The organism is Pseudomonas sp. PS02288 (assembly GCF_029959715.1).
Classification (GTDB): Bacteria; Pseudomonadota; Gammaproteobacteria; order Pseudomonadales; family Pseudomonadaceae; genus Pseudomonas_O; species Pseudomonas_O kuykendallii.
This window is the reverse complement of the sequence record NZ_JASCPA010000024.1, coordinates 1-54673: the sequence shown is the minus strand read 5'-3', so window position 1 is coordinate 54673 and position 54673 is coordinate 1. Positions and strand designations below refer to the sequence as shown.

Sequence of the window (54673 nt, the reverse complement as noted above, 5' to 3'; positions counted from 1 at the left end):
CGCCCGATGCAGCAGCACGCTGGCGACGCCGGCCAGAAGCAGCGTCAGCGGACCGATCTGCTTGCAGCAGATGCCCCAGGTCAGCAGCAAAAGGGAGCAGTACAGCGGATGCCGGATGAAGCGGTAGATCCCGCCGGTCACCAGTTGCGAGGTTCGCTCGAAGTCGAACAGTTCGGCGTCGGTGCGCCGGCCGCGGTTCGGCCGACCGTAACGCAGCAGTTGGTAGAGGCCGAGGAACAGCACCGCCAGCGAGCCGAACAGCAGAACCCAGGACACCTTCTGATGCAGCGCGAAGCGGTCCTCGAACCACACCGGCGCGTTCACCACGAACAGCGCGAGCATCGCCTCCCAGGCGAAGAAACGGTAGAACCCATGCGAGTTCGGCCGGCGCAGGGCCTGCCACGAGACGCCTGTCAGAACCAGGCTTCCCAGCAGGAATCCCAACCATTGCTGCCACATCATCCCTATTCCTTCTCCCGCCCTGATCGTCCGGGCCCGACACCACGCGGCCGCCGCCCCCTCTGTTACACTGCCAGCCCCTTCGCTGCGACCGCAAGCAATGGACCGCGATCAACTGCACACGCTGCTGCCGCATCAGGGTGAAGCCCTCTGGCTGGATCGCCTGATCGAGCACGACCCCGCGCGCATCATCGGCCTCACCGCCTGGCATCACCTCGCTGCGTTCGGCGAAGAGGCCTCGCCCTGCCTGCTGTTCGAAGCCGCCGCGCAGCTGTGTGCGGCGCATGGTGCCCTATATGGCGCCGACGATTCCATCGAGATGGCGCTGGTCGGCAAGCTCTCGCACCTCCTCCTGCATCACGAACCGCAACGCCGCGACGGCGCCCTGCAGGTCAGCGCGACGCAGGAGGCCCTGAGCCCGGCCGGTGCGCTGTACGCCTTCGCCGTGCATGCCGAGGGGCGCCTGCTGCTGGACGGCAAACTGCTGCTGGTGCTGGTCCATGCTTGAACTGGAAGGGCTCGGTTTTCGCTATCCGGGCGCCGAGTCGGCGGCGCTGGAGAACATCCACCTGCAGCTGGAACCGGGCCAATGCCTGGGGCTGCTCGGCAGCAACGGCGCCGGCAAGACCACCCTGCTCTCGCTGATCAGCGGCGTGCTGCAGCCGCAACAGGGCGAGATCCGCTGGCGCGGCCCGCGTCGCCTGGCCCTGGTGCCGCAGCAACTGGCGTTCTACGCCGGCCTGAAGGTGCGCGAGAACCTCGAGCTGTTCGCTGACCTCTACCGCCTGCGCGGCGCCGAACGCCGCGACCTGATGGAACGCTGCATCGCCAACACGGCGCTGGAAGACAAGCTGTCGCGCCGCGCCGAGCGACTCTCCGGCGGCGAGCAGCGCCGCCTGAACTTCGCCATCGGATTGCTGCAACCGGCCGCGCTGTACCTCTTCGACGAAGCCACCGTGGGCGTCGACGCGCGCAGCCGCCAGTTGCTCCTGGGCGCCGTGGAGGCGCTCACCGCCAGCGGCAAGGCGGTGATCTACACCAGTCACTACCTCGAGGAAGTCGAGCGCGTGGCGCAACGCATCTTCCTGCTGCACGAAGGCCGCGTGCGCCTCGATGTGGACAAGCGGGAGTTGCTCGGCGATGAACATGGCCTGTTGCTGGAGTGGCCCCGACAGGCTCCGCCCGGCCTGGATGAACTGCTCGCCGGGTTGCAGCTGACGGCGGAGACGATCCCCAACGGAATCCGCATCGCCGCGCTGGACGGCCATCAGCTCCAGGCCATCAGCGACTTCATCGCCAGGCAGGACGAGTTGCCCAGCCTGCTGCGCTTCGGTCGCCCGTCGCTCGAGCAACTGTACCTGCGCCTCAACGGAGGAAGGCTGTGAGACTGCGCGCGCTGGTCCGCAAGGAAGGGCTGCTGCTGGCCCGCGATCCGCATGCGCTGGCGGTGCTGTTCATCATGCCGGCGCTGTTCCTGCTGCTGATGGCCTTCGCCATGTCCAGCTACCTGCAGGACCGCCCGCCGCCGCTCAGCCTGGTGCTGGAAGCGCAGCAGGTCAGCGACTCGAGCCGCTTCTTCGCCGACGCCCTGCAGGCGCAGCTGCCCGACAGCCGCCTGCTCGCCGACAGCCCCGAGGCGCTGAGCCGGGTGATCCTCCCGGCGGACTTCGACAGCACATTGCTCGATACGCCGCACCAGGGGCCGACGCTGAGCTTCCCGGCGCGGGTCGACAGCCTGTCGCGCCAGCGCGTGCGCGGCGCGGTGACCATCGCCCTGGCGCAGACCCGCCTGCTCGCCTACCTGCAGGACAGCGGCGCGCTGGACGGCGACCTCACGCCGACGCAGCGCCTGCAACTGGTTCAGGAGCGCACGCAGAGCACGATCGAGGAACAGGACCAGTTGCTCAGCGGCGAGCTCAGCGGCCGCGCCAATGCCACCCAGCTGAGCGTGCCGGCCTGGCTGATCTTCGGCATGTTCTTCGTGGTGCTGCCGATGGCGGGCGGATTCCAGCGCGAACAGGCGAGTGGCACCCTGCTGCGCTTTCGCGGCCTCGGCCTGAGCCTCGCCACGCTGGCCCTGAGCAAACTGCTGCCCTACCTGGCGATCAACCTGTTGCAGTTCGCCTTGCTTCTCGCCCTCGGCCACTATGGGCTGCCGCTGCTCGGCCTGCCCGCGCTGAGCCTGCCCGGCAGCCCGCTGGCCTATGCAGCGCTGGCGCTGAGCATCGGCCTCGCCACCGGCAGCCTCGGCCTGCTGCTCGCAGCCCTGGCGCGCAGCGCGGAACAGGCGCTGTTGCTTGGCGGCGGGCTGAATATAATCCTCGCCGCGCTCGGCGGGATCATGGTCCCGAAGAGCGTGATGCCCGCCGCGATGGCCCGCCTGGCCGAGCTTTCGCCGATGAGCTGGGCGCTGGACGCCTTCCTGACCCTGCTGGTGGGCCACGGCTCGCTGGCCGACGTCGCCCCCTACTGCGCGCGCCTGCTGCTCTTCGCCCTGGTGCTGGGCGCTGGCGGGTTGTTCCTGTTCCGTAAACGAGTGCAGCAAACGCAATGGACAACACACAACTAGAAGAACAGCTCAAACGTCTGCTGATCGTCGAATGCGACAAGGAAGACGACATCGACTGGCAGAGCATCACCGATGACGAGCCGCTGTTCGGCCAGAAAAGCCGGGTGCAGATGGACAGCCTCGACGCCCTGCAGGTCTCGCTGGCCCTCCAGCAGCACTACAACGTGCGCATCGAAGGCGCCAAGGACGGCCGGCGCATCCTCAACAGCATCGCCAGCATCGCCGCCTTCATCAGGCAGCAGCAGTGACGCCGGTCTACCTGCTGCGCGGCGCCCTGCACTGTGCGCTGGGAGACGACCTGGCCACCGCCAGCCGGGCACTGCGTGAAGGTCAGCGGGCGACTGGCCGTGAGTTCGTGCTGCATGACGTACAGGAGCCGCGTACCTACCTGAATGTGCCGGCGAGCGAGGAAAGCCTCGACCAACGCCTGGATCGTCTGCTGGGCGAAACCCTCGGCGCCGATCGCGGCAGGCTGGACGACTGCCTGCTGATTGTCGCCAGCACCGCGCTGGATATCGTCGAGCTGGAAACCCTGGCGGCGGAGCGCGGCGGGTTCGTGCCAAACGATTCCACCTCGCTGGATCGGCTTGCCGGGCAGTTGCGCGAGCGCTGGGGGTTCGCCGAGGCCTACACCCTGAACACCGCCTGCACCAGCGCCGCCAATGGCCTGCTGTACGGTGCCCGGCAGCTGGCCGCCGGGCCTCTTGCCCGGGTACTGGTGCTGGCCTTCGAAACGCCGAGTGCCGTGGCCATGCAGGGCTTTGGCGCCCTCAACCTGCTGAGCCCCAGCGGCCGCTACCGTCCATTTCACCCCGAGCGCGACGGCCTGGTGCTCGGCGAAACCTACTGCGCCGCCCTGCTCGGGCTGGAACCCGGCAGCGCGCCGCTGGCCCGCCTGCTCGGCGGCTTCAGCGCCTGCGACACCACCAGCCTGACCACCACCCGCGAAGACGGCAGCCATATCGACTGGGTGATGCGAAAGGCCCTGGCCAGTGCCGGGCGCGATGCCGGCGATATCGCCCTGATCAAGCTGCACGGCACCGCCACCCAGGCCAACGACCACGCCGAAACCAACGGCATGCTCAGCCTTTACGGCGAGCGCATGCCGGCGCTGTGCGTGCTCAAGCCCTGGCTCGGCCACACCCTTGGCGCCTGCGGCCTGAGCGAAACGCTGCTGCTGATGCACGCCCTGCAACAGGGGCCTTTGCCGGGGTTGGACTACGCCACCGAGGCCAGCCTGCCGCTTGGCAGCCAGCCCCTTCAGCTGGCCGATGACGCCCTGGTGCTGGCCAACTTCTTCGGTTTTGGCGGCAACAACGCCAGCCTGGTGCTGCAAGGCTGCGGGGGTGAGCAATGACGGTCATCGCCGCCAGTGAAATCCATGGCCTGGCCACGACCGGCGACAAGGACCTGAAAGCCGCGCTGAGCCAGCACCTGAGCAACCCGCCGCGGCGCATCGACCGGCTGATCTTTCAGGCGCTGCTGGGCGGTGCGTTGATCAAGGCAGACATCCGCAGCGACTGCGGCCTGTACCTCGCCTCCCACCACCCCGCTCGACCGACCATGATCGCCCTGCTGGAAGCGGTGTGCGTGCAGCACAAGCAGCCCAAGCCTTTCGAGTTCGTCAACAGCGTCAGCAATGCCGCCGGTTTTCATGTGGCGCAGCAGTTGGGGCTGGAAGGACCGAACCTGTTCATCGGCGCAGGGGCGAAGGTGTGGTCGCAGCTGTCGAATCTGGCGCGGCTGGATCTGCAGGATGGGGTGGTCAGCCAGGCGCTGCTCCTGGTCGTGGACGAGCGGGGGGATTTTTGTGTGCAGGGGGTGTTGCTGGAGGGGCGCGATGTTCCGGCCGCCGATAGCTTCGAAGCGCTGGCTGCGGGTGTCGAGGTGCGACGCCTCGCGCTCGTCGCCACGTTCTGAACCGCTGCCCTCTCCCCCGCCCTCTCCCGCAAGCGGGAGAGGGGGCCAGACCGCGCTGGCCGGGAGATTGGCGATCAGTTCCCCTCGCCCGCTTGCGGGAGAGGGGTTAGGGGAGAGGGCCAGCCAACGCACGATTCGCTAGACCATACGCCGGAATCAGCCCTTGCGCTTCGCCCACGCCCCCAGTTCTTTCATCAACGCCCGCTCCTGCAAGGCAATCCCCCGCAACGAATCGGCAATTGGCGCAAAGTTCGGCGCTTCGGTTTTGCTGCGGCTGGCCCGTACGCAGGCCGAGGCAAACTGGCGCCACTCATCACCAATGGCGGTCAGCCGCGCCGAGGCTTCACCCAGGGTCGCGTCGCCCAGCTTTTCGCCGGCTTCCTGGAGGAAGCTGGCGTACATGAAGCGAAAACCCGCACCGCCGGTGCCGATCTCTTCCTGCATGCGCACGATGTGGGTCAGGTACAGCCGGTTGTACTTGGCCTGCGCCGGATCGAGCCGGGCGACGCGATCGGCCAGGTGCTGGATGCCGCGAATGCCGATCCACGGCAGCGGCATGCCGTCGAGGATGCGCGTGGTGGCCAGCACGCCCTTGCGGATCAGGCGATCCCAGTCCTGCTCCAGCGGCACGTCGTCGAGCCAGTACATCAGGCCCTTGGCGGCCAGCGCGCCCTTGGCGAAGCGCGCCTTCTGCAGGTCCTCGGCGGCGCAGCGCATCGGCTGCTCGAACACCGGGTCGCTGATCAGGTAGTCGTTGCCCTCGCGGCCGTAGGCCAGCAGGTTGTGCGCATTGAAGTGAAAGCGCATTTCCGGCGGAAAGTACGGCAGCCAGAACACCGAACTCTGCAGGCCGGCGAGGCGGCCGGCGTCGAGCGCCGCGTCCAGTTCGCGGCGGCCCTGCTCCGGATTACCGAAGGTGCGGCTGTGCAACCGCGCGCCGAGACGCTTGCTCAGCGTTTTGATCAGGTGACGCGGCGGCATGCGGTAGGCGATCAGCGGCATGCCGCTGAGCTTGACGATCGGCAGGTAGGCGAACGCCAGCCCGGAGGCCAGGCCGAACGCCATCGGCTCGCTCATCGGCAGCCCGGCGTGGGTCAGCAGGCTGGCCATCACGCCGCTTTCGCAATGGGCGCTCTGGCGGTGTTGGAAAACGCTCATGCCAAATCCTTCTGGTAGCCCAGCAGTTCCTCGAGCGGCAGACCGAAAGCCTCCGCGTAACGCGTTAGGATCGACGCCGGCAGACGGCGGTACACCTCGGCACGGAAATGCCGGCGGATGCGCCACTGCCAGAGCCCGGTGATCTGTCCCAGCGCTGGTTCGTCCAGGCGATAGCGGTACATCAGGCACTTGAGCGGCGACGCCTCGCCACGCTGCCACGCGCCCAGCGCTTCGGCCTCGTGGGCCTCCATCTCGGCGACCGCCAGTTGCGTGGCATAGGCCTCGGGCTCCCAGCCGTCGCTCTGCGCGTGCTGGTAGTGGCCGCTGGCATCTACCGCGTAGACCAGCTTGCTGTGCCCGCCGTAGGTGGAGCTGTGATCCTGCGGAACCTCGTCAAGCTTCATCGCCGACCACCGTGAGGTGCATGAAGGCGCTGGAGAAGCGCCCGCTTTCCGGGACGTAGCAGAGCAGCCGCTCGCCGCTGCGCAAGCCGCCGCCGTTGAACAGCTCCTCGAGCATGATGAAGATCGAGGCCGCACCGGTGTTGCCCTTGCGGGTCAGGTTGGTGAACCAGCGTTCCTGGGGGATCGGCAGATCCGCGTTGGCCAGGCCGACGGCGAGGCGGTCGCGGAAGAACTGCGAGGAGTAGTGCGGCAGGAAATGCTCGATGTCGCCGACGCGCAGTTCGCGGCGCGCCATGATCCGCTCCAAGGCCTGCTCGACGGTGTACTTGACGATGTTCTCGTTGAGCAGCTTGACGTTCTGCTTGATCGCCATCACCGAGCGGCGGTTGCGTTCCTCGGCATCGAAGCGGCTCCAGCCGGTCAGCTGGTCATCCTGCATGTCGGCGCCGGCGTACATGCACGGCGGCATCTGGTCGGCGAAGGAGTAGATGTCGATCCAGTCGACGCGCAGGCTCAGCCCGCGCGCATTCGGCCGGCCCTGCAAAAGCACCGCGCCGGCGCCGTCGGAGAGCATCCAGCGCAGGAAGTCCTTCTCGAAGGCGATCTCCGGGTGGCTTTCCAGGTCGTCGACGCGGCTTTCGTATTCGGCGTTGAAGTTGCGCGCCTGCATCAGCGTCGAGGCCACCTCCGAACCGCAGGCCACGGCGTTGCGGCTCTCGCCGCTGGCGACGCTCATCCAGGCGTATTTCAGCGCGCTCATGCCGCACAGGCAGATACCGGCGGTGGACACCACCTCGCACGGCGGATTGCCCAGTTCGCCGTGAACCATCACCGCATGGTTGGGCATCACCTGGTCGGGCGAGGAACTGCTGGCGACCAGGCAATCGAGCGCATCCAGCGCGAAACCCTCCCCGGCCAGGCCGCGAATCGCCTCGGCGCTGAGCTGCGCGTTGCTCATGCTCGGCTCGCCCGTGGCGGGGTCGATCACGTAATGGCGCCCGGTGATGCCGTTGCTGCGCAGGACCAGCTTGCGCGCCCGCGACGGCTTGCCGCCGACCAGGCCCAGGCGCGCCTCCATCTGCTCGTTGTCAACGGCATCGTGGGGCAGGAAGGCACTGATGCGATTGATGAATACAGGTTGAACCACGGGATTCCTCGGTCAAGTCACTCGCCGGACGGGCCGGCGAAGTAGTCCTTTTGACGCTGCGTCCGCGCCTTGAACAGCGGCGCCAGCACCTTCTTCAGCAGTGCGCCGGCGGGCACCACGGTGATGATCAGGCTGATCAGAAAGACGATATAGAGCACCAGCCCGGCGCCGCGCCGACGGCTCTGCTGCGGGCCCAGCGCGCTGAGCAGGCGGCTCCACAACTGAAAGCTGCGGTTGCCCACGGTCTCGCTGCCGATCAGTTTCTCGTCCACCTTGACCGCGCCGAGCCCACGCAACATGGGTTGCTCGAGTGGCAGCGCGTCGGCCGACAGGCGTCGTGCGATGGCCTCGCCAAAACGGCTGGCCGCGCTGATCTCCGCGTCCGCGATACCGGCTTCAGGCACCCAGTGATAGGGCTTGCGGCGGCCGGTGAACATCCACAGCGGCGTGGCGAGGAAGCTGGCGGCGGTGCCGCACGCGTCGGTGAGGGCAACGTTGTCGAGCAGGCGTGCGCCCAGCTGTGCCAGCCTGGCCTTGACCTTCTCCTGCGCCATCAGCCACATGTTGCGACAGCCGATCAGCGTCACCACGGGCCGCCCGCGCAGCAGGCGCGCCGCCTCCGGTGACGCGAGGAAGCTGGTCAGCGGCAGCGACGGCGAAAGGAACCAGACCTGGTAGGCAAGGATGATCAGGTCGTAGTCTTTCCCGGCATCCACCGCTAGAGGCCGCAGCGGCTGCGGCTTCATCAGCACGGTTTCGGGAAAGATGCGGAAAAAACCGAGAAACGGCCAGGGGAACGGGTAAGGTTGGGCGGGCTCGAGCGGCAGGAAATCCACCTGGATGCCGGCATCCGCCTGCAACGGCGCGCAAACCGATTGAACCAGCCGATTCAGCTGGCCGGTTTGCGAGTAATGGACCACCAGCACCTGACGCATACCCTGCCAATTCCCTGCAAAATGTTGCGAATTATGCCACAGACCTTTTTTCGAACCGTAACCCAGACGACATATTGCGCGCTGCTATGGATGGCCTTGGGCGGGACGGTGTTCGCCGGCGATATCCGCCTGATTCTCGAGGGACGGCAGAAGGCCGGCGACGTGCACGTCGCGCTGCTGCCTGACGACAGCAAGGAATGGGCGGAGCAACCCCTGCGCACGCTGCAGGGAAACGAGGCGGTTCTGGTGCTGCGCGAAGTGCCCGCCGGCCGCTACGCCGTGCAGGTCTACCAGGATCTCGACGGCAACGGCCAACTGAACCTCAGCCCACGCGGCCTGCCGCTGGAGCCGGTGGGTTTCTCCGGCAACCCCTCGCTGCTACGCGGCAAGCCCCGACCCGAGCAGTGCCTGTTCACCCACGGCGAGCGGGACACCGTGCTGAGCATCCGCCTGCAAAGTCGCCGCCAGTAGACTACGGCTGTCGCCAGATCAGCTGGCTGACGGCGTATCCCTGCTCGCGGGCCACGCCGAGCAGACGCTCGCGGGCGGCGGCGTCGACCTCGGGCGTGCGCGAGAGCAACCACAGGTACTTGCGGTTCGGGTGGCCGACGAGCGCGGTGCGGTAGTCGTCGTCCAGGTAGAGAACCCAGTACTCGCCGCGGGTCAGGCCGGGGAAGAGCCTGCTGAACCAATTGTCGAACCGTACCCAGAGCTTGTCCGTGCGCCCCTCGACCTGCGGCACGGCCTCGCCGACCGCCTCCTGCCATTCGCCACTGTCGGTCTTGCAGCGGTTGCGCACGCTAACGGCGCCGTCGGCCCGCAGGCTGTAGCGGGCCTCGGACTGCACGCAATTGCGCTGGAAGAACATCGGCAGGCGCGCCAGTTCGTACCAGGTGCCCTGGTAGCGCTGCAGGTCGACCGCAGCGACGGTACGCGGCGGCGGTGGCGCATCGCCGGACGCACAGGCGCTGAGCAACAGGGCGGCGAAAACAGCGAACAGCAGGCGCATGGCGAACTCCTTTACTTGAGGCCCTGGCCGGAGAACATCACTACCTTGCCGGCGGCGTACTGCACGCTGATGAAAGTTTTCTGGTCGCCCCAGGTGCAGCTGGACACACCCATGGCGCCTGAACATTCGGTCGGCTCGCCGAGCAGCGCCTCGACTTCGGCCTTGCTCATGCCGGGGCCGATCTTGGCGTAGTTTTCCTGGTTGATCTTGCTGCAGCCGGCTATCAGCAGGCAGGCCAGTACGGCGGAGAAGCGCAAGGACATGGTGTGATGCTCCTGATTGGAAAGGCCGCGGCTCAGAAGCGCGAACCGGGCCGACGCAGAAAGTCTTTTTCCTCATCGGTGGACAGCCGACCGAGGATCTCGTTGCGATGGGGAAAGCGGCCGAAACGGGCGATCACGTCGCGGTGCTTGCGGGCGAAGGCAAGGAAATCGTCGAAGATCGCGCGCTCCTCGTCGTGGTGCAGGTCCGCGAGTGCGGCGAACGCCACCACGCCGCGTTCCTGGCGGTCGAGGTCCTCGGCGTGCTCCAGCACCAGATAGCAGAACACCTGCCGGATCGGCGCCAACGCGCTGGCCAAGCCGTGCGCCAGGCCAAGATCGAGCAGCGCCCGGGCAGCGGCATCACCGGCGAAGGCTTCGGGCTTACCGCGATGGATCATCCGGGGAAGCTGATCGAGCAGGATCATCAGCGCCAGCCAGCCGTCGGGCGTCTGCGCCCAGTCGTCCAGCTCGCCCTGCAACGCCTGGGCGGTGAGCCCGCCAAAACGCTCTCGGGCTTCGGCATCCTGAGCCTGGCGGTAGCCGAACCACAGGCGGTTCCGCTGCGCGGCGATCTGGCTCGCCGTGCCGTCCTCGCCGAACCACCACTGCAGCAGCGGTTGCCAGGGTGCTGGCGTTCCGGAGTCAGGCCTGATGGTGATACCCGGTCACGCGCTCGACCTCTTCCTTGGAGCCGAGGTAGACGGCGACACGCTGGTGCAGCGAGGTCGGCTGAATATCGAGGATGCGCTGGTGGCCGTCGGTGGACGCGCCGCCGGCCTGTTCGATCAGCATCGACATCGGGTTGGCCTCGTACATCAGGCGCAGCTTGCCGGGCTTGGACGGATCGCGCGAATCGCGCGGGTACATGAACAGGCCTCCACGGGTCAGGATGCGATGCACGTCGGCCACCATCGAGGCGATCCAGCGCATGTTGTAGTCCTTGCCCAGCGGGCCGGCCTTGCCTTCGAGCAACTCGTTCACGTAGCGCTGCACCGGGGCTTCCCAATGACGCTGGTTGGACATGTTGATGGCGAACTCGGCGGTGCTTTCCGGCACGCGGATGTCGTCGTGGGTGAGCACCCAGCTGCCCATCTCGCGGTCCAGGGTGAAGCCCTTCACGCCGTCGCCCAGGGTCAGGATCAGCATGGTCTGCGGACCGTAGATGGCGTAACCGGCGGCGACCTGCTTGGTGCCGGGCTGGAGGAAGGCTTCCTCGCCCAGCGGCTCGTTCTGGCTGAAGCATTCGCCCGGGCAGCGCAGCACCGAGAAGATGGTGCCGACCGAGACGTTGACGTCGATGTTCGAGGAGCCGTCCAGCGGGTCGAACGTGAGCAGGTAGGCGCCTTTCGGGTACTGGCCGGGAATCTGGTAGGCGTTGTCCATTTCTTCGGACGCCATGCCGGCCAGGGTGCCGCCCCACTCGTTGGCTTCCAGGAGGATCTCGTTGGAGAGCACGTCGAGCTTCTTCTGGACTTCGCCCTGCACGTTCTCGGTGCCCATGCTGCCCAGCACGCCGCCCAGCGCGCCTTTGGAGACCGCATGGCTGATTTCCTTGCAGGCACGCGCCACCACCTCGATGAGGAAGCGCAGGTCAGCCGGCGTGTTGTGACTGCGGGTTTGCTCGATCAGGTAGCGGCTGAGGGAAACGCGGGACATGGACGACTCCAGGTATGAAGGGGAAAAACCCGCGCAGTTTAGCGCGACTCGGCAGGCGATGCTGCGTCAGACCGGGCTGTCTGCGCGGAGTTCAGCGAAGCGGCGCAGGGCGTCTCGCCCGCGGGGCCGACCCTGAGCCGGCCGACGCCCGCAGCGCGCGCCACCAGCACATTTTGCGCGCCCATGAAAAAGCCCCGCCGAGGCGGGGCTTCTGCTCGACCGGACACAGGACCGCTCAGGCTCTCGCGGGCTGGGGCCGGCCCGGCATTTCCAACACCGGACCGTGGACGGGTGCTTACAGGCCGGCGGCGGCGCGCAGCGCTTCCGCCCGGTCGGTCTTTTCCCAGGTGAAGGTGGTGAAGGTGTCGTCGCCCACCGTGAGCTGTTCCGGCGTGCGGCCGAAGTGGCCGTAGGCGGCGGTGGATCGGTACATCGGGTGCAGCAGGTCGAGCATCTTGGTGATCGCGTAGGGACGCAGGTCGAAGTGCTCGCGGACCAGGGCGATGATCTTGTCGTCGCCGATCTTGCCGGTGCCGAAGGTGTTGATCGAGATCGAGGTCGGCTGGGCCACGCCGATGGCATAGGACACCTGGATTTCGCAGCGCTCGGCGAGGCCGGCGGCCACGATGTTCTTCGCCACGTAGCGGCCGGCGTAGGCGGCCGAGCGGTCGACCTTGGACGGGTCCTTGCCGGAGAACGCGCCGCCGCCGTGACGGGCCATGCCGCCGTAGGAGTCGACGATGATCTTGCGTCCGGTCAGGCCGCAGTCGCCCACAGGGCCGCCGATGACGAAGTTGCCGGTCGGGTTGATGTGGAACTGGGTGCCCTTGTGCAGCAGCTCGGCCGGCAGCACGTGCTTGATGATCAGCTCCATCACGCCGTCGCGTAGGTCGGCCAGCGAGACGTCCGGATTGTGCTGAGTGGACAGCACCACGGCGTCGATGCCAACGACCTTGCCGTTCTCGTACTGGCAGGTGACCTGGGATTTCGCATCCGGGCGCAGCCACGACAGCAGGCCCGACTTGCGCGCCTCGGCCTGGCGCTGGACCAGCGCGTGGGAGAAGCGGATCGGCGCCGGCATCAGCACGTCGGTTTCGTCGCTGGCGTAGCCGAACATCAGGCCCTGGTCGCCGGCACCCTGGTCTTCCGGTTTGGCGCGGTCGACACCCTGGTTGATGTCCGGGGACTGCTTGCCGATGATGTTCATGACGCCGCAGGTGGCGCCGTCGAAACCGACGTCGGAGCTGGTGTAGCCGATGTCGCAGATGACGTCGCGGACGATCTGCTCCAGGTCGACCCAGGCGCTGGTGGTGACTTCGCCGGCGACGATGGCCACGCCGGTCTTGACCAGGGTTTCGACGGCCACGCGGGCGTGCTTGTCCTGGGTGATGATGGCGTCGAGGACGGCATCGGAAATCTGGTCGGCGATCTTGTCCGGATGTCCTTCGGACACCGACTCGGAGGTAAACAGGGAATATTCGCTCATCGATCGGTTCCTATTCTTTACCGGTTGATGTGGGGTGATCGGGCTTGGCGAAGTGCCGAACCTGGATCTGGAAGCCGTTTCTCAGGCCAATGTAGAGACTCTCGCCGCTGGCGAGCCCCGCGGCATCGGCCCAGCGGGCCAGGTCGTCCTGCTCGAAACCCAGCCAGAGATCGCCGCAGGCCGTCCTGGCCCAGCTCTGGTCGTGACTGCACAGCTCGGTGATCAGCAGACTGCCGCCCGCCTTCACCAGCCCCGCCAGGTGTTTCAGCGCATCCGCCGGCGCCGCCAGGTGATGCAGTACGAGGTTCAGCACGACGCAATCGGCCGCCGGCTGGGGCTCGGCCAGCGCGTCGGCGAGGAGCAGTTCGACGTTGTCGAGGCCCTCGCGCGCGCAGCGCCCGCGGGCCAGCTCGAGCATCGCCGGGCTGTTGTCCAGCGCGGTGACGCGGCTGAAGCGGCGCGCCAGCTCCGGCAGGAAGCCGCCGTCACCCGGGCCGACCTCGATGGCCGTGGCCTGCGCCGGAAAGCTCAGCGCGTCGAGCAGCGCCAGCACGCTTTCGCGGTACTGCGGCAGCCCGGCGATCAGGTCCTGCTGGGCCTGGAAGGTGTCCGCTATGCGGGCGAAGAAATCGCGACTGGCCGCCGCGCGCTGCGCGTGCACCGCGGCGATCCGCGCCAGGCAGTCTTCCGGCAGCTGCAACTGATCGGCCTCTTCGAGCAGCGCCGCGTGCAGGCGCCCGCCGAAACTGTCGGCCTGCGGCAGCGCGCGCCGGTAGAAGATCGCATTGCCCTCGCGCCGGGTCGCCACCAGGCGCGCCTGGGCCAGCACCTTGAGGTGGTGGCTGATACCGGACTGGCCGATGGCGAAGATCTGCGCCAGTTCGAGCACGCCGAAGGAGTCGTTGGCCAGGGCGCGCAGCACGTTCAGCCGCAGCGGATCGCCGCCGGCCTTGCACAGGGCAGCCAGCTCGTCGCTCGGTTCGAACCGCAGGTGCGGCATGCGCAGGTTGTTCATAGGGACCGAAGTCTAGTCGGGGGATTTACATCGGGCAACGGCAATATCAAAAAGTTTTGATATTGCCTGCCACACATCAACCCGCGTCGACCAGTTGGAGGAACGCCGCCGGTGCCGGGCTCAGGCTGTCGGCCTTGCGCCAGAGCACGTGGAGGTCGCGGACGATGTGCAGATCGCGCACATCCAGGCGCACCAGCTGACCGCTGGCCAGTTCGCTGTCCACCACCCGTTCGGACAGCCAGGCGATGCCCACGCCGCCGGAAATCAGGTGCTTGAGCGCCTCGGTGCTGCCGATGGACATCTGCGCGCGCAACTCCAGGCCATGCTCGGCGTATGCCTGCTCGATGCTTGCCCGGGCACCGGAACCGGGCTCACGCATGTACAGCGCGTGGCCGTCGAGTTCGGCCGCCAGCAGCCCGCTGCGCCGCGCCAGCGGATGGCTCGGCCCGACCACCGGCAGCAGCGCGTCGCGGGCGAGCAGGCGGTGCGCGTAGTCCGCCTGGGCGAACGGGCCCTCGACGAAGCCCAGGCTGATGCCGGCGTCGTCGAGCTGATCCGTGACCACCTGGGTATTGCTCACCAGCAGCTCGACGAAGACCTCCGGGTAGCTGGCGCGGAACCGGTTGATCAGCGTCGGCAGCAGGTAGGTGCCCAGGGTAGCACTCGCGCCCAGGCGCAATTCGCCGGTCGCCAGGCTGGCGAAATCGCGCAGGTCGCGCTCGGCCGCCTGTTCCAGGGAGAAGATGCGCTGGGCGTACTGACGCAGGCGCTCGCCGCCTTCGGTCAGGCTCACGCCGCGCGGTTGCCGGTCGAACAGGCTCAAGCCGATGCTGGCTTCCAGCTCGCGGATTTCGCGGGTCACCGCCGGCTGGCTGATGAACAGCCTGGCCGCCCCGGCGCTGATGCTGCCGGCTTCGGCCACGGCGAGGAACACACGGAGATGATGAAGATTCATACCTATTAAGCATGCCATGAATGCTGAATATGTATTTTTAATATGGCACACCAATTCATAGGCTGGCGATCTCTGCTGACACACTCCACCTGGAGCCGCTGCAATGCCTCGCCCCTTCACCCGCCTGCCCGAACCCTGGGCCTTCGTCCGCCACTTCACGCCCAACTGGTTCGCCATGACCATGGGCACCGGCGTGCTGGCATTGGTCATCGCCAACCTGCCATGGGCCTTCGCCGGCCGCGACGACCTGGCTTTTGCCATCTGGCTGATCAATGCGCTGCTGTTCGTGACCTTCAGCCTGCTGTTCGTCGCCCGCTGCCTGCTGTTCCGCGACACCTTCATGCCGATGCTCACGCACCCGGTGCAGTCGATGTACCTCGGCGCGATCCCGATGGGCCTGGCGACGCTGATCAGCGGGATGACGCTGTTCGGCGCGCGGCACCTGGGCAACGGCGTCTATCCGCTGGCGCAGGCGCTGTGGTGGGTCGATGCGCTGCTGGCGATGGGCACCGCGATGCTTGTGCCGTACCTGATGTTCACCCGCCAGGACCACGCGCTGGAGAAGCTGACCGGTGTCTGGCTGCTGCCGATCGTCGCACCCGAGGTGGCCGCCAGCGCAGCCGGCGTGCTGGTGCCGCACCTGTCGCCGGAAGCCGCCCGACAGATGTTAGCGGTCGGCTACCTGATGTGGGGCATGTCGCTGAGCCTGGCGTTCTCGCTGATCACCCTGGTGCTGCTGCGCCTGGCGCTGCACAAGCTGCCGGACACCGATTTCGCCGCCACCAGCTGGCTACCCCTCGGGCCGTTGTCCACCGGTTGCCTGGGCCTGCTGAGCATGGGCCGCGATGCCCCGCTGGCGTTCGCCGGCACGCCCCTGCAGGGCGCCGCCGAGCTGGCCCGCGACATCGGCCTTATCGGCGGCCTGACGCTGTGGGGCGCGGCGCTCTGGTGGCTGGTCGCGGCGACGCTGTTCACCCGCCATTACCTGCGCGACCGCATGGCCTTCAACCTCGGCTGGTGGGGGTTCACCTTCCCGCTCGGAGTATTCAGCCTCGCCACGTTCGAGCTTTACCGGCTGACCGCGCTGTCACTGTTCGGGGTGATCGGCGCCGCCACGGCGCTGCAACTGATCGCCGTCTGGACGCTGGTGATGCAGCGCACGCTTCGCGGCATCTGGCACGGCGAGCTGTTCAGCGCACCCTGCCTGCGCAGAGCCGCCTGAAGCGCCGCGCACGCCCGGCCATCCGGTCTGGCTCGGCGGCTCGCAGGCGGCTCCTGGACGAGCGCGAACGGCAGATGAGGAAGCGCGGAGAATCGGCGGTCGACCGTCCGCGCTTCCGTCATTGCCCGATCACCTCCCGCTAAGTGAAAATAGCCGCCCTTTTTCGTTAGCCGTCTTTACAAGACCCGCAGGAGATCAGCGATGCCCAGCCGTCGTGAGCGTGCCAATGCCATTCGTGCCCTGAGCATGGATGCCGTGCAGAAAGCCAACAGCGGCCACCCCGGTGCCCCCATGGGCATGGCGGACATCGCCGAAGTGCTCTGGCGCGACTATCTCAAGCACAACCCGAGCAACCCGCACTGGGCCGACCGCGACCGCTTCGTGCTGTCCAACGGCCACGGTTCGATGCTGATCTACTCGCTGCTGCACCTGACCGGCTACGACCTGTCCATCGACGACCTGAAGAACTTCCGCCAGCTGCACAGCAAGACGCCGGGCCACCCGGAGTTCGGCTACGCGCCGGGCGTCGAGACCACCACCGGCCCGCTCGGCCAGGGCATCGCCAACGCCGTCGGCTTCGCCCTGGCGGAGAAGATCATGGCCGCCCAGTTCAACCGTGACGGCCACAGCATCGTCGACCACAACACCTACGTGTTCCTCGGCGACGGCTGCATGATGGAAGGCATCAGCCACGAAGTCTGCTCGCTGGCCGGCACCCTCGGCCTGGGCAAGCTGATCGCCTTCTACGACGACAACGGCATCTCCATCGACGGCGAAGTCCATGGCTGGTTCACCGACGACACCCCGGCGCGCTTCGAGGCCTACGGCTGGCAAGTAATCCGCAACGTCGACGGGCATGACGCCGAAGAAATCAAGATGGCCATCGACACCGCGCGCAAGAGCGCGCAGCCGACGCTGATCTGCTGCAAGACCATCATCGGCTTCGGCTCGCCGAACAAGCAGGGCAAGGAAGAAAGCCACGGCGCCGCCCTCGGCGTCGACGAAATCGCCCTGACCCGCGCCGCGCTGGGCTGGAACCACGCCCCCTTCGAAATTCCCGCCGACATCTACGCCGAGTGGGATGCCAAGGAAGCCGGCGTCGCCGCCGAAGCGGACTGGAACCAACGCTTCGCCGCCTACTCCGCCGCCTACCCGGAACTCGCCAACGAGTTCGTCCGGCGCATGGCCGGCGAGCTGCCGGCGGACTTCTCGGAAAAAGCCTCCGAGTTCATCCGCGCGGTCGCCGAAAAGGGCGAGACCATCGCCAGCCGCAAGGCCAGCCAGAACTGCCTGAACGCGTTCGGCCCGCTGCTGCCGGAGCTGCTCGGCGGCTCCGCCGACCTCGCCGGCTCCAACCTGACCCTGTGGAAAGGCTGCAAGCCGGTGGTTCAGGAAGACGCCTCGGGCAACTACATGTACTACGGCGTCCGCGAATTCGGCATGAGCGCGATCATGAACGGCATTGCCCTCCACGGTGGCCTGATCCCCTACGGCGCGACCTTTTTGATGTTCATGGAGTACGCGCGCAACGCCGTGCGCATGGCCGCGCTGATGAAACAGCGCGTGCTCTTCGTGTTCACCCACGACTCCATCGGCCTGGGCGAAGACGGCCCGACCCACCAGCCGGTCGAGCAACTGACCAGCCTGCGCACCACGCCGAACCTGGACACCTGGCGTCCGGCCGATGCGGTGGAAGCCGCGGTAGCCTGGAAGCACGCCATCGAGCGCAAGGACGGCCCGAGCGCGCTGATCTTCTCGCGCCAGAATCTGCCGCATAACCTGCGCGACCACGAAACCGAGGCGGCCATCAGCCGTGGCGGCTATGTGCTCAAGGGCTGCGTCGGCGAGCCGGAACTGATCCTCATCGCCACCGGCTCGGAAGTCGGCCTGGCCATGGCCGCCTACGACAGACTCACCGAGCAGGGTCGCCGGGTGCGCGTGGTGTCGATGCCGTCGACCAACGTCTTCGACCAACAGGACGCCAGCTACAAGCAGGCGGTGCTGCCGCTGGAAGTCGGTGCGCGGATCGCCATCGAAGCCGCCCATGCCGATTACTGGTACAAGTACGTCGGCCTCGAGGGCCGCGTGATCGGCATGACCGGCTACGGCGAATCGGCCCCGGCCGGCGCGCTGTTCGAGCACTTCGGTTTCACCGTCGAGAACGTCCTGGCGACGGCCGAAGAGCTGCTGGAAGACTAAAGCCGGAACGACGCCGCAGGGCGGATTGAGCGTAGCCGACGCTCTTTTCATCCGCCGCTGCACCGCTCGGTGGATCGATGAAACGCGATCCACCCTACGGGTCCTGCCTGTGTAGGATGGGTCGAGCGCAGCGACACCCATCGCCTGTGCCGATGGGATACGCCGCGTCACGGCTGGCCCGTCCCACGGACGTTTCCCCACCGAGATCGCCATGTCCAAGCCTTCCTACAAAGTCGCCCTCAACGGCTACGGCCGTATAGGCCGCTGCGTGCTGCGGGCGCTGCACGAGCGCCACGACGAGACGAATTTCGACATCGTCGCGCTGAACGACCTCGCCGATCAGGCGAGCATCGAGTACCTGACCCGCTTCGACTCCACCCACGGCCGCTTCCCCGGCGCGGTGAGCGTCGACGGTGACTGCCTGCACATCAATGGCGACTGCGTGAAGGTGCTGCGCGAGCGCACGCCGGAAGCCATCGACTGGCGCGCGCTGGAGGTGGACCTGGTGCTGGAATGCTCGGGCGCCTACAACACGCGCCGCGAGGCGCAGCGCTTCATCGATGCCGGCGCGCCACGCGTGCTGCTGTCGCAACCGATGGCCAGCGAGGCCGACATCGACGCCACCGTGGTCTTCGGCATCAACCAGGCGTGCCTGAGTGGCGGCGAGAAACTGGTCTCCAACGCCTCCTGCACCACCAACTGCAGCGTGCCGTTGCTGAAACTTTTGAACGATGCCGTGGGTCTTGAATACGTTTCCATCACCACGATCCACTCCGCGATGAATGACCAGCCGGTAATCGACGCCTATCACCACGAGGACCTGCGCCGCACGCGCTCGGCCTTCCAGTCGGTGATTCCGGTGTCCACCGGCCTCGCCCGCGGTATCGAACGGCTGCTGCCGGAGCTGTCCGGGCGCATCCAGGCCAAGGCGATCCGCGTGCCGACGGTCAACGTGTCGTGCCTCGACATCACCCTGCAGACCGCTCGCGACACCTCCACGGAGGAGATCAACCGGATTCTCCGGGGCGCCTCGGAAAGCGGCCCTCTACAAGGCCTGCTGGCCTACACCGAACTGCCGCACGCCAGCTGCGACTTCAACCACGACCCTCACTCGGCCATCGTCGATGGCAGCCTGACCCGCGTTTCCGGCCCCCGGCTGGTGAACTTGCTGGCCTGGTTCGATAACGAATGGGGCTTCGCCAATCGCATGCTCGATGTGGCAGAACATTTCCTGCGTACTGCCCACCCTCACTGAACCGCTCATTCAAGGACCGACTCCATGACCACGCCCTTCATGAACATAGCGAAGATGACCGACCTCGACCTGCACGGTAAGCGCGTACTGATTCGCGAAGACCTCAACGTGCCGGTGAAAGAAGGTGTGGTGAAGAGCGATGCGCGCATCGTCGCGGCGCTGCCAACCCTCAAACTGGCCCTGGAAAAGGGCGCCGCGGTGCTGGTCTGCTCGCACCTGGGCCGTCCCGAGGAAGGCATCTACAGCGAAGAAGACAGCCTGGCGCCCGTCGCCGCCTACCTGGCCAAGGCGCTGGGCCGCGAGGTTCCGCTGATCAAGGACTATCTCGACGGCGTCGACGTCCAGCCCGGCCAGTTGGTGCTGCTGGAGAACGTGCGCTTCAACAAGGGCGAGAAGAAGAACACCGACGAGCTGGCGCAGAAGTACGCCGCGCTCTGCGACGTGTTCGTGATGGACGCCTTCGGCACCGCGCACCGCGCCCAGGGCTCGACCCACGGCGTGGCGAAGTTCGCCAAGGTCGCCGCAGCCGGCCCGCTGCTGGCCGCCGAACTCGAAGCCCTGGGCAAGGCGCTGAAGAGCCCCGAGCGTCCGCTGGCGGCCATCGTCGCCGGCTCCAAGGTCTCGACCAAACTCGACGTGCTGAACTCGCTGAGCCAGCTCTGCGACCAGTTGATCGTCGGCGGCGGCATCGCCAACACCTTCCTCGCCGCGGCCGGCTACAAGGTCGGCAAGTCGCTCTACGAAGCCGACCTGGTGGATACCGCCAAGGCCATCGCCGCCAAGGTCAGCGTGCCGCTGCCGGTGGACGTGGTGGTCGCCAAGGCCTTCGCCGAAGATGCCGAAGCCACCGTCAAGCCGATCGCCGACGTCGCCGATGACGACATGATCCTCGACATCGGCCCGCAGACCGCGGCGCAGTTCGCCGAGCTGTTGAAATCGTCGAAGACCATCCTCTGGAACGGTCCGGTCGGCGTCTTCGAGTTCGACCAGTTCGGCGAAGGCACCAAGGCGCTGGCCCTGGCGATCGCCGAAAGCCCAGCCTTCTCCATCGCCGGCGGTGGCGACACCCTGGCGGCGATCGACAAGTACGGCGTGGCCGAGAAGATCTCCTACATCTCCACTGGCGGCGGCGCCTTCCTCGAATTCGTCGAGGGCAAGGTGCTGCCGGCCGTGGAAATTCTGGAGCAGCGCGGCAACCGGTGAGGCCAAACGAAGCGGCCCCGGCAACCAACCGGGCCCGCCCGCTGTCTCTTGGTCTGGAACGGACCGATGGACGACGACCATGCGCTATTCATTGTTGCTGCTGTGCTGCCTAGGAGTCGCCGGTTGCGCCGGCGGCGGTTCGCCAAGTGCCTGCGAGGTGTTCAGCCCGCCGCCGTCGGAAAGCCCGACGAGCCGGGACGACCAGCGCGTCGAGGTGGCCAGCAGCGGCGACCCGACCCTGAGCAGCGATGCCTCGGAGCAGGATTGCCCCTGAGAGGAAACGGATTGAGAACGCTCATCGCGGTATCGCTGGCCAGCCTGCTGGCTGGCTGTTCGCATTGGCCGTCCACGGCGCAAACGCCCTGGACCCGGTGGAGCTGTGACAACGGCACCCGCCTGGACTGGCGCTACGCCGACGGCTCGCAGGACAGCGTCGAGATACGCCTAGGCGCCGACGCTGCACCGCAACGCCTGAAAAAGGAGCCGTCGACGTTCGGCAGCACCTACAGCGATGGCGTACTGACCTTCAACGACAAGGGCTCCGAAGGCCTGGTCTACCGCGTAGCCGACGACGAATTGCTCGCCCACGGCTGCCGGGCACCTTGAACGCTGTAACCTGCTTAAACTTGAACCCGGCCCGCCCCTGAGGCAGGCTTTGCGCTTAACCCCCCAGACCGGGAGAGAAAACCCCCATGGCACTCATCAGCATGCGCCAGATGCTGGACCACGCCGCCGAGTTCGGCTACGGCATTCCAGCTTTCAACGTCAACAACCTCGAGCAGATGCGCGCCATCATGGAAGCCGCGGACCAGACCGACTCCCCGGTAATCGTCCAGGCTTCGGCCGGTGCGCGCAAATACGCCGGTGCGCCGTTCCTGCGCCACCTGATCCTCGCGGCGGTGGAAGAATTCCCGCACATCCCGGTGGTCATGCACCAGGACCACGGCACCAGCCCGGACATCTGCCAGCGCTCGATTCAGCTGGGCTTCAGCTCGGTGATGATGGACGGCTCGCTGAAGGAAGACGGCAAGACCCCGTCCGACTACGAATACAACGTCCGCGTGACCCAGCAGACCGTCGCCTTCGCCCACGCCTGCGGCGTCTCGGTGGAAGGTGAACTGGGTTGCCTGGGCAGCCTGGAAACCGGCATGGCCGGCGAGGAAGACGGCGTCGGCGCGGAAGGCACCCTGGATCACAGCCAGTTGCTGACCGACCCGGAAGAAGCCGCCGACTTCGTCGCCAAGACCAAGGTCGATGCCCTGGCCATCGCCATCGGCACCAGCCACGGCGCCTACAAGTTCACCAAGCCGCCGACCGGGGACACCCTGTCGATCCAGCGTATCAAGGAAATCCACGCCCGCATCCCCGACACCCACCTGGTGATGCACGGCTCGTCGTCCGTTCCGCAGGAATGGCTGAAAATCATCAACGAGTACGGTGGCGACATCAAGGAAACCTACGGCGTGCCGGTCGAGGAAATCGTCGAAGGCATCAAGTACGGCGTGCGCAAGATCAACATCGATACCGACCTGCGCCTGGCTTCCACCGGCGCGATCCGCGAGTTCATGGCGAAAAACCCGAGCGAGTTCGACCCGCGCAAGTACCTGGCGAAAACCGTCTCCGCCATGCGTGACGTCTGCATCGCCCGCTACGAAGCGTTCGGCACCGCCGGCAATGCCTCGAAGATCAAGCCGATCTCGCTGGAAGACATGTACCTGCGTTACGCCAAGGGCGAGTTGAACCCGAAGGTCAACTGAGCCTGATGATGCGGCAGGGCCTACGACCCTCACCCGCCGGCTGAAAACGAAAATGCCCGTATCGCGAGATACGGGCATTTTCCGTTGGGGCGCTCTTCCCATGCACCCGCCACCGTAGGGTGGGCTTCAGCCCACCGCCTGCGAATCACTCCGCTTCGCGTAGACCCGCCCGGAGAGGCCCGCGCCCGCCAACACCCGACCCGATTCGCTGTAAAAGTTCATAGCGATCCGCGCAACAGTCTGTCGCCGAATCCACGGATTTACATAGGTGACTAAGCAGTTCTATAAAGGATCTGCGACAACCTGTCGCACCCATCGACAGTCAGGAGACGCCGCTATGACCGTAACCGTGACCGAGCGTGACGACCAGCACAAATCCCGCGAAAGCCTGGCCCTGGGCAAACGCACCTGGGACGTGCATCAACAGGGCGAGCTGGTCGGTATCTTCCATACCGAAAGCGAAGCATTGAACTACCGCAACGAGCTGGAGCAAGGCGAACAACGCCGCCACGCCGCGGGCTGAACCGTCTTGTAGAAACGAGCGCGGGGCCGGGAATCGCTTCCTCGGCCCCGCGGCGCTTCCGGGCGATGCTCCCGGCTATTCCTCCGGCGCCATCACTTTCCAGATTTCCGTCGCGTACTGACGGATCGTCCGGTCCGACGAGAACCAGCCGGTGCGCGCGGTATTCAGGGCCGCGGCCCGCCACCAGGCCTTCTGGTCGTGCCACAGCTCTTCGACCCGGCGCTGGGCGTTCCAGTAGGCGTCGAAGTCGGCGCAGACGTGGAAGGTGTCGTGCGCCATCAGACCATCGATCAGGCCGGTGTAGCGCGCCGGATCGTCCGGCGAGAACACCCCGCTGCGGATCGCGTGCAGCACCTCGCCCAGACGCGGCGACGCCGCCACCGAAGGCTCCGCCGAGAACTGCCCGCTTTGCTTGCGGGCCTGCACTTCGTCGGCGGTCATGCCGAAGATGAACATGTTGGCCGCGCCGATCTGCTCGGACATCTCCACGTTGGCGCCATCCAGGGTGCCGATGGTCAGCGCGCCGTTGAGCGCGAACTTCATGTTGCTGGTGCCCGACGCTTCCAGCCCGGCGGTGGAAATCTGCTCGGAAAGATCCGCCGCCGGGATGATCCGCTCGGCCAGGCTGACGTTGTAGTTGGGCAAAAACACGACCTTGAGCAGGCCGCGCACGGTGGGGTCGTCGTTCACCGTGCGGGCGATGTCGTTGGCCAGCTTGATGATCAGCTTGGCCTGGTGATAGCTGGCCGCCGCTTTGCCGGCGAAGATCTTCACGCGTGGCACCCATTGGGTGTGCGGCTCGGCGCGGATCGCCTGATACAGCGCCACGGTGTGCAGCAGGTTGAGCAGTTGCCGCTTGTACTCGTGGATGCGCTTGATCTGCACGTCGAACAGCGCGTGCGGGTCGATGTAGAGCCCCAGGCGCTCCTGCACCATCCCCGCGAGCAGCTGCTTGTTGTGCAGCCGCTGTTCGGCGAAGCGCTTGCGGAAGGCGGCCTTGTCGGCGAAGGGTTCGATCAGGCGCAACGAGGTTTCCGGCGTATCCAGCAGCTTCTCGCCGACCGATTCCACCAGCAGCGCGGTGAGCTGCGGGTTGCTCTGGTACAGCCAGCGGCGGAAGGTGATGCCGTTGGTCTTGTTGCTGATCCGCTCCGGATAGAGCTTGTGCAGGTCGGCGAACACCGTGCTGCGCATCAGATCGGTGTGCAGCGCGGAGACGCCGTTCACGCAATGCGAGCCGAGGAACGCCAGGTTGCCCATGCGCACGCGGCGCCCGTTGCCCTCCTCGATCAGCGAGATCGAGCGCAGCAGGTCGAAGTCGTGGATGTCCTTCGCCCGCAACGCGTCGATGTGATAGGCGTTGATCAGGTAGATGATCTGCATGTGGCGCGGCAGCAGGCGATCCATCAGGCCGACCGACCAGGTCTCCAGCGCCTCGGGCAACAACGTGTGGTTGGTGTACGAGAGCGTGCCGACGGTCAGCTCCCAGGCCTTGTCCCAGGCGATGCCGTGGATATCCACCAGCACCCGCATCAACTCCGGCACGGCGATCGCCGGGTGGGTGTCGTTGAGCTGGATCGAGGCGAACTCGGGCAGGTTGAGCAAGGTGCCGCGCTGCTTCAGGTGACGGCGAATCAGGTCCTGCAGCGACGCGGAAACGAAGAAATACTCCTGGCGCAGGCGCAGTTCCTGACCCGCTTCGGTGCTGTCGGCCGGATAAAGCACCCGCGAGATGCTTTCCGCACGGGTTTCCTCGACCACCGCGCCGATGTGATCGCCGGCATTGAAGCGATCCAGGTGCAGCTCGCTTTCGGCGCGCGCGCGCCACAAACGCAGGGTGTTCACGCTGACACCGCGCCAGCCGACGATCGGCGTGTCGTAGGCGATCGCCCGTACCGCCTCGCCCGGACTCCACTTCTGCCGCTGCTCGCCACTGTCGTCGACGATATTGGCGATGCTGCCGCCGAAGCCGATCAGATAGCTGACTTCTGGGCGCTCGAATTCCCAGGGGTTGCCGAAATCCAGCCAGGTTTCGGTCTGTTCCTGCTGCCAGCCGTCGACGATGGCCTGGCGGAACAACCCGTGTTCATAGCGAATGCCGTAGCCGTGCGCGGCCACGCCGAGGGTCGACATGCTTTCCATGAAGCACGCCGCTAACCGGCCGAGGCCGCCGTTGCCGAGCGCGGCGTCCGGCTCCAGGCTGCGAATGCGGTCGAGGTCGACGCCCAGGTCATGCAGCGCCGTGCGCGCCACTTCGAGCAGCCCGAGGTTGCTCAGGCTGTCGATCAGCAGCCGTCCGATGAGGAACTCCAGCGAGAGGTAATAGACCCGTTTCTGGCCCTGTCGGTAGATGTTGCGGGTGTGATCCATCCAGTGGTCGACCAGGCGATCGCGCGCGGCCAGGGCAATCGCCTCGAACCAGTCATGGTCGAAGGCATGTTCGGGGTCTTTGCCCACCGAATAGGTCAGCTTGGACAGGACGGAGGCGCGGAAGGCGGCCACCTCGTCGGCTGAAACCTGTTTCTCCTGAGTCATCGGCTAAGGACCTCACTGTGAACGTTGTGGAATGCATTCCCTGCGGCGACGGAGCCTCAGGCTTCCGTGGATTCCTTTCCCGGCACGTCCGAGCACTCTAGCTCGGACCTCGGCGCGGCGCGAACGCCATGCAGGGGGACTGGCAAAAAAGCTGGGTATCGCTATGATCGCGCGCCCACCGGTACAACCCATGAGCAAGGCCATGAAACGCATCCCCATCGCCAATGCCGACGTCGATCGTCTCGAGACCTGGGTCAAGTACCAGAAGGGTCTGTGCGACGACTGTCACGCGACCTGCTGCACGCTCCCGGTGGAAGCGCGCATCGGTGATCTGGTGCGCATGCAACTGGTGGACCAGTTCGAGGTCGACGAGCCGCCGCGGCAGATCGCCCGGCGCCTGATGAAGGAAGGCAGCGTCGAGCACTTCAACCAGAAGAGCGGCCTGTTCACCCTCACCCGCCTGGCGAGCGGCGACTGCCTGTATCTGGACCGGATCAGCCGGCGCTGCACGATCTACGAGCGACGCCCTGACACCTGCCGCAATCATCCGCAGGTCGGCCCGCGGCCGGGACACTGCGCCTGGCAGGCCCGCCGCTGACGGCCGTATCAGGACCCTGTGGCGCGTGAGCCGTCCTGATCGACGCTGGGGATCGGCCCGTTGTCGTCGCTGCCGGACTTGCCCGGCAGGCTCGGGGAGGTGCGGTCGCCGTCCTGCGGGTCGACGCCCGGCGCGCTCGGGCTGCCGCTCTGCGTATCGACCCCGGGCTCCGGGTAGACGCCCTGCTGGCGATCCTTGCTGTCCAGCGGGCTGCGGGCGCCGCTGTCCGGATGGGTCGGACCGGTGTTGTCGGCGAAGGCGGCGGTGGCGAACAGCCCGGCCAGGGTGAGGACCGCGATTCTGTGCATGCGCATGATGTCTCTCCGAAGGTGGCTACCTTCGTTCGAGCCGAGCCGGCGCGGGTGGTTCAGCGCGAAGGACCGATGGATGCAGCCGCGCGCCGGGTGCGCGGGGTCAGCCACCGCGCAGAGCTTTGAGGCTCAGGCCAACCGGCTGTGCAGCGCGCGGCCGTTTTCGGGCATCGCCACCGCCTGCTGCAACGGCAGCTCGACGCTAAACAGCGAGCCCTCGCCGACGCAACTGCGCACCGTGATGTTGCCGCCATGGGCCCTGACGATCTGTTTCGCGATGAACAGGCCCAGGCCCAGCCCGGCGACCTTGTCGGGGCTGCCGACCCGCTCGAACTGGCTGAAGATGCGCGCCTGGTCGGACTCCGAGATGCCGATGCCCTGATCCTCGACCTGCAGCAGCACCGATGCGTCGCTCGCCTTCACGCGGATCGTCACCGGCTTCTGCCGGCCATAGCGCATGGCGTTGGTCAGCAGGTTGGCCACCACCTGCTCGATGCGGAACTCGTCCCAGTAACCCATCACCGGCCCGCTGATGTCTCGGTGAACCTCGTAGCCCGCCTGCGCCATCTGCGCTTCGAAATTGTCCACCACCTTGTTCGCCAGCGCGGCCAGGTCGATCAGATCGGGGCGGATCGACAGCTTGCCGGTGCGGATGCGGCTGACATCGAGCATGTCGTCGATCAGGCGGATCAGCGCGCGGACCTGCCGCTCGTCCTTCTCCACCATGCCGCGCAGCCGGTCGGGCTCGAAGGCGCCGAGGTTGCCCCGATCGAGGTACAGCCGGCGCAGTTGCACCTCGAGGATCAGGGTGTTCAACGGCGTCTTCAGCTCGTGGGAAACCATCGACATGAAATCGTCGCGCATGCGCACCGCGTGCTGCAGCTCGACCTGCGTCTGCCGCAACTCGCCGAGCAGGACCTCCTGCTCGTGTCGGCTGCGCTCCAGCGCGCTGAGCTGAAGGCGCAGCGTCTTGCGCTGGCGGTACAACTCGACGAAGACGTTGACCTTGCTGCGCACGGCCATCGGGTCCAGCGGTTTGTAGAGGAAATCCACCGCGCCGCTTTCGTAACCCTTGAACGCGTAGTTCAGCTCGCGCCCGGCGGCGCTGACGAAAACGATCGGGATGTGCCGGGTACGCTCGGCGCCGCGCATCATCTCGGCGAGCTGGAAGCCGTCCATTCCAGGCATCTGCACGTCGAGAATCGCCAGCGCGAATTCGTGGCGCAGCAGCAGCTCCAGGGCATCCTCGCCCGAATCGGCCTTGAATACCTCGATGTCTTCGCTGCGGATCAATGCGTCGAGCGCCAGCAGGTTCTCCGGCAGGTCGTCGACGATCAGCAGTTTGGCTGGCTCCATTTCCGGCAGCATGTTCAGCGGTCCATTCGAAGCAGTAGTTGGCGAATGCCGGCGAGCGGCAGCACGTAGTCGGGTTGGAACAGTTTGAGCGCCGAACGCGGCATGGTATCGGCGAGCGCCTCGGTGGGTTCCTGCACGATGGTCAGACCGCCGTAGCGGGCGATGCCGTGCAGGCCCTCGGCGCCGTCCGAATTGGCCCCGGTAAGGAGGATTCCGGCCAGCTGATCCCCCCAGACGTCCGCGGCGCTGTCGAACAATACGTCAATCGACGGTCTCGCGTAATGCACCCGTGGATCGACGCTGAGGCTGAAGGTGCGATCCATCTCCACCTGCAGGTGATATCCCGGCGGGGCGAAATACAGATGACCGGGCTTCGGCCGGTCCTTGTCGCGGGCCTCGTCCACCTGCAACGCGCAGAGCCGCTGGAAAATTTCGACGATCTGGCTGGGATGGTTCTCCGGCACATGCTGGACCACGATCAGCGGCAGGCCGAAGTCCTCGGGCATGTCGCGCAGTATTTGGCTGAGGGCGTCCAGGCCACCGGCGGACATGCCGATGACAACCGCCTGAACGCGCGTGGCACGCTGCGAGAGGGTCGGGCTCATAGCTTGCGAAACACCCGTTCGCGCTTCGACACGGGCTCGAACTGCTCAGCGAAACTGGTGAAGTCGAGGCTCTCCTTGCTGCCCAGGCCAAGGAACCCCCGGTGCCCGAGCGACTCGTGGAACAGGCCGATGGCGCGGTCCTGGAGCGCGCGGTCGAAGTAGATCAGCACGTTGCGGCAGGAAATGAACTGGGTCTCGGCGAACACGCTGTCGGTGGCCAGACTGTGGTCGGCGAAGGTCACGTGCTCGCGCAGCGACTTGTCCATCAGCACCGCGTCATAGGCGGCGGTGTAGTAATCGGAGAACAGCCGCTTGCCGCCGGCCTTCTGGTAGCTCTCGGTGTAGGCGCGGATGCTGTCCAGGGTATAGACGCCCTGGCGCGCGCGCTCCAGCGACTGCGGGTTGATGTCGGTGGCGTAGATCAGGCTGCGTTCCAGGAGCCCCTCTTCCTTGAGCAGGATCGCCATCGAGTAGACCTCCTCGCCCGTGCTGCAGCCGGCGATCCAGATCTTCAGCGACGGGTAGGTGCGCAATAGCGGCACCACCTGGGTACGCAGCGCCAGGTAATACGCCGGATCGCGGAACATCTCGCTGACCGGGATGGTGAGATACTGCAGCAGCGCCATGAACGCCTGCGGGTCGTGCAGGATCTTGCCCTGAAGTTCGGACACGCTGCTGCAGCCGATGGTCCGCAGCGCCTGTACCACGCGCCGCTTCAGCGAGGCCATGGCGTAGTTGCGGAAGTCGTAGCTGTACCGCAGGTAAACCGCTTCGATCAGCAGGCGAAGCTCGATTTCCAAGGCGCGCTCGGGCATCGACTAGAAGACCTCCAGCTTGGGCAGCCAGACGCGGATCAGCGAGAACAGCCGGTCCAGCTCGATGGGCTTGGCAAGATAGTCGTTGGCGCCGGCGCGCAGGCAGCGATCCTGGTCGTCCTTCATCGCCTTGGCGGTCACCGCGATGATCGGCAGGCGGGTGAAACGCGGGTCCTTGCGGATCTCGGTCATCGCTTCGTAGCCGTCCATCTCCGGCATCATGATGTCCATCAGCACGAGGTCGATTTCCTCGTCTTCCTGCACCTTGCTCACCGCCTCCAGGCCGTTGCGGGCGATTTCCACCACAGCGCCCTTTTGCTCCAGCGCACTGCTCAGGGCGAAGATGTTGCGCACGTCGTCGTCGACCAGGAGGATCTTGCGGCCCTCGAAGGCACGGTCGCGGTTGCGCACGGTCTTGAGCATCTTCTGCCGTTCCAGCGGCATGTTCGCTTCGACCTTGTGCAGGAACAGGGTCACCTCGTCGAGCAACCGCTCCGGCGAGCGCGCACCCTTGATGATGATCGAGCGCGAGTACTTGAGCAGCTCGGTTTCCTCGTCGCGGGTCAGGCTGCGGCCGGTGTAGACGATCACCGGCGGGAAGGATTGGATATCCTCCTCGGCCATCCGCGCCAGCAGCTCGTTGCCGTCGATGTCCGGCAGCTTGAGGTCGATGATCATGCAGTCGAAGGTGTTGCGGTGCAGCTCGTCGAGGGCCTCGGTGCCGCGCGCGACGGCGGTGATCTCGATGTCGTCGTCCTCGATCAGGCGGGTCACGCTTTCGCGCTGGAGGTCGTCGTCCTCCACCAGCAGGATGCGTTTGACCTTCTGCTCCAGCTTGGCTTCCAGGCGCAGGAACACGTCCTTCATCTGCTCGCGCGACACCGGCTTGGTGGCATAGCCCACCGCGCCCATGTGCATCGCCGCTTCCTGGCGATCCTCGACGGAGACGATGTGTACCGGGATGTGCCGGGTGTTGGGATTTTCCTTGAGTCGCTCGAGGACGGTGAGCCCGGAGTGGTCCGGCAGGCGCATGTCGAGCAGGATGGCGTCGGGCTGGAACTGCAGCGCCAGGTCGTAGCCGGCGTCGGCGGCATGCGCCACCAGGCAGTTGTACTTCAGCTCGTGGGCCAGGTCGAAAAGGATTTTCGCGAACTGCGGCTCGTCCTCGATGATCAGCACGGTGCGCCCTTCGCGGGTGAAGTCGTCGCGATCGTCGGGGAAGGTGAGCGCTGGCAGAGGCGGCGCGGCGGGTTTGGCCAGCGGCTGCAACGGCAGACGCTCGGCGACGGGCATACTGGCGACGCTGGGCTGTGGCGCGTTCGCCGACTCTTGCGTAGCGCCCTGGTATTCGATCGGCAGCAGCAGGGTGAAGGTGCTGCCCTTGCCCTCCTCGCTGACCACGCCGACGGTGGCGCCGAGCATGCGCGCCAGCTCGCGGGAGATCGACAGGCCGAGGCCGGTGCCGCCATGGCGGCGGTTGGTGGTGCCGTCGGCCTGGCGGAAGGCCTCGAAGATGATCGATTGCTGCTCGGCGCGGATGCCGATGCCGCTGTCGATTACGTCGAACGCCACGTGCTTGTCGTCCTGCTTGCGAATGCGCAAGGTGACGGCGCCCTTGTCGGTGAATTTGAAGGCGTTCGACAGCAGGTTCTTGATGATCTGCTCCAGGCGCTGCGAATCGGTGAACACGGAGGCCGGCACGCCCTCCTCGAACTGGATGTGGAAATCCAGCTTCTTCTGCTCGGCCAGCGGCTGGAACAGGTTGCTGAGATTCTCGCAGAGGCGGGCCAGCCCGGTCGGCTCGAGGTGCATATCCAGCTTGCCGGCTTCGACCTTCGACAGATCGAGGATGTCGTTGATCAGGGTGAGCAGGTCGTTGCCGGCCGAATAGATGGAACTGGCGAACTTGACCTGCTCTTCGCTGAGGTTGCCGTGGGTGTTGTCGGCAAGCAGCTTGGCCAGGATCAGCGAGCTGTTCAGCGGCGTGCGCAGTTCGTGGGACATGTTGGCGAGGAATTCGGACTTGTAGCGACTGGCGCGCTGCAGCTCCTCGGCGCGTGCCTCCAGCAGCAACTGAGCCTGGTGCAGGTCGCGGTTGCGCTCGTTGAGCTGGTCGCGGTGCTGCTCCAGTGCCTGGGCCTGGTCGGAAAGCTGTTCGTTAGTCTGCTCCAGCTCGGCCTGCTGGGCCTCCAGGCTGGCCTGGGATTCGCGCAGTGCGCAGGACTGTTCCTCCAGCTCCTCGTTGGCGCTGCGCAGCTCTTCCTGCTGAACCTGCAACTCCTCGTTGAGCGACTGGGTCTCGGCCAGCGCGCGTTGCAGGCGCTGCCGGTAGCTGGCGGCGGCTAGCGCCGAGCCGACGTTGCCGGCGAGCAGCGCGAGCAGCTCGCCGTCCTTTTCCTCCAACGGACGCAGGAAGCCCAGCTCGATCACGCCCTTGAGCTCGCCGCTGTCCTCCACCGGGAAGATCAGCACGGAGCGTGCGAGGCTGTCACCGAGGGACGAATTCACCCGCAGGTAATTCTCCGGCAGCGACTCGAGGGCCATCGGCTGGCGATCCACCGCCACCTGCCCGACCAGGCCCTCGCCGAACGCCAGTTCCGTCCTCTGCCTGAGCTGATCCTGGCTGAACGCATAGGTGGAGACGCGCCTCAGGCGCTTGTCGTCGACCACGTAGAGCGCTCCCACGACCATGCCCAAGTAGCGGGCGAGGAAGCCCAACGTGCTGTCGCCCAGCTGATTCATGCTCAACTGGCCGATCAACTCTTCGGCCAGCAGCGTCTGCCCGGAGCGGAACCAGGCCTGCTGCTGCAGTTTCTCGGCGTGCGCCGACTGGGTCGCCAGTGCATCGTCGTAGGTGCGCGACAGTTGCATCAGCTCGCGGCGACCCATGAAGGCGAGGAAGCCGCTGATCAGCAGGTTGAGCAGGATGACGCCGCCGACACCGAAGATCGTGACCTTCTGCGCCGTCTCGGTACGCTCCTGACGCAGTTGACTCTCGGTCGCCAGGATGTCGCTGAAGATCACCCGGATGGAATCGGTTAGGCGCTTGCCGTACAGGTCCTTGAGCTGCTGAACGTAAGAATCGTCGCCTTGCCGGCGCAGGCTGATCATGCGCGCGGAAAAATCCATCCACTGCTGTTGCAGTTGCTCGATCTTGACGATTCGGTTGACCTGAACCGGGTTGTCCGCAACCAGCTCCTTGAGCAGCGTGGACTTGCTGACGAATTCGTTGCGCGCCCGCTGGTAGGGCTCAAGGAATATCTCGTCATCGGTGATCAGGTAGCCGCGCAGGCCGGTTTCCATGTCGATCACCAGCTTCAGCGTTTCGTTGGACTCGGCGATGACGCGATCGGTGTGCTCCACCCAGCGACTGACGTCGAGGAGATAGAAGATGATCGCGATGAAAAACAGCGAGCTGAGGATACCCATGCCGAGCGGCAGGGATACGTTGCGGCCGAGAATACGGCGGAAGGCCTTCTCGTCGATGGGCGATGTTCTGTTCATGTTCGCTTCCCTAGCAACTGAAATGGCACGGAAGTTCTGCGACTCCCTCTGATTCGCGAGGCCGGCATGGTAAACCAGTGCGCACAACCGGACTATTCCGAATGCCGGATCGAATCTGCTTTAGTCCGATGCGAGGCAGGGAAGGTTCAGTAACCGGAAATTTTAGGACGATCTCCGCGACATCGCGGCAAAGCGCGACGCTTTACCCGCAGCCGGCGCCTTGCACGCCGGCTCCCGTGCAGCGGCTCAGCGCCGCGCGATGACCCAGACGGCGTGGATGATGCCGGGGATGTAGCCAAGCAGCGTGAGCAGGATGTTCAGCCAGAACGCCCCGCCGAAGCCGACCTGGAGGAAGACTCCGAGCGGTGGCAACAGGATGGCGATGATGATGCGGATAAGGTCCATTGCAGGTACTCCATGATGGGCGTTGGGCTTACCGGACAATCGACCCGAGGCGCCTGCGACGGTTCACTGCGCACACCGCTTCGCTTCGCGCGGACATAAAAAAACGCCCCGAAGGGCGTTCATTCGCGGCGTCCGGCACTCAGTTGAGCGTGCCTTCACCGGCCGACTGCATACGCGACAGCTCTTGCGCGTAGAGCGCGTCGAAGTTCACCGGGGCCAGCATCAGCGCCGGGAACGAGCCACGGGTGACCAGGCTGTCCAGGGTTTCGCGGGCATACGGGAAGAGGATGTTCGGGCAGAACGCGCCGAGCGTGTGGCTCATCGAGCCGGCGTCCAGGTTCTTGATCAGGAAGATACCGGCCTGCTGCACTTCGGCGATGAAGGCGGTCTCTTCACCGTTCTTCACGGTGACCGAGAGGGTCAGCACGACTTCGTGGAAGTCGCCTTCCAGCGGCTTCTGGCGGGTGTTGAGGTCCAGCGCGACGCTCGGCGTCCAGTCCTGACGGAAGATTTCCGGGCTCTTGGGCGCTTCGAAGGAGAGGTCGCGCACATAGATGCGCTGCAGAGAGAATTGCGGGTTCTGAGCGTCCTGGGCGGCGCCGTTGGTGGTTTCTTCAGTCATGGCAGAGCCTTGTGAGTTACGACAGTGGAAATCAGCCCTTGAGCAAGGCGTCGAGTTTGCCGGCGCGCTCCAGAGCGAAAAGATCGTCGCAGCCACCCACGTGGGTGCTGCCGATCCATATCTGCGGTACCGAGGTGCGGCCGGCCTTGCGGGTCATCTCGGCACGCAACGCGGCGTCGCGCTCCACGCCGATTTCCTCGAAGGCGACACCCTTGCGCTCGAGCAACTGCTTGGCGCGGATGCAGTACGGACACCAGGGCGTGGTGTAAATGACGATCTTCGACATATCACTTGACCAGGGGCAGGTTGTCTCCGCGCCAGCTGGAGATACCGCCGGACAGCTTGACGGCGTTGAAGCCGAGTTTCTTCAGCTCGCTGCAGACGGTTCCGGAATGCTGGCCCATGGCGTCGACCACGATGAGGGTCTTGGACCTGTGCTTTTCCAGCTCGGCCACGCGGTTGACCACCTTGTCGTGAGGAATGTTCAGCGCATGGACCACGTGCCCGGTGTCGAACTCCTTCTTGACGCGAACGTCCAACACCACGCCCTCGCCACTGTTGACCAGCGAAGTCAGCTCGCGATTGCTCAGGCTGCGGCCGCCGCGGCGCGACTCGTTGAGGATCAGGGCGATCAGCAGCACGACGAACAGGCTGGCAAGCACGTAGTGGTTAGTGGCGAATTCAATCAGCTTGGCGAGCATCAATAGGTTCCAGGGCGGTAAAATGCCGGCCAGTATACACAGCACCCCGAGCCGGCCGAAACCTGCCGAACCGTGACGCGAAACCAGGCGGCCCCGTAGAATGCCGAGCCCGCCGTCACTGCCACGGCCGACGATTTTCGATGGCAACTGCCCAGCGCGGCCACCCCGCCGCAACGAATGGAAAATTTCAGGAAGCCTTTCATGAGCGCAACGCCCAAACCCCTGGTTCTGATCATCCTGGACGGCTTCGGTCACAGCGACAGCCCTGACTCCAACGCCGTGCTCGCCGCGCGCAAGCCGGTCCTCGACGGCCTGGTGGCAAGCCAGCCGAACGGCCTGATTTCCGGCAGCGGCATGGACGTCGGCCTGCCCGACGGACAGATGGGCAACTCCGAAGTCGGCCACATGAACCTGGGCGCCGGCCGCGTCGTGTATCAGGACTTCACCCGCGTGACCAAGGCGATCCGCGACGGCGACTTCTTCGAGAACCCGGCGATCTGCACCGCCGTCGACAAGGCCGTCAGCGCGGGCAAGGCCGTGCACATCCTCGGCCTGCTCTCCGACGGCGGCGTACACAGCCACCAGGATCACCTGGTCGCCATGGCCGAACTGGCCGCGCGTCGCGGTGCCGAGAAGATCTACCTGCACGCCTTCCTCGACGGCCGGGACACCCCGCCGCGCAGCGCCCAGGCCTCCATCGAACTGCTGGACGCCACCTTCGCGCGCCTGGGCAAGGGCCGCATCGCCACGCTGATCGGGCGCTATTTCGCGATGGACCGCGACAACCGCTGGGACCGCGTGCAGCAGGCCTACGACCTGATCGTCGACGGCAAGGCGCAGTTCACCGCCGACACCGCGGTCGCCGGCCTCGAGGCCGCCTACGCCCGCGAGGAGAGCGACGAATTCGTCAAGGCCACCGCCATCGGTGCGCCGGCGCCGGTGGAAGACGGCGATGCGGTGGTCTTCATGAACTTCCGCGCCGACCGCGCCCGCGAGCTCAGCCGCGTGTTCGTCGAACCCGACTTCAAGGACTTCCCCCGTGCGCGCCAGCCGAAACTGGCCGGCTACGTGATGCTGACGCAGTACGCCGCCAGCATCGACGCACCCAGCGCCTACAAGCCGGAAGCGCTCACCAACGTGCTCGGCGAGTACCTGGCGAAGAACGGCAAGACCCAGCTGCGCATCGCCGAGACCGAGAAGTACGCCCACGTCACCTTCTTCTTCTCCGGCGGCCGCGAAGAGCCCTATGAAGGCGAAGAGCGCATCCTGATCCCGTCGCCGAAAGTCGCCACCTACGACCTGCAACCGGAGATGAGCGCTCCCGAGGTCACCGACCGCATCGTCGAGGCCATCGAGAACCAGCGCTACGATGTCATCGTGGTCAACTACGCCAACGGCGACATGGTCGGCCATACCGGCGTGTTCGAAGCCGCAGTGAAAGCCGTGGAATGCCTCGACACCTGCGTCGGCCGCATCGCCGCCGCGCTGGACAAGGTCGGCGGCGAAGCGCTGATCACCGCCGACCACGGCAACGTCGAGCAAATGAAGGACGCAGGCACCGGCCAGGCGCACACCGCGCATACCTGCGAGCCGGTGCCCTTCATCTATGTCGGCAAGCGCAAGCTGCACATCCGCGAAGGCGGCGTGCTGGCCGACGTCGCGCCGACCATGCTGACGCTGATGGGCCTGCCGATTCCGGCGGAGATGACCGGCACCTCGATCATCACCCTGGACTGATGCCGTCGCGGCCGACACCGCGTCTTTTCGCGGTGTCCGGCCCGCGGCTTGAACCAAGGCGTCCGCGCCGTCCTGGCACCTGTTCACGATTTCGCGAGCTGGAGCGTTATAAGGGCAAGGCGCCCCGCAAAAACACATGAGGAAGCGGAGTTACGAGTGGTAAATGAGCATCCGAACTTGTTTTTGACGCAGTAACGCCAACGTACAGCAGATCGTGAACAGGTTCTTAGGCATACTAACCTCCACTTCTATCCCGGTATCGCTGCACTCCATGCTCCGCATCCTGACCCTCCTGCTTGCCACCCTGTTGCTGAGCCCGGCGTTCGCCGACCAGCGCGCCGAAACCCAGCAACAGCTGGAGGCGGCGCGCAAGGACGTCGCCGAGCTGAAAAAGCTTTTGGAGAAAGTGCAGCAGGAAAAAAGCGGCGTGCAGAAGCAACTGCGCAGCACCGAAACGGAGATGGGCGAGCTGGAAAAGCAGGTCAGGCAGCTCGAAGAGGAGATGCGCAAGAGCCAGGACGAGCTCAAGCGCCTCGACGAAGAGAAAAAAAAACTCCAGGACGCACGCCTTGAGCAGCAACGCCTGATCGGCATCCAGGCCCGCGCCGCCTATCAGAGCGGTCGCCAGGAATACATCAAGCTGCTGCTCAACCAGCAGAATCCGGAGAAATTCGCCCGTACCCTGACCTATTACGACTACCTCAGCCAGGCCCGTCTCGAACAGCTCACCGCGTTCAACGAGACGCTGCGCCAACTGGCCAACGTCGAGAGCGACATCGCCGCGCAAAACGCCCAGCTCAACGAGCAGAAGGACGGCCTCGACAGTCGTCGCGAGCAACTGGTTCAGGTCCGCAAGGAGCGCCAGGAAGCCCTGGCCAAGCTGAATCAGGATTATTCGACCAAGGACCGCAGCCTCAAGGCCCGCGAGCAGGAGCAGGCCGAACTCGGCCAGGTGCTCAGGACCATCGAGGAAACTCTCGCCCGCCAGGCCCGTGAGGCCGAGCAGGCGCGTCAGCAGGCGCTTGCCGAGCAACGCCGCCAGGAAGCCCTGGCCCGCGAGCAGCCCAAGGGCGCGCCGAACAGAACGCCCAGCGCCCCGAGCGGACCGCTGGTGTCCAGCGCCGGGGCCAACTACGGCGGCCCGTTCGGCAGTGCCCGTGGCAAGCTGCCCTGGCCGGTGGACGGACGCATCGTGGCACGCTATGGCACTCCGCGCGGCGACGACGCTCGAACCAAGTGGGACGGCGTACTGATCGGCGCCAGTGCCGGCAGCCAGGTCCGCGCGGTGCATGGCGGCCGCGTGGTGTACGCCGACTGGTTGCGTGGCGCCGGGCTTCTGGTCATTCTCGACCATGGCTCGGGCTATCTCAGCCTGTACGGCCACAACCAGAGTTTGCTGAAAAGTGCCGGCGACATCGTCAAGGCCGGCGAGCCGATCGCCACCGTCGGCACCAGCGGGGGCCAAGAAACCCCCGCGCTGTATTTCGCCATCCGCCAGCAGGGCCGCCCCAGCGACCCCACGCAATGGTGCCGCGCGCAGGGTTAGCGCGTTCATTACCTTGGAGTTCGACATGCTGCACGTGCGCCATCTGCTTCGCCCCACCTCGCTCGCCCTGGCCCTTTCGCTCATCGCGGGCAGTGGCAGCGCCTGGGCGCAACAGCCTCCGGCCTCGATGGCGCCGGCGCCGATGCCTGCCACGCCGGCCGCGCAGGCCAAGGCGCCGCTGCCGCTGGACGAGCTGCGAACCTTCGCCGAGGTGCTCGACCGCATCAAGGCGGCCTACGTCGAACCGGTGGACGACAAGACCCTGCTGGAAAACGCCATCAAGGGCATGCTCAGCAACCTCGATCCGCACTCCGCCTACCTCGATCCGCAGGAGTTCGAGGAACTGCAGGAAAGTACCAGCGGCGAATTCGGCGGCCTGGGCATCGAGGTCGGTGTCGAGGACGGCTTCATCAAGGTGGTCTCGCCGATCGACGACACTCCGGCGTCCAAGGCCGGCATCGAGGCCGGCGACCTGATCGTGAAGATCGACGGGCAGCCGACCAAGGGCCTGTCGATGATGGATGCCGTGGACAAGATGCGCGGCAAGCCGGGCAGCAAGATATCCTTGACCCTGATGCGTGGCGAGGGCGGCAAGCCGTTCGACGTCGAACTGGCGCGCGCGGTGATCAAGGTGCAGAGCGTGAAGAGCCAGTTCCTCGAGAAGGGCTACGGCTACGTGCGTATCACCCAGTTCCAGATCAACACCGGCGAGGAAGTCGGCAAGGCGCTGGCCAAGCTGCGCAAGGACAACAACGGCAAGCTCAAGGGCTTGGTCCTCGACCTGCGCAACAACCCTGGCGGCGTGCTGCAGTCGGCTGTCGAGGTGGCCGATCATTTCCTCACCGACGGACTGATCGTCTACACCAAGGGCCGCATCGCCAACTCCGAGCTGCGCTTCTCCGCCGATCCAGCCGATGCCAGCGAAGGCGTACCGCTGGTGGTACTGATAAACGGTGGTAGCGCCTCGGCGGCAGAAATCGTCGCCGGCGCCCTGCAGGACCACAAACGCGGCGTGCTGATGGGCACCGACAGCTTCGGCAAGGGCTCGGTGCAGACCGTGCTACCGCTGAACAACGACCGCGCGCTGAAGCTCACCACCGCGCTGTATTTCACCCCCAACGGCCGCTCGATCCAGGCCCAGGGCATCGTCCCCGACATCGAAGTGGCTCGCGCCAAGGTGACCCCGGAGGGCGACGGCGAGACCTTCAAGGAAGCCGATCTTGCCGGTCACCTGGGCAACGGCAACGGCGGCGCGGACAAGCCCAGCGGGCATCCGAGCAAAACCGAACCGCGCCTGCAGGACGACGACTACCAGCTGAACCAGGCGCTGAACCTGCTCAAGGGCCTGAACCTCACCCGCAGCAAGTAAGCCGGTGCGGGCCTGGCTGCTGCTCCTGCTGCTGGGCGTCTTCGGCCTGGCGCAGGCCGAGCAGGCGAATCAGCCGCCAGGCAAGCGTCCGCGCCTGGCGCTGATCATCGACGACCTCGGGCAGAATCCGCCGCGTGACCGCCGCGTGCTGGCCCTGCCCGGTCCGGTCGCGCTGTCCATCCTCCCCGACACCCCGCACGCACGCGAACTGGCACTGGCCGCGCACCGGGCCGGCAAGACCGTACTCCTGCACCTGCCGATGGACCCTGCCGGCGGGCCCTTCTCCTGGCATCCGCAGATGCCCTTACAAGAACTTCACGAGCGTCTCGACGCGGCGCTCGACGCCGTGCCCTACGCGCACGGCCTGAACAACCACATGGGCAGCCGGATGACCGCCGAAGCAGAGCCGATGGCCTGGCTGATGGGCGAGTTGCAGCGCCGCCACCTGATCTTCCTCGACAGCCGCACCAGCCCCGCCACCGTCGCCGCCGCCCAGGCGCAGAAGATCGGCCTGGCCAGCCTGTCGCGCGACGTTTTTCTCGATGACGATCCGAGCCCGCAGGCAGTCGCCCGACAGTTGGCCGCCGGCATTCAGCTGGCCCGCAAGCAGGGCTCGGCGGTGCTCATCGGCCACCCGCACCCGGATACCCTCGCGGTGCTCGAACGCGAGCTGCCGCGCCTGCGCGAACAGGGCATCGACTGGATCGGCATCGACCTTATGATCGCCGTGCGCGGCAATCGGGCGATGGCGGCGCATGGCAAGGGCGGGATCTATCGTTGAGCAGCGGCGCGCCGCGAAGAGCGCACAGGCGCCGTGGGATACGGGCGCGCATCGCCTGCGCGCCCGTGGCCACTACAGGTAGTTGTTGGTCGCGTCCTCGACGAAGCCATCGGCGCGCATGGCGTCCAGGGCTTTCTGCAGGCGCTCGACCACCTCGTCCGGGGTGTCCTTGTTCAGCGCCAGGTACAGCTCGGCGTCGTTGAAGCGCAACACGGTCTGCAGCCCGGTGGCGCCCTCCTGCTTGGCGATGTAGCGGCCGACCGGGTCGGTGGTGGCCCACAGGTCGATCTGCCCCTTGAGCAGCTTGCCGACATTCTCCTGATCGCGCAGGGCGTTGATCGGCTTCATCCCCTGGCTTTCCAGGTGCTGGCTGACCGCGTCGTTCTTGTAGGCGCCGAGCTTGTACTTTTCGGCCTCCTTGAGGCTGGCGACCTTGATCGTGCTGCCAGGCGCCGAGAGCAGTACCCAGCCGGTCTTGGCCAGCGGGCCGACCCACTTGAACAGCGGTTTGCGCTCGGGGGTATAGGTGGTCGAGAAGAGCCCGTAGTTGGGCTTGTCGAGGGCAAGGTTGTAGAGCCGATCCCAGGGGAAACGCAGGGTCAGGGTGTAGGCGATCCCGGCGCGCCTGAACATCTCCCGCACGATGTCGGCACTGATGCCGTCGATGCCGTCGTCGCGGGCGAAGTTCTTGTCGTCGATCGCCATGTTGAACGGCGGGAAGTTCTCGGTCAGCAGGACCACCTTGTAGTCGGCCGGCAGCTCGGCGCGTGCTGCCGAGGCCACCAGCAACAAGCTCAACGTCAACGTCCTTTGCAACGATTTCAGCATGTCAGCACTACTCCAGTGTCTGTCGCCGTGGCGTTTCATCATGAAGGCCAGGCATCGATTACAGGTAGCGACCCAGTATTTCGTCGACGAAACCCTCGGCCCGCATCCGCTCCAGCGTCGCTTGCAGTTTCTGCACCACCTCGTCCGGCACCTTCTTGTTGAGTGCCAGATAGAGCTGAGCGGTGTCGAAACGCAGCACCGTTTTCAGCCCGCTCACACCTTCCTGCCTGGCCAGGTAGCGGCCGGCCGGATCGCCAGTGGCCCAGAGGTCGATCTGGCCTTTCTCCAGCTTCCTGGCGTTTTCCTGGTCGCGCAGCACGGTGATCGGCTGCAGGCCCTTTTCCGCCAGGCGCTCGGCGATCGCGTCGCCCTTGTAGGCGCCGATCCGGTACTTCCCGGCCGCTTCCAGGCTGTCGACGCTGATCGGGCTGTCGCCGCGCGCCAGCAGGACCCAGTCGTCGGGACCGATGGGGCCGACCCACTTGAACGCGTCCTCCCGCTCCGGCAGGCGGGCGGTGACGAACACGCCGTAGTTGGGCTTCTCCTGGGCGAGCCTGTAGATGCGCTCCCAGGGGAAGCGCAGCGTCATGCTGTAGCGGATATCGGCACGCTTGAACATTTCGCGAACGATGTCCACGGCGATGCCGTTGATATTGCTCTCATGGGCGAAATTCTTCCCGTTGATCGCCATGTTGTACGGCGGGAAGTTTTCCGTGAGCAGAACGATGCTGTAGTACTTGTCGATTTCGGCGCGCGCGGTGCCGGCGAACAGTAGCAAGGTGCCGAGCAGCGGCAGCAATACGCGTTTGAGCATGATCTCTCGCAGAACGATGGAGTGGATGAAGGATATCCGCAGCCAGGGCGCGCACGCTGATCGACGGCAAAACGCTGACGCGCGAAAGGCTCGGGCAACGCCCGGTAGCATCGCCCCCGGCGTAGGGGCGATGACGGAAACGGTCAGCGTACGACGATACCGCGGCTGGCCAGGTACGCCTTGGCTTCGGGAACGGTGTATTCGCCGAAGTGGAAGATGCTCGCGGCGAGCACCGCGGCGGCCTTGCCTTCGAGAATCCCGGCGGCTAGGTGCTCGAGATTGCCGACGCCGCCCGAGGCGATCACCGGAATCCCGACCGCCTCGCTGATGGCGCGGGTGACGCCGAGGTCGTAGCCGCTCTTCACGCCGTCCTGATCCATGCTGGTGAGCAGGATCTCGCCGGCGCCAAGGTCTTCCATCTTCCTGGCCCAGGCCACCGCGTCCAGGCCGGTCGGCTTGCGCCCGCCATGGGTGAAGATTTCCCAGCGCGGTGTCTCGCCGGGCGCCGAGACGCGCTTGGCGTCGATGGCGACCACGATGCATTGCGAGCCGAACCGCGAGGACGCCTCGCCGACGAATTCGGGGGTGAAGACCGCCGCGGTGTTGATCGAGACCTTGTCCGCCCCGGCATTGAGCAGGTTGCGAATGTCCTGCACCGTTCTGACGCCGCCACCGACGGTGAGCGGGATGAACACCTGGCTGGCCATGCGTTCGACGGTGTGCAGCGTGGTGTCGCGACCGTCGACGCTGGCGGTGATGTCGAGGAAGGTGATCTCGTCGGCGCCCTGCTCGTCGTAGCGGCGGGCGATTTCCACCGGATCGCCGGCGTCGCGGATGTTCTCGAACTGCACGCCCTTGACCACGCGGCCGTTGTCGACGTCGAGGCAGGGGATGATGCGTTTAGCCAGTGCCATGGCGACTTCTCTCGTAGGGTGCGCCGTGCGCACCGGTAACCGTCAGCGGTTCGCGCAGCCCAGGCGGCCCGCGCGCCCTACCTCAACTATCTAGCCCTTGAAGCCGTCGCAGAAGGCCTGCGCCTCGGCCACGTCCAGCGTGCCTTCATAGATGGCGCGACCGGTGATGGCGCCAACGATGCCCGGCGAGCGCGCCAGCAGCAGCTTCTCGATATCGCCCAGGTTGTGGATGCCGCCTGAGGCGATCACCGGAATGCGGCTGGCGGCGGCCAGGGCTGCGGTAGCCTCGACGTTGCAGCCCTGCATCATGCCGTCCTTGGCGATGTCGGTGTAGACGATCGCGGCGACGCCGTCGGCCTCGAAGCGCTTCGCCAGGTCGACCACCTGCAAGGCGCTGACCTCCGCCCAGCCGTCGGTGGCGACGAAGCCATCCTTGGCATCCAGGCCGACGATGACCTTGCCCGGGAAGGCCTTGCACGCCTCGGTGACGAATTCCGGCTGCTTGACCGCCTTGGTGCCGATGATCACGTAGCTCACGCCGGCCTTGATGTAGTGCTCGATGGTCTCCAGCGAACGGATGCCGCCGCCGATCTGGATCGGCAGGTGCGGGTAGCGCCGGGCGATCGCCGCGACCACTTCGCCGTTGACCGGCTGGCCCTCGAAGGCACCGTTGAGGTCGACCAGGTGGAGGCGCCGGCAGCCGGCCTCGACCCACTTCGCGGCCATGCTCACCGGATCGTCGGAGAACACCGTGGAGTCGTCCATACGACCCTGGCGCAAGCGCACACAGGCGCCGTCCTTCAAGTCGATTGCGGGGATGATCAGCATGTTTGTTCCTTCTTCGAAGGCACGCCGGGCAAGCGCTTCGGCGCTGCGAACCCGGGAGGCCTGCAAGGGTAATCAGGGTTTCTCGAGCGCCCAGAGGTCGCTCTCGATGCTCTCGAAGCGGTCCTTGAGGTGCGCCTGCACGTCGAAGATCGCCTTGTTGTAGTAAAGCGGCGCCACCTCGCGGGCGAACAGATCGAGCACTTCCCGGGCTTCGAACGAACCCAGCTCCAGCTCGAAACGGTCCTCGAGAAAGCGCTTGAGCACCTCGACCGCGGCGCTTTCCTGGGCCGCGTCGAGTTGCAGGATCGGCATTTTCGCCTTGCGTGCGGTGCTCACCAGCGGCCATCCCAGGCGGCGAAGTTCTGCAGCAATTGCAGGCCGTGGGTATGGCTCTTCTCCGGGTGGAACTGCACGGCGAAGCGCGAGCCGTCGGCCAGTGCAGCGGCGAATTCCTTGCCGTAATGGCCGCGACCGACCACCTGGCGGGGGTTGCCGGCCTCGATGTAGTAGCTGTGCACGAAGTAGAAGCGACCGTCGCCGGGAATGTTGTGCCACAGCGGGTGATCGACTTCCTGACGCACCTGGTTCCAGCCCATGTGCGGCACCTTGAGTGCCTCGCCGTCTTCCTGCATGTCCTTGCCGAAGAAGCGCACCTGGCCGGGAAACAGGCCGATGCAGTCGACGCCCCCGTTCTCCTCGCTGCGCTGCATCAGCGCCTGCATGCCGACGCAGATGCCGAGGAACGGGCGGTCGGCGCTGACTTCGCGGACCAGTTCGTCGAAGCCCAGGCGGCGAATCTCGGCCATGCAGTCGCGGATCGCGCCGACGCCGGGGAACACCACGCGGTCGGCCTCACGAATCACGTTGGCATCGCTGGTCACCTGAACGCGGCCGGCACCGACGTGCTCCAGCGCCTTGGCCACGGAGTGCAGGTTGCCCATGCCGTAGTCGATCACGGCGACAGTCTGCATCAGAGGATTCCCTTGGTCGAAGGCATCTGCCCGGCCATCCGCGGGTCCAGCTCCACGGCCATGCGCAGCGCGCGGCCGAAGGCCTTGAACACCGTTTCGATCTGGTGGTGGGTATTGGTCCCGCGCAGGTTGTCGATGTGCAGGCTGACCAGGGCGTGGTTGACGAAGCCCTGGAAGAATTCCTGGAACAGGTCGACATCGAAGCCGCCGACCACCGCGCGGGTGAACGGCACGTGCATCTGCAGGCCGGGACGCCCGGAGAAATCGATGACCACGCGCGACAGCGCCTCGTCGAGCGGCACGTAGGAGTGGCCGTAACGGGTCATGCCCTTCTTGTCGCCGACCGCCTGGGTGAAGGCCTGGCCGAGGGTGATGCCGACGTCTTCCACGGTGTGGTGGTCGTCGATGTGCAGGTCGCCCTTGCACTGGATGTCCAGGTCGATCAGGCCGTGCCGGGCGATCTGGTCGAGCATGTGCTCGAGGAAGGGCACGCCGATGTCGAAACGGGACTTGCCGCTGCCATCCAGGTTGATCGAGACCTTGATCTGGGTCTCCAGGGTATTGCGTTCGACAGATGCCGTACGTTCGGCCATCACCAGCTCCGCGAAATCTCAGGGCGAAAGGGGCGACATTATAGGCCGAACGCAAGGTAGGACGACAGGCCGCAGACGCGGCGCGTCTGGGTGGGAACGGCGGAGCGCGAAAAAGCCGTTTGCGATCCCGCGGGGCGGAGCCGGTCAGGACCTGAGCGGCTCCGCGCGCACCTCCGGCGCGGCGTTACGGCACCGCGCCTTCACTGCCCGCCGGAGGGCCGACGCGCAGCAGATCGTGGAGCTCAACCGAAGAGTGCAGCGGTTTTCTGCAGCGTGACCCAGACACCCCAGGCCAGCGGGATGCCGACCACCAGCCAGGCGACGATCACCAGCGGCACGCTCGACGGGCTGGCCGACCAGGCCAGCTCGCTGACCGGCGCGGACTTCTCGCCGTGGGCGCGCTCGGCGGCCAGTTGCTCGGCGCTCATGAAGTACTTCGGATTCACCGGGCGCACCAGCAGGTTGCAGATGAACCCCAGCACCAACAGGCCGGCGAGGATGTACAGCGTGATGTCGTAGGCTGCAGCACGCTCGACGCCGATCGACAGCTGGTACTCGCGGATGTAGTTGACCAGCACCGGGCCGAGCACGCCGGCGACGGCCCAGGCGGTCAGCAGACGACCGTGGATGGCGCCGACCATCTGCGTGCCGAACAGGTCGGCGAGGTAGGCCGGCACCGTGGCGAAACCACCGCCGTACATCGACAGGATGATGCAGAACGCACCGACGAACAGCGCGACGCTGCCGGCATGGCCGGACCAGGGCACCGAGGCGTAGAGCACGAAGCCGAGGGCGAAGAAGATCGCGTAGGTCGCCTTGCGTCCCAGGTGATCGGAGATCGACGCCCAGAAGAAGCGCCCGCCGATGTTGAACAGGCTGAGCAGGCCGGTGAAGCCGGCGGCGATCGCGGCGATCTGCGCCAGTTGCCCGGCGTCGAGGTCGCCGAAGCTGCCGTCGACACCCAGCAGGCGTCCGCCGAAGACTTCCTGCAGCAGCGGCGAAGCCATGCCCAGAATGCCGATACCGGCGGAGACGTTGAGGCAGAGGACGGCCCAGACCAGCCAGAACTGCGGGGTCTTCCAGGCGACGCTGACGTGCACGTGGCCGTGGGTGATCATCACGTTTTCGCTTTTCTTCGCTGGCGGCGTCCAGCCTTCGGGCTTCCAGCCGGTGGGCGGAACGCGGTACGACAGTGCGCCGCCGACCATGAACACGAAGTAGATCGCGGCCATGGCGACGAAGCTTTCCCACACGCCGACGCTGGTCGGGGTGGCGAAATGACCCATCAGGTTGGCCGCCAGCGGCGCGCCGACCATGGCGCCGCCGCCGAAGCCCATGATGGCCATGCCGGTGGCCATGCCGCGCTTGTCCGGGAACCACTTGATCAGCGTCGACACCGGCGAGATGTAGCCGAGACCGAGGCCGATACCGCCGATCACCCCGGAGCCCAGCCACATCAGCCAGATCTGGTGGGTGTAGATGCCGAGGGCGGAAATCAGCAGGCCGCCACACCAGCAGACCGCCGAAACCAGGCCGGCCTTGCGCGGGCCCGCGTGTTCCAGCCAGCCGCCCCAGATCGCCGCGGAGCAGCCGAGGAAGATAAAGAACAGCGTGTAGATCCAGCCGAGCATGGAAATCTTCCAGTCGCATTCGGCGGCGAAGACCTGGGCGAGGAAGCCCATTTCCGGAGCGCAGGCCACGGCACTACCGATGCCTACCGCTTTCGACAGCGGCAACCAGAACACCGAAAAGCCGTAGGCCATACCGATGCAGAGATGGATCGCGAGGGCAGCTGGCGGGACCAGCCAGCGGTTGAAGCCAGGACGGGCGATGGTACGTTCCTTGGAAAGAAACGCAGGCCCGGCCTTGCCAACCGGCAAGGGAGAACTGCTCATGGGTAATTCCTATAGTTGTATGTGCAAGCAAGGCAGGAACAAGCGCGCGGAATTTACCACGACGCATGCGACAACTCACCGCACCGACTGGGAAAATCCAGCGCGACTGGAACTTTCGCCCCGCCAGGCAGACGCATGCAGGTGGGCAACGCGCCATCATCCGTGATTGCGACCGCTCGGCCCTCACCGAATCTCGGCGACCTCACCGGACGACCGACCCGAACAGCCCTTCATGCAGCGAACGCCATGGATAGCATCGATACCCTGATCATTGGCGCCGGCGCCCTCGGCCTGGCCTGCGCCGCCCGTCTCGCCAGCCCGCAACAAAGCGTGCTCATCGTCGAGCGCGAAAAGCTCATAGGCAGCCACACCTCCAGCCGCAATTCGGAAGTGATCCACGCCGGCATCTACTACGAACCGGGCTCGCTGAAGGCCGAACTCTGCCTGGAAGGCCGCGAACGGCTGTACGCCTGGTGCGCCGAGCGCGACGTACCGCACCGGCGGATCGGCAAGCTGCTGGTCGCCGTGGAGGACACCGAACGCGCCAAGCTGGAGAAACTCGCGGCGAACGCCGAGGCCTGTGGCGTCGGCGACCTGCGCGAGATCGGCCAGGCGCGGCTGGCGGAGATGGAGCCGGCGGTACGCGGCGTCGCCGCGCTGCTCTCGCCGAGCACCGGGATCATCGACAGCCACCTGTACATGCACTCCTTGCTGACCGCCGCGGAGCAGCAGGACGCGCAACTGGTGCTCGACACCCGCGTCGACAGCCTGCACCACGACGGCGACGGCTGGATCGCCAGCGGCGTCAGCGGCGGCGAGCCGTTCCAGATAAAGGCGCAGCGCGTGGTCAACGCCGGCGGCCTGTTCGCCCAGGACCTCGCCGCTCAGACCGACGGCCCTGGCGCCGCGCAGATCCCGGCCCTGCACCTGTGCCAGGGGCGCTATTTCACCTACGCCGGACGCTCGCCGTTCCAGCACCTGATCTACCCGATGCCGGAAGCCAACACCGCCGGCCTCGGCGTGCACGCCACTCTCGACCTCGGCGGGCAGCTGCGTTTCGGCCCGGACGTGCGCTATCTCGATACCCTCGACTATGGGGTCGACGAAGCGCTGCGCGAACCCTTCGCCACGGCGATCGCCCGCTACTTCCCCGGTCTCGACGCCAGCCGCCTGAATCCCGGCTACAGCGGCATCCGGCCGAAACTCTCCGGCCCCGGCGAGGCGGCCGCCGACTTCGTCATCCAGACGCCCGCGCAACACGGCCAACCGGGGCTGGTGAACCTCTTCGGCATCGAGTCGCCGGGGCTGACCGCCAGCCTGGCGATCGCCGAACGGGTCGCCGCAGCGCTCTGAACGGTCGCGTTATACTGCGGGCCCTCCATGCGTGCGGCTGTTTTGCCGCACGCCTCTTCACCCCGACTACAAGGACTCGTCCATGAAAGCCCTCGGCAAAATCCTGGGTCTGGTCTTCCTCGGACTGCTGCTGCTCCTGGTCGCCCTCGGTTTCGCGTTGACCCACCTGTTCGACCCGAACGACTACAAGGACGAGATCCGCAAGATCGCCCACGACAAGGCCAACCTCGAGCTGACCCTTAACGGCGACATCGGCTGGAGCCTGTTCCCCTGGCTCGGCATCGAACTCCACGAGGCCACGCTGGCCAGCGCCGCGACGCCGAACGAACCGTTCGCCGACCTGCGCATGCTCGGGCTGTCCGTGCGCGTGCTGCCACTGCTGCGCAAACAGGTGCAGATGAGCGACATCCGCGTCGAAGGGCTCAATTTGACCCTGAAACGCGATGCCCAGGGCAACGGCAACTGGGAACAGGTCGGCCACCCGGCGCCCCAGGCCAGCGGCGAAGCGACGGCCTCCGCGCCCTCCTCCGACGCCGCCGAGCAGCGTGCCGAGGCACCCGCCGAGCCGCTGAAACTCGACATCGACAGCCTCAGCGTGAAGGACGCCCGCGTCACCTATCGCGACGAGCGCAACGGTCGCGAGTTCAACGCCGAGAGCATCGAGCTGAGCACCGGCGCGATTCGCGAAGGTAGCGACATCCCGATCACGCTCAGCGCCTTCTTCGGCAGCAACCAGCCGGTGATGCGCGCGCGCACCGAACTGCAGGCCGACCTGCGCTTCGACCGCGCACTCAAGCGCTACCAGCTGGGCAACGCGCGCCTGTCCGGCGAGGCGTCCGGCGAGCCGCTGCAAGGCAAGACCCTGGCCTTCAGCGCCCAGGGCGAACTGCTCGCCGACCTCGCCGCGCAAATCGCCGAATGGAACAGCCTCAAGCTGACCGCCAATGGCCTGCGCGGCATCGGCGACCTCAAGGTGCGCGACCTGGAATCCGAGCCCAAACTCAGCGGCGGCCTGTCCATCGCCGAGTTCAACCTCAGGGAATTCCTCGAAGGCATCGGCCAGCAACTGCCGCCCATGGCCGATGCCGGCGCGCTGAGTAAAGCCGAGCTGGCCACCCGCCTGACTGCCACCGAGAACAGCATCACGCTGGACAACCTCACGCTGAAACTCGACGGCGGCACCTTCAACGGTTCGATCGCCGTAACCGACCTGGCCAAACGGGCATTGCAGGTGCAGCTCAAGGGCGACCGCCTGGACCTCGACCGCTACCTGCCGCCCACTTCGAAGGACAGCAAGGCCGCCAGTGCCGCGCGCCAGTCGGAAGTCGACGGCAGCATCGCCGCCGCCGGCCGCGGCACCAGCGAGCTGCCGGAGAAACCGTCGCAGCAGGCCTGGAGCGCCGAACCGGCGCTGCCGCTCGACCCGTTGCGCAAACTCGATGCGAAGGTCGATCTCGACCTAGGCCTGCTGACCCTGGACAAGCTGCCGATCGCCAATGCCTCGCTCCGGGGCAATGCCAAGGACGGACTGCTCGCCGTCGAGGAACTGCGCGGCGACCTGCATGACGGCCGTTTCGACGCCAAGGGCCGGATCGACGCGCGCCAGCCGGAAGTGCAACTCGCCCTGACCAGCCACATCGCCCGCGTGCCGGTGGAGAAGATTCTCCAGCGCAAGGGCGAGGCGTCGCCGATCCAGGGCCTGCTCGACCTGAACGCCGACCTGCGCACCCGCGGCAACAGTCAGAAGGCCTGGATCGAAGGACTTAACGGCACTGCCGACTTCAGCCTCAACGACGGCGTACTGGTCGATGCCAACCTCGAACAGCAACTGTGCATGGCCATCGCCACGCTCAACCGCAAATCGCTCTCCAGCGAGCCGCGCGGGCGCAACACGCCGTTCGAACAGCTCCAGGGCAGTCTGACCTTCCGCGACGGCGTGGCCAGCAACCCGGACCTCAAGGCGCGCATTCCCGGCCTGCGGGTCAACGGCGACGGCGACCTCGACCTGCGCGTGCTGGGCATGGACTACCGCGTCGGCATCGTCATCGAAGGCGACAAGGGCGAAATGCCCGACCCGGCCTGCCAGGTCAATGCGCGCTATGCCGACATCGCCTGGCCGCTGCGCTGCCGAGGCCCGCTGGAACTGGGCGCCAAGGCCTGCCGTCTGGACAAGGACGGGATGGGCAAGGTCGCCGCGCAACTGGCCGGAGACAAGCTCAACCAGAAGATCGAGGAGAAGCTTGGCGACAAGGTAAGCCCGGAACTCAAGGACGCGCTCAAGGGGCTGTTCAAGCGATGAGCCCCGAGCAGTTCTCCGCGGCGGTGCTCGACTGGTACGACCGCCACGGGCGCAAGGACCTGCCCTGGCAGCAGGGCATAACGCCCTACCGCGTGTGGGTGTCCGAGATCATGCTGCAGCAGACCCAGGTCGCCACCGTGCTGGAGTACTTCGGCCGCTTCATGCAGGTACTGCCCAACGTGCAGGCACTGGCCGAGGCGCCGGAGGACGAAGTGCTGCACCTGTGGACCGGCCTGGGCTACTACAGCCGCGCGCGCAACCTGCACCGCACGGCGAAGATCGTCGTCGAGCAGCATGGCGGCGAGTTTCCGCGTGACGTGCTCGCGCTGGCCGAATTGCCCGGCATCGGCCTGTCCACCGCCGGCGCCATCGCCAGCCTGAGCATGGGCCTGCGCGCGCCTATCCTCGACGGCAACGTCAAGCGGGTACTGGCACGCTACACCGCGCAGAGCGGCTATCCCGGCGAACCGAAGGTCGCCCGCCAGCTGTGGAGCGCGGCCGAGCGCTTCACCCCGCAGCACCGCGTCGGCAACTACACCCAGGCGATGATGGACCTCGGCGCCACGCTCTGTACGCGCAGCAAGCCGAGTTGCCTGCTCTGCCCGCTGCGCGCCGGCTGCCGCGCGCATCTGCTCGGCCGCGAGACCGACTTCCCGGCGCCGAAGCCGCGCAAGGAGCTGCCGCAGAAGCGCACGCTGATGCCGCTGCTGAGCAACCGCGAAGGCGCCATCCTGCTTTACCGGCGCCCTGCCAGCGGCCTCTGGGGTGGCCTCTGGAGCCTGCCCGAACTGGACAATCTGCAGGCGCTCGAAACCCTCGCTGCGCGGCATTTCCTGCAGCTGGGCGAACGCCGCGAGCTGCCCGGGCTGACTCACACCTTCAGCCATTTCCGCCTGGCCATCGAACCCTGGCTGGTGGAAGTCAGCAGCATGCCCCACGCCGTGGCCGAGGCCGACTGGCTCTGGTATAACCTCGCCACCCCGCCGCGCCTGGGCCTTGCCGCCCCGGTCAAGAAACTGCTGAAACGCGCCGCCGACGAGCTGAACGCAGGAGAAAGCCCATGACCCGCACCGTGATCTGCCGCAAATACAAACAGGAACTGCCCGCCCTCGACCGTCCGCCGTACCCCGGAGCCAAGGGCGAAGAGCTGTTCAACAACGTCTCGAAGAAGGCCTGGGACGAGTGGCAGGCACACCAGACCATGCTGATCAACGAACGTCGGCTGAACATGATGAACGTCGAGGATCGCAAGTTCCTGCAGGCCGAGATGGACAAGTTCCTCTCCGGCGAGGACTACGCCCAGGCCGAAGGCTACGTGCCACCCAGCGCCTGAGCAAAAACGTAAGCGCCCGTTCTGATTAAATATTTTTCTTCACCTCGCTTGACAGGGCAAAGCCAAATCCGTTTAATTGCGCCCCGTTGCCCAGGTAGCTCAGTCGGTAGAGCAGGGGATTGAAAATCCCCGTGTCGGCGGTTCGATTCCGTCCCTGGGCACCACCTTCCAGTTTCAGGTGGTGCTTGAATCAACTGAAACCTTAAAGAACCGGCCCCAGGGCCGGTTTTTTATTGCCTGCATTTTGACCTCGGGCAAATCCGATGAACGCGCCCGCTTTCGAAGCTAACTCCCCATTTCCAATGTGCCATTATTGGCGCTCCAAGAGCGCCGCCCTTCACGTCACGGAAACCCCTGCCGGCGGGAACGGCTCTAGCACAGGCAACGTGGAGGTTTTCATGCGTGTGGCATTGATGGTGGCTGGCTTCAGCTCATGCGCGGCGCTCGCGGAAGCGGGTGACGCGCAGAGCTTTCGCGAACTGACCCGCAAGTCCTGGGTCGAATGCTCGTGGCGGGCCGATGCCTCCAGCATGCCGTTCGCCGGGGCCGCCGCCCTCATCCGCACCCGCGACTGCGTGGAGCTCGCGACCCTCCAGGCCGAGCGGGACTATCGAACCGTCTCCGGCAGCCTGCAGTCGACCCTGAGGCCCTACTATTCGGCGTGGCGGGCAGGGATCGGGGCCCTGACGCAAGTACCGTACGCGTCGCGGACAGTCGCCGAGCGCTCGATCGGCGAGTCGTCGAAACGCCTCGACGAGGCCTGGGCCGCTACCGAGACCGTGCTGCAGAACCCCAGCCTCAGGTCCGAGGACCTCGCCGTGACCGAAGTTGGCGCCGAAACGCCTGCCGACACCCAAACAGCTGAGAATCTCTGAACGCTACCAGACGCGCTGGCGGACGACGGCGGAGCGACTCCACCCATGGGAAGAACTCACCTCGTCCCCCGCCCAAAATGCAGCAGCGTGGCGAAAAGTAGCGCACCACCAGAGGGCGCAGCGTCGTTCGGCGCCTTTCCGCCCCAGCCCACTTGAGCCCAACGGCAGGCGAAAGGCGTTGAAAATGCGACAGCATGTTTGCTTATCGCGACAGTCAACTTCATTGATGCGACAAGCGCGACAGCGTCCAGATTGGATCAAAGGTTGCAAGCTTGGCTGTCATCTCACCCCATGCTAGCTTGCACCCGACCACGAAGAGGACCCCCCATGGCCGAGGCCGCGCCCGCGCTTGAAGTACGCAATCTGCATAAACGCTACGGCGACCTCGAGGTGCTCAAGGGCATATCCCTCACCGCCCGCGACGGGGACGTGATCTCGATCCTAGGTTCGTCCGGCTCCGGAAAATCGACCTTCCTGCGCTGCATCAACCTGCTGGAAAACCCCCACCAGGGCCAGATCATCGTTGCCGGCGAAGAGCTGAAGCTCAAGGAAGGCAAGAGCGGCGAGCTGGTGGCCGCCGACAACAAGCAGATCAACCGCATCCGCAGCGAGATCGGCTTCGTCTTCCAGAACTTCAATCTCTGGCCGCACATGAGTGTGCTGGACAACATCATCGAGGCGCCGCGCCGGGTGCTCGGGCAGAGCAAGGCGGAAGCCGTCGAGGTGGCCGAGGCGCTGCTGGCGAAGGTCGGCATCGGCGACAAACGCCACGTCTATCCCAATCAGCTTTCCGGCGGTCAGCAGCAGCGCGCGGCCATCGCACGCACCCTGGCGATGCAGCCGAAGGTGATTCTTTTCGATGAACCGACCTCGGCGCTCGATCCGGAGATGGTACAAGAAGTGCTTAATGTGATCCGCGCGCTGGCCGAAGAAGGTCGGACCATGCTGCTGGTTACCCACGAGATGAGCTTCGCCCGCCAGGTATCCAGCGAGGTGGTTTTCCTCCACCACGGTCTGGTCGAAGAGCAAGGATCGCCGCAGCAGGTCTTCGAAAACCCGCAATCGGCGCGCTGTAAACAATTCATGTCCAGCAATCGCTAACGGAGCTACGTCCCTCATGATGACTTACAAGAAGATGCTGCTGGCTGCTGCCGCCACTCTGGCGTTCGGCACCAGCGCTATCGCTGCCGACAAGCTGAAAATCGGAACCGAGGGTGCCTACCCACCCTTCAACCTGATCGACGCCAGCGGCCAGGTGGTCGGCTTCGACATCGACATCGCCCAGGCCCTCTGCGCGAAGATGAAGACCGAGTGCGAAGTCGTGACTTCCGACTGGGACGGCATCATCCCCGCGCTGAACTCGAAGAAATTCGACTTCATCGCCGCTTCGATGTCGATCACCGACGAACGCAAGCAGGCCGTCGACTTCACCGACGCCTACTACACCAACAAGCTGCAATTCATCGCGCCGAAAGCCAGCACCCTGAAAACCGACAGGGCCAGCCTGAAAGGCAAGGTCATCGGCGCCCAGCGCGCGACCATCGCCGGCACCTGGCTCGAAGACAACATGGCCGACACCGTCGAAGTCAAACTCTATGACACCCAGGAAAACGCCTACCTCGACCTCGCTTCCGGCCGTGTCGATGGCGTGCTGGCCGACAAGTTCGTCAATTGGGAATGGCTGAAGAGCGCCGCTGGCAAGGACTTCGAGTTCAAGGGCGACCCAGTGTTCGACAACGACAAGATCGGCATGGCCGTACGCAAGAACGACCCGCTGCGCGAGAAGCTGAACGCCGCGCTCAAGGAAATCGTTGCCGACGGCACCTACAAGAAGATCAACGACAAGTACTTCCCGTTCAGCATCTACTGATCGGTCCGGACGGCGCGGGGTGCACCCCCCCCCCGCGCGTCCCCCCGGCCCGGGCTTTTTGCTTGGGGGGTCTTTTGTCC

Annotated in this window: 57 protein-coding genes and 1 tRNA gene (1 of these 58 cut by a window edge); 28 read left to right on the top strand and 30 right to left on the bottom strand. The window is 65.9% G+C overall.

Annotation, left to right across the window (positions count from 1 at the left end):
- A protein-coding gene (locus QMX85_RS11760; RefSeq protein ID WP_282341050.1) for an isoprenylcysteine carboxylmethyltransferase family protein crosses the window boundary here: on the bottom strand, window positions 1-462 show its 5' portion. Its footprint begins 96 nt before the window's first position; only the first 462 of its 558 coding nucleotides appear in the window; it begins with the start codon at window positions 460-462; its stop codon lies beyond the left edge, outside the window.
- A 97-nt stretch (window positions 463-559) separates the two neighbouring features.
- Between QMX85_RS11760 and QMX85_RS11755 the strand changes: the two genes are divergently transcribed.
- The 6 genes from QMX85_RS11755 to QMX85_RS11730 are packed head-to-tail and all read left to right on the top strand — an operon-like array spanning window position 560 to window position 4948.
- Window positions 560-967: a beta-hydroxyacyl-ACP dehydratase gene (locus QMX85_RS11755; protein ID WP_090225622.1), complete on the top strand. Its 408-nt coding sequence runs from the start codon at window positions 560-562 to the stop codon at window positions 965-967.
- Complete coding sequence (locus QMX85_RS11750; RefSeq protein ID WP_282341047.1) at window positions 960-1844, top strand: ABC transporter ATP-binding protein; 885 nt, start codon at window positions 960-962, stop codon at window positions 1842-1844. The genes QMX85_RS11755 and QMX85_RS11750 overlap by 8 nt, the downstream gene beginning before the upstream one ends.
- Window positions 1841-3028, top strand: coding sequence for an ABC transporter permease (locus QMX85_RS11745; RefSeq protein ID WP_282341045.1), 1188 nt, complete (start codon window positions 1841-1843; stop codon window positions 3026-3028). Before QMX85_RS11750 ends, QMX85_RS11745 begins: the two co-directional genes overlap by 4 nt.
- Complete coding sequence (locus QMX85_RS11740) at window positions 3010-3276, top strand: acyl carrier protein (protein ID WP_090225617.1); 267 nt, start codon at window positions 3010-3012, stop codon at window positions 3274-3276. The genes QMX85_RS11745 and QMX85_RS11740 overlap by 19 nt, the downstream gene beginning before the upstream one ends.
- Window positions 3273-4385, top strand: a complete 1113-nt coding sequence (locus QMX85_RS11735) for a beta-ketoacyl synthase N-terminal-like domain-containing protein (RefSeq protein ID WP_282341043.1) — start codon at window positions 3273-3275, stop codon at window positions 4383-4385. Before QMX85_RS11740 ends, QMX85_RS11735 begins: the two co-directional genes overlap by 4 nt.
- Window positions 4382-4948 carry a hypothetical protein gene (locus QMX85_RS11730; protein WP_282341041.1) on the top strand — a complete coding sequence of 189 codons (567 nt, stop codon included), beginning with the start codon at window positions 4382-4384 and terminating at the stop codon, window positions 4946-4948. Before QMX85_RS11735 ends, QMX85_RS11730 begins: the two co-directional genes overlap by 4 nt.
- Before the next feature lie 156 nt (window positions 4949-5104).
- Here QMX85_RS11730 and QMX85_RS11725 read toward each other — a convergent pair whose 3' ends face one another.
- The 4 genes from QMX85_RS11725 to QMX85_RS11710 are packed head-to-tail and all read right to left on the bottom strand — an operon-like array spanning window position 5105 to window position 8592.
- The gene (locus tag QMX85_RS11725; protein WP_282341039.1) at window positions 5105-6106 is read right to left on the bottom strand and encodes a BtrH N-terminal domain-containing protein; all 1002 of its coding nucleotides are present in this window, start codon (window positions 6104-6106) and stop codon (window positions 5105-5107) included.
- The gene (locus QMX85_RS11720; protein ID WP_282341037.1) at window positions 6103-6510 is read right to left on the bottom strand and encodes a hypothetical protein; all 408 of its coding nucleotides are present in this window, start codon (window positions 6508-6510) and stop codon (window positions 6103-6105) included. The genes QMX85_RS11725 and QMX85_RS11720 overlap by 4 nt, the downstream gene beginning before the upstream one ends.
- The gene (locus QMX85_RS11715; RefSeq protein WP_282341035.1) at window positions 6500-7657 is read right to left on the bottom strand and encodes a beta-ketoacyl-ACP synthase III; all 1158 of its coding nucleotides are present in this window, start codon (window positions 7655-7657) and stop codon (window positions 6500-6502) included. The genes QMX85_RS11720 and QMX85_RS11715 overlap by 11 nt, the downstream gene beginning before the upstream one ends.
- A 17-nt stretch (window positions 7658-7674) precedes the next feature.
- Window positions 7675-8592 carry a dialkylrecorsinol condensing enzyme gene (locus QMX85_RS11710; protein ID WP_282341033.1) on the bottom strand — a complete coding sequence of 306 codons (918 nt, stop codon included), beginning with the start codon at window positions 8590-8592 and terminating at the stop codon, window positions 7675-7677.
- Between the two features lie 90 nt (window positions 8593-8682).
- Here QMX85_RS11710 and QMX85_RS11705 point away from each other — a divergent pair, with 90 nt between their 5' ends.
- On the top strand, window positions 8683-9063 hold the full coding sequence (locus tag QMX85_RS11705) for a DUF2141 domain-containing protein (RefSeq protein WP_282341031.1): 381 nt from the start codon (window positions 8683-8685) through the stop codon (window positions 9061-9063).
- A gap of 1 nt (window position 9064) precedes the next feature.
- Here the strand turns inward: QMX85_RS11705 and QMX85_RS11700 are convergent, their stop codons facing one another.
- The 7 genes from QMX85_RS11700 to QMX85_RS11670 all read right to left on the bottom strand — a co-directional run bounded on the left by QMX85_RS11700 (window position 9065) and on the right by QMX85_RS11670 (window position 14976).
- Entirely contained in the window at window positions 9065-9601 is a 537-nt protein-coding gene (locus QMX85_RS11700; RefSeq protein WP_282341029.1) for a lipocalin family protein, read from the bottom strand.
- Window positions 9602-9612: 11 nt separating this feature from the next.
- Window positions 9613-9864 (bottom strand): outer membrane protein assembly factor BamE, encoded by a 252-nt coding sequence (gene bamE, locus QMX85_RS11695; RefSeq protein WP_282341027.1) that lies wholly within the window; start codon window positions 9862-9864, stop codon window positions 9613-9615.
- Window positions 9865-9896: 32 nt separating this feature from the next.
- Window positions 9897-10517 carry a DUF924 family protein gene (locus tag QMX85_RS11690; RefSeq protein ID WP_282341068.1) on the bottom strand — a complete coding sequence of 207 codons (621 nt, stop codon included), beginning with the start codon at window positions 10515-10517 and terminating at the stop codon, window positions 9897-9899.
- Complete coding sequence (locus QMX85_RS11685) at window positions 10507-11520, bottom strand: class 1 fructose-bisphosphatase (protein ID WP_090225601.1); 1014 nt, start codon at window positions 11518-11520, stop codon at window positions 10507-10509. Before QMX85_RS11685 ends, QMX85_RS11690 begins: the two co-directional genes overlap by 11 nt.
- A 295-nt stretch (window positions 11521-11815) precedes the next feature.
- The gene (gene metK / locus QMX85_RS11680; RefSeq protein ID WP_282341026.1) at window positions 11816-13006 is read right to left on the bottom strand and encodes a methionine adenosyltransferase; all 1191 of its coding nucleotides are present in this window, start codon (window positions 13004-13006) and stop codon (window positions 11816-11818) included.
- A gap of 10 nt (window positions 13007-13016) precedes the next feature.
- On the bottom strand, window positions 13017-14021 hold the full coding sequence (locus tag QMX85_RS11675; protein WP_282341025.1) for a metalloregulator ArsR/SmtB family transcription factor: 1005 nt from the start codon (window positions 14019-14021) through the stop codon (window positions 13017-13019).
- A gap of 76 nt (window positions 14022-14097) precedes the next feature.
- Window positions 14098-14976, bottom strand: coding sequence for a LysR family transcriptional regulator (locus QMX85_RS11670; protein WP_282341024.1), 879 nt, complete (start codon window positions 14974-14976; stop codon window positions 14098-14100).
- A gap of 103 nt (window positions 14977-15079) precedes the next feature.
- Between QMX85_RS11670 and QMX85_RS11665 the strand changes: the two genes are divergently transcribed.
- The 8 genes from QMX85_RS11665 (at window position 15080) to QMX85_RS11630 (ending at window position 23135) form a co-directional block, all read left to right on the top strand.
- Window positions 15080-16198, top strand: coding sequence for a TDT family transporter (locus QMX85_RS11665; protein ID WP_282341022.1), 1119 nt, complete (start codon window positions 15080-15082; stop codon window positions 16196-16198).
- Window positions 16199-16399: 201 nt separating this feature from the next.
- Window positions 16400-18397, top strand: coding sequence for a transketolase (gene tkt / locus QMX85_RS11660; protein ID WP_282341020.1), 1998 nt, complete (start codon window positions 16400-16402; stop codon window positions 18395-18397).
- A 211-nt stretch (window positions 18398-18608) separates the two neighbouring features.
- Window positions 18609-19652, top strand: coding sequence for an erythrose-4-phosphate dehydrogenase (gene epd / locus QMX85_RS11655; RefSeq protein WP_282341019.1), 1044 nt, complete (start codon window positions 18609-18611; stop codon window positions 19650-19652).
- 39 nt (window positions 19653-19691) lie between these two features.
- Complete coding sequence (locus tag QMX85_RS11650) at window positions 19692-20855, top strand: phosphoglycerate kinase (protein ID WP_273232708.1); 1164 nt, start codon at window positions 19692-19694, stop codon at window positions 20853-20855.
- A gap of 79 nt (window positions 20856-20934) precedes the next feature.
- Window positions 20935-21129 carry a hypothetical protein gene (locus tag QMX85_RS11645; RefSeq protein ID WP_090225591.1) on the top strand — a complete coding sequence of 65 codons (195 nt, stop codon included), beginning with the start codon at window positions 20935-20937 and terminating at the stop codon, window positions 21127-21129.
- An 11-nt stretch (window positions 21130-21140) separates the two neighbouring features.
- Complete coding sequence (locus QMX85_RS11640) at window positions 21141-21461, top strand: MliC family protein (protein WP_273232641.1); 321 nt, start codon at window positions 21141-21143, stop codon at window positions 21459-21461.
- Between the two features lie 86 nt (window positions 21462-21547).
- On the top strand, window positions 21548-22612 hold the full coding sequence (gene fba / locus QMX85_RS11635; RefSeq protein WP_090225587.1) for a class II fructose-bisphosphate aldolase: 1065 nt from the start codon (window positions 21548-21550) through the stop codon (window positions 22610-22612).
- 337 nt (window positions 22613-22949) lie between these two features.
- On the top strand, window positions 22950-23135 hold the full coding sequence (locus QMX85_RS11630; RefSeq protein ID WP_273232637.1) for a hypothetical protein: 186 nt from the start codon (window positions 22950-22952) through the stop codon (window positions 23133-23135).
- Window positions 23136-23210: 75 nt separating this feature from the next.
- On the opposite strand, the gene QMX85_RS11625 is transcribed toward QMX85_RS11630, so the two are convergent.
- Window positions 23211-25670, bottom strand: coding sequence for a glycogen/starch/alpha-glucan phosphorylase (locus QMX85_RS11625; protein WP_282341006.1), 2460 nt, complete (start codon window positions 25668-25670; stop codon window positions 23211-23213).
- A gap of 202 nt (window positions 25671-25872) precedes the next feature.
- On the opposite strand from QMX85_RS11625, the gene QMX85_RS11620 reads away from it, so the two are divergent.
- Window positions 25873-26268: a YkgJ family cysteine cluster protein gene (locus QMX85_RS11620; RefSeq protein WP_282341004.1), complete on the top strand. Its 396-nt coding sequence runs from the start codon at window positions 25873-25875 to the stop codon at window positions 26266-26268.
- An 8-nt stretch (window positions 26269-26276) separates the two neighbouring features.
- On the opposite strand, the gene QMX85_RS11615 is transcribed toward QMX85_RS11620, so the two are convergent.
- The 9 genes from QMX85_RS11615 to QMX85_RS11575 form a co-directional block, all read right to left on the bottom strand.
- A complete protein-coding gene (locus QMX85_RS11615; RefSeq protein WP_282341002.1) occupies window positions 26277-26582 on the bottom strand; it encodes a hypothetical protein in 306 nt (101 codons plus the stop codon).
- A gap of 126 nt (window positions 26583-26708) precedes the next feature.
- Window positions 26709-27947, bottom strand: coding sequence for a hybrid sensor histidine kinase/response regulator (locus QMX85_RS11610; RefSeq protein WP_282341000.1), 1239 nt, complete (start codon window positions 27945-27947; stop codon window positions 26709-26711).
- A gap of 2 nt (window positions 27948-27949) precedes the next feature.
- Window positions 27950-28540: a chemotaxis protein CheB gene (locus tag QMX85_RS11605; protein ID WP_282340998.1), complete on the bottom strand. Its 591-nt coding sequence runs from the start codon at window positions 28538-28540 to the stop codon at window positions 27950-27952.
- Window positions 28537-29355: a protein-glutamate O-methyltransferase CheR gene (locus QMX85_RS11600; protein ID WP_090225574.1), complete on the bottom strand. Its 819-nt coding sequence runs from the start codon at window positions 29353-29355 to the stop codon at window positions 28537-28539. The genes QMX85_RS11605 and QMX85_RS11600 overlap by 4 nt, the downstream gene beginning before the upstream one ends.
- Window positions 29356-29358: 3 nt before the next feature.
- Complete coding sequence (locus QMX85_RS11595; protein WP_282340996.1) at window positions 29359-32859, bottom strand: response regulator; 3501 nt, start codon at window positions 32857-32859, stop codon at window positions 29359-29361.
- A gap of 246 nt (window positions 32860-33105) precedes the next feature.
- Window positions 33106-33264, bottom strand: coding sequence for a YqaE/Pmp3 family membrane protein (locus QMX85_RS11590; RefSeq protein ID WP_090225571.1), 159 nt, complete (start codon window positions 33262-33264; stop codon window positions 33106-33108).
- A 139-nt stretch (window positions 33265-33403) separates the two neighbouring features.
- Window positions 33404-33886, bottom strand: coding sequence for a protein-export chaperone SecB (gene secB / locus QMX85_RS11585; RefSeq protein ID WP_090225569.1), 483 nt, complete (start codon window positions 33884-33886; stop codon window positions 33404-33406).
- A gap of 31 nt (window positions 33887-33917) precedes the next feature.
- A complete protein-coding gene (gene grxC / locus QMX85_RS11580) occupies window positions 33918-34172 on the bottom strand; it encodes a glutaredoxin 3 (protein WP_090225568.1) in 255 nt (84 codons plus the stop codon).
- Window position 34173: 1 nt separating this feature from the next.
- Window positions 34174-34587 (bottom strand): rhodanese-like domain-containing protein, encoded by a 414-nt coding sequence (locus QMX85_RS11575; RefSeq protein ID WP_282340993.1) that lies wholly within the window; start codon window positions 34585-34587, stop codon window positions 34174-34176.
- A 201-nt stretch (window positions 34588-34788) separates the two neighbouring features.
- Between QMX85_RS11575 and gpmI the strand changes: the two genes are divergently transcribed.
- From gpmI to QMX85_RS11555, 4 genes are all read left to right on the top strand, one after another.
- Window positions 34789-36324, top strand: coding sequence for a 2,3-bisphosphoglycerate-independent phosphoglycerate mutase (gene gpmI, locus QMX85_RS11570; RefSeq protein ID WP_282340991.1), 1536 nt, complete (start codon window positions 34789-34791; stop codon window positions 36322-36324).
- A gap of 271 nt (window positions 36325-36595) precedes the next feature.
- Window positions 36596-37870, top strand: a complete 1275-nt coding sequence (locus tag QMX85_RS11565; protein ID WP_282340989.1) for a murein hydrolase activator EnvC — start codon at window positions 36596-36598, stop codon at window positions 37868-37870.
- Window positions 37871-37904: 34 nt separating this feature from the next.
- On the top strand, window positions 37905-39239 hold the full coding sequence (locus QMX85_RS11560; RefSeq protein WP_282341067.1) for a S41 family peptidase: 1335 nt from the start codon (window positions 37905-37907) through the stop codon (window positions 39237-39239).
- A gap of 46 nt (window positions 39240-39285) precedes the next feature.
- Window positions 39286-40020, top strand: coding sequence for a divergent polysaccharide deacetylase family protein (locus tag QMX85_RS11555; RefSeq protein ID WP_282341066.1), 735 nt, complete (start codon window positions 39286-39288; stop codon window positions 40018-40020).
- Between the two features lie 72 nt (window positions 40021-40092).
- On the opposite strand, the gene QMX85_RS11550 is transcribed toward QMX85_RS11555, so the two are convergent.
- The 8 genes from QMX85_RS11550 to QMX85_RS11515 form a co-directional block, all read right to left on the bottom strand.
- The gene (locus QMX85_RS11550; protein WP_282340988.1) at window positions 40093-40848 is read right to left on the bottom strand and encodes an ABC transporter substrate-binding protein; all 756 of its coding nucleotides are present in this window, start codon (window positions 40846-40848) and stop codon (window positions 40093-40095) included.
- A gap of 58 nt (window positions 40849-40906) precedes the next feature.
- Entirely contained in the window at window positions 40907-41662 is a 756-nt protein-coding gene (locus QMX85_RS11545; protein ID WP_282340986.1) for an ABC transporter substrate-binding protein, read from the bottom strand.
- A 143-nt stretch (window positions 41663-41805) separates the two neighbouring features.
- Complete coding sequence (hisF, locus tag QMX85_RS11540) at window positions 41806-42576, bottom strand: imidazole glycerol phosphate synthase subunit HisF (protein ID WP_090225555.1); 771 nt, start codon at window positions 42574-42576, stop codon at window positions 41806-41808.
- A 90-nt stretch (window positions 42577-42666) separates the two neighbouring features.
- Entirely contained in the window at window positions 42667-43404 is a 738-nt protein-coding gene (hisA, locus tag QMX85_RS11535; RefSeq protein ID WP_090225553.1) for a 1-(5-phosphoribosyl)-5-[(5-phosphoribosylamino)methylideneamino]imidazole-4-carboxamide isomerase, read from the bottom strand.
- Between the two features lie 72 nt (window positions 43405-43476).
- The gene (locus tag QMX85_RS11530) at window positions 43477-43716 is read right to left on the bottom strand and encodes a DUF2164 domain-containing protein (RefSeq protein WP_090227359.1); all 240 of its coding nucleotides are present in this window, start codon (window positions 43714-43716) and stop codon (window positions 43477-43479) included.
- 20 nt (window positions 43717-43736) lie between these two features.
- Complete coding sequence (gene hisH / locus QMX85_RS11525) at window positions 43737-44375, bottom strand: imidazole glycerol phosphate synthase subunit HisH (protein WP_282340980.1); 639 nt, start codon at window positions 44373-44375, stop codon at window positions 43737-43739.
- A complete protein-coding gene (gene hisB / locus QMX85_RS11520; RefSeq protein ID WP_090225550.1) occupies window positions 44375-44968 on the bottom strand; it encodes an imidazoleglycerol-phosphate dehydratase HisB in 594 nt (197 codons plus the stop codon). Before hisB ends, hisH begins: the two co-directional genes overlap by 1 nt.
- A 242-nt stretch (window positions 44969-45210) precedes the next feature.
- Complete coding sequence (locus QMX85_RS11515; protein ID WP_282340977.1) at window positions 45211-46863, bottom strand: OFA family MFS transporter; 1653 nt, start codon at window positions 46861-46863, stop codon at window positions 45211-45213.
- Window positions 46864-47109: 246 nt separating this feature from the next.
- Between QMX85_RS11515 and QMX85_RS11510 the strand changes: the two genes are divergently transcribed.
- The 8 genes from QMX85_RS11510 (at window position 47110) to QMX85_RS11475 (ending at window position 54593) form a co-directional block, all read left to right on the top strand.
- On the top strand, window positions 47110-48216 hold the full coding sequence (locus tag QMX85_RS11510) for an NAD(P)/FAD-dependent oxidoreductase (RefSeq protein WP_282340975.1): 1107 nt from the start codon (window positions 47110-47112) through the stop codon (window positions 48214-48216).
- Window positions 48217-48298: 82 nt separating this feature from the next.
- Window positions 48299-50515 (top strand): AsmA family protein, encoded by a 2217-nt coding sequence (locus tag QMX85_RS11505; protein WP_282340973.1) that lies wholly within the window; start codon window positions 48299-48301, stop codon window positions 50513-50515.
- Window positions 50512-51579, top strand: coding sequence for an A/G-specific adenine glycosylase (mutY, locus tag QMX85_RS11500; protein WP_282340971.1), 1068 nt, complete (start codon window positions 50512-50514; stop codon window positions 51577-51579). The genes QMX85_RS11505 and mutY overlap by 4 nt, the downstream gene beginning before the upstream one ends.
- Window positions 51576-51848 carry an oxidative damage protection protein gene (locus QMX85_RS11495; protein ID WP_090225542.1) on the top strand — a complete coding sequence of 91 codons (273 nt, stop codon included), beginning with the start codon at window positions 51576-51578 and terminating at the stop codon, window positions 51846-51848. The genes mutY and QMX85_RS11495 overlap by 4 nt, the downstream gene beginning before the upstream one ends.
- A gap of 88 nt (window positions 51849-51936) precedes the next feature.
- A tRNA-Phe gene (locus QMX85_RS11490) sits at window positions 51937-52012 on the top strand.
- A 234-nt stretch (window positions 52013-52246) separates the two neighbouring features.
- Complete coding sequence (locus QMX85_RS11485; protein WP_282340965.1) at window positions 52247-52723, top strand: hypothetical protein; 477 nt, start codon at window positions 52247-52249, stop codon at window positions 52721-52723.
- A gap of 327 nt (window positions 52724-53050) precedes the next feature.
- Window positions 53051-53824 (top strand): ABC transporter ATP-binding protein, encoded by a 774-nt coding sequence (locus QMX85_RS11480; RefSeq protein ID WP_090225539.1) that lies wholly within the window; start codon window positions 53051-53053, stop codon window positions 53822-53824.
- 16 nt (window positions 53825-53840) lie between these two features.
- A complete protein-coding gene (locus QMX85_RS11475; protein WP_282340960.1) occupies window positions 53841-54593 on the top strand; it encodes an ABC transporter substrate-binding protein in 753 nt (250 codons plus the stop codon).
- Window positions 54594-54673 lie beyond the last annotated feature (80 nt).

Excerpts from the sequence above, each read along its gene's own strand:
- QMX85_RS11480 (WP_090225539.1), top strand. The coding sequence starts at position 53,051 with ATGGCCGAGGCCGCGCCCGCGCTTGAAGTACGCAATCTGCATAAACGC.
- QMX85_RS11720 (WP_282341037.1), bottom strand. The coding sequence starts at position 6,510 with ATGAAGCTTGACGAGGTTCCGCAGGATCACAGCTCCACCTACGGCGGG.
- QMX85_RS11620 (WP_282341004.1), top strand. The coding sequence starts at position 25,873 with ATGAAACGCATCCCCATCGCCAATGCCGACGTCGATCGTCTCGAGACC.
- QMX85_RS11685 (WP_090225601.1), bottom strand. The coding sequence starts at position 11,520 with ATGTCCCGCGTTTCCCTCAGCCGCTACCTGATCGAGCAAACCCGCAGT.
- QMX85_RS11755 (WP_090225622.1), top strand. The coding sequence starts at position 560 with ATGGACCGCGATCAACTGCACACGCTGCTGCCGCATCAGGGTGAAGCC.
- hisB (WP_090225550.1), bottom strand. The coding sequence starts at position 44,968 with ATGGCCGAACGTACGGCATCTGTCGAACGCAATACCCTGGAGACCCAG.
- QMX85_RS11495 (WP_090225542.1), top strand. The coding sequence starts at position 51,576 with ATGACCCGCACCGTGATCTGCCGCAAATACAAACAGGAACTGCCCGCC.
- QMX85_RS11665 (WP_282341022.1), top strand. The coding sequence starts at position 15,080 with ATGCCTCGCCCCTTCACCCGCCTGCCCGAACCCTGGGCCTTCGTCCGC.
- QMX85_RS11670 (WP_282341024.1), bottom strand. The coding sequence starts at position 14,976 with ATGAATCTTCATCATCTCCGTGTGTTCCTCGCCGTGGCCGAAGCCGGC.
- QMX85_RS11625 (WP_282341006.1), bottom strand. The coding sequence starts at position 25,670 with ATGACTCAGGAGAAACAGGTTTCAGCCGACGAGGTGGCCGCCTTCCGC.
- hisA (WP_090225553.1), bottom strand. The coding sequence starts at position 43,404 with ATGCTGATCATCCCCGCAATCGACTTGAAGGACGGCGCCTGTGTGCGC.
- QMX85_RS11575 (WP_282340993.1), bottom strand. The coding sequence starts at position 34,587 with ATGCTCGCCAAGCTGATTGAATTCGCCACTAACCACTACGTGCTTGCC.
- QMX85_RS11590 (WP_090225571.1), bottom strand. The coding sequence starts at position 33,264 with ATGGACCTTATCCGCATCATCATCGCCATCCTGTTGCCACCGCTCGGA.
- QMX85_RS11675 (WP_282341025.1), bottom strand. The coding sequence starts at position 14,021 with ATGAACAACCTGCGCATGCCGCACCTGCGGTTCGAACCGAGCGACGAG.
- secB (WP_090225569.1), bottom strand. The coding sequence starts at position 33,886 with ATGACTGAAGAAACCACCAACGGCGCCGCCCAGGACGCTCAGAACCCG.
- QMX85_RS11610 (WP_282341000.1), bottom strand. The coding sequence starts at position 27,947 with ATGCTGCCGGAAATGGAGCCAGCCAAACTGCTGATCGTCGACGACCTG.
- metK (WP_282341026.1), bottom strand. The coding sequence starts at position 13,006 with ATGAGCGAATATTCCCTGTTTACCTCCGAGTCGGTGTCCGAAGGACAT.
- QMX85_RS11725 (WP_282341039.1), bottom strand. The coding sequence starts at position 6,106 with ATGAGCGTTTTCCAACACCGCCAGAGCGCCCATTGCGAAAGCGGCGTG.
- QMX85_RS11705 (WP_282341031.1), top strand. The coding sequence starts at position 8,683 with ATGGCCTTGGGCGGGACGGTGTTCGCCGGCGATATCCGCCTGATTCTC.
- QMX85_RS11565 (WP_282340989.1), top strand. The coding sequence starts at position 36,596 with ATGCTCCGCATCCTGACCCTCCTGCTTGCCACCCTGTTGCTGAGCCCG.
- QMX85_RS11600 (WP_090225574.1), bottom strand. The coding sequence starts at position 29,355 with ATGCCCGAGCGCGCCTTGGAAATCGAGCTTCGCCTGCTGATCGAAGCG.
- QMX85_RS11645 (WP_090225591.1), top strand. The coding sequence starts at position 20,935 with ATGCGCTATTCATTGTTGCTGCTGTGCTGCCTAGGAGTCGCCGGTTGC.
- QMX85_RS11710 (WP_282341033.1), bottom strand. The coding sequence starts at position 8,592 with ATGCGTCAGGTGCTGGTGGTCCATTACTCGCAAACCGGCCAGCTGAAT.
- bamE (WP_282341027.1), bottom strand. The coding sequence starts at position 9,864 with ATGTCCTTGCGCTTCTCCGCCGTACTGGCCTGCCTGCTGATAGCCGGC.
- QMX85_RS11605 (WP_282340998.1), bottom strand. The coding sequence starts at position 28,540 with ATGAGCCCGACCCTCTCGCAGCGTGCCACGCGCGTTCAGGCGGTTGTC.
- tkt (WP_282341020.1), top strand. The coding sequence starts at position 16,400 with ATGCCCAGCCGTCGTGAGCGTGCCAATGCCATTCGTGCCCTGAGCATG.
- fba (WP_090225587.1), top strand. The coding sequence starts at position 21,548 with ATGGCACTCATCAGCATGCGCCAGATGCTGGACCACGCCGCCGAGTTC.
- QMX85_RS11700 (WP_282341029.1), bottom strand. The coding sequence starts at position 9,601 with ATGCGCCTGCTGTTCGCTGTTTTCGCCGCCCTGTTGCTCAGCGCCTGT.
- QMX85_RS11630 (WP_273232637.1), top strand. The coding sequence starts at position 22,950 with ATGACCGTAACCGTGACCGAGCGTGACGACCAGCACAAATCCCGCGAA.
- QMX85_RS11650 (WP_273232708.1), top strand. The coding sequence starts at position 19,692 with ATGAACATAGCGAAGATGACCGACCTCGACCTGCACGGTAAGCGCGTA.
- QMX85_RS11595 (WP_282340996.1), bottom strand. The coding sequence starts at position 32,859 with ATGAACAGAACATCGCCCATCGACGAGAAGGCCTTCCGCCGTATTCTC.
- QMX85_RS11750 (WP_282341047.1), top strand. The coding sequence starts at position 960 with ATGCTTGAACTGGAAGGGCTCGGTTTTCGCTATCCGGGCGCCGAGTCG.
- mutY (WP_282340971.1), top strand. The coding sequence starts at position 50,512 with ATGAGCCCCGAGCAGTTCTCCGCGGCGGTGCTCGACTGGTACGACCGC.
- QMX85_RS11515 (WP_282340977.1), bottom strand. The coding sequence starts at position 46,863 with ATGAGCAGTTCTCCCTTGCCGGTTGGCAAGGCCGGGCCTGCGTTTCTT.
- hisF (WP_090225555.1), bottom strand. The coding sequence starts at position 42,576 with ATGGCACTGGCTAAACGCATCATCCCCTGCCTCGACGTCGACAACGGC.
- QMX85_RS11740 (WP_090225617.1), top strand. The coding sequence starts at position 3,010 with ATGGACAACACACAACTAGAAGAACAGCTCAAACGTCTGCTGATCGTC.
- QMX85_RS11545 (WP_282340986.1), bottom strand. The coding sequence starts at position 41,662 with ATGCTCAAACGCGTATTGCTGCCGCTGCTCGGCACCTTGCTACTGTTC.
- QMX85_RS11475 (WP_282340960.1), top strand. The coding sequence starts at position 53,841 with ATGATGACTTACAAGAAGATGCTGCTGGCTGCTGCCGCCACTCTGGCG.
- QMX85_RS11730 (WP_282341041.1), top strand. The coding sequence starts at position 4,382 with ATGACGGTCATCGCCGCCAGTGAAATCCATGGCCTGGCCACGACCGGC.
- QMX85_RS11550 (WP_282340988.1), bottom strand. The coding sequence starts at position 40,848 with ATGCTGAAATCGTTGCAAAGGACGTTGACGTTGAGCTTGTTGCTGGTG.
- QMX85_RS11485 (WP_282340965.1), top strand. The coding sequence starts at position 52,247 with ATGCGTGTGGCATTGATGGTGGCTGGCTTCAGCTCATGCGCGGCGCTC.
- QMX85_RS11530 (WP_090227359.1), bottom strand. The coding sequence starts at position 43,716 with ATGCCGATCCTGCAACTCGACGCGGCCCAGGAAAGCGCCGCGGTCGAG.
- gpmI (WP_282340991.1), top strand. The coding sequence starts at position 34,789 with ATGAGCGCAACGCCCAAACCCCTGGTTCTGATCATCCTGGACGGCTTC.
- QMX85_RS11505 (WP_282340973.1), top strand. The coding sequence starts at position 48,299 with ATGAAAGCCCTCGGCAAAATCCTGGGTCTGGTCTTCCTCGGACTGCTG.
- QMX85_RS11615 (WP_282341002.1), bottom strand. The coding sequence starts at position 26,582 with ATGCGCATGCACAGAATCGCGGTCCTCACCCTGGCCGGGCTGTTCGCC.
- hisH (WP_282340980.1), bottom strand. The coding sequence starts at position 44,375 with ATGCAGACTGTCGCCGTGATCGACTACGGCATGGGCAACCTGCACTCC.
- grxC (WP_090225568.1), bottom strand. The coding sequence starts at position 34,172 with ATGTCGAAGATCGTCATTTACACCACGCCCTGGTGTCCGTACTGCATC.
- QMX85_RS11510 (WP_282340975.1), top strand. The coding sequence starts at position 47,110 with ATGGATAGCATCGATACCCTGATCATTGGCGCCGGCGCCCTCGGCCTG.
- epd (WP_282341019.1), top strand. The coding sequence starts at position 18,609 with ATGTCCAAGCCTTCCTACAAAGTCGCCCTCAACGGCTACGGCCGTATA.